Genomic DNA, 54,733 nt, shown 5'->3' with positions numbered 1-54,733 from the left:
GCCGTTGTCGACCACATCTACCGCACCGACCGATTGCCTGCCGAGGGCAGCACGGCGCGTGGGCGTTTCGAGGAGCACTTCGGCGGCAAAGGTCTCAATCGCGCGGTCGCCGCGGCCCGGCTCGGGTTGCGGGTCCGCCTGATCAGTGCGGTCGGCGGTGACGTCGCCGGTCGGCGCATCATCCGGTATCTGAGCCGCCAGGGCGTCGACACCGAACTGGTCAAGGTGGTGTCGGGTGAGTCGACACCGGTGGTCGCCGTCATCATCGCCAGCAGCGGCGCCACCGGCATCATCGGTGACAGTGATGCCGCGGTCCGGTTGAGCCGCGACGACCTGCGCACGCCCGCTGCGCGTTCCGCGCTCACGACCGCCGACGCGGTGCTGCTCACCTTCGAGCCACCGATCGCCGTGGTCGAGCAGGCACTCGCGGTGATCCGCCCTGGGCGCGGACGGCCGCGGCTGCTCGTGCAGGCCACGCCGTCGACGGATGCGCCGCAGTACATCTCCAAGTACTTCGGCAAGATCGACTACCTGATCGGAACCCGCAGGGAGCTCGCCGATTTGGTGGCCGAGCCGGGGCGGTCCGCCGCAACACCGCTGCCCGACTTCGGTTTCGAGATCGCGCCGCAACTGCTCGCCCAGGGCGTCGGAAATGTCTGCGCCGTGGAACGATTCGAATGCAGCGTGCGCTCGACGGCATTGAATCTCGATGTGCCCCGCTCCCTTGCGGCGCTGCTCGAGGATTCGCCGGGATCCTATGCGGCCTTCGGCGCCGCCCTCGCCTACCGGCTGGTCACCAACGAGCGCCCCGCCGACCGAGCCGATTTCGAGTGGGCCACCGCCGCGATGGCCGCGACCCAGTCGTTCGGCGACGTGTCCGACGCCATGCCAGCGGTCGACGAGATCGATCGGATCGCCGGATTACCAACGCTTTCCGACGGCCACGACTGACCGACCGTGCTCAGTGCACATACGGCGGTTCGACGACGTGCTTGCGCAACGGATGCGACCTGGCCCGCCCGCGCGGCACCGGCTCGCCTTCCGCGGACCGGCCCTGGTTCAGCCGGGCCGCAATCCGCTTGGCCAGCAACACAACCGCCTGCTCCCAGCGGATGCCGACCACCTCGGCGCAGGTCTCGATGACCGACTGGGTCCGCAAGTCCTGCGCGGCCGACAGGTCACTCAGCAGTTCGTCGAGCTCCATGCCCGCGCGCGCCTGCGCCTCGGTCAACGTGCGCTCGGGCAGCCAGCTCAACCGCCAGCCCGTCACGCTGCCCGGCTCCCTGAACGCCCACTCCGGGGTCTTGTCACTGGTCATGGTGAATGCGGTGGTGTGCACAGTCATCGCTGCCTCCGGTGTAGCAGTTCGATCATTGCGAATGCCTCCTGTCGTGCATCCGCTGGTGCAGCACAGTGGTGGCCCGCTGCACCGTGATTCCCAGGACCGCGGCCAGTGTCTCGGCCCGCTCCTGCGTCGATGGGTCCCCGGTGGGGTGACCGCCGGTGGGGTCGGTGGCCGCCGAGCCGTTGCGGCTCAGCAGCTCGTCCAATTCCATTCCGGCTCGGGCTTGTTCGTGGCTGAGCCGGTGTGGCAACCAGCTCAGGCGCCATGCCGATGCCTCGTGACCCGCCACCCGCCACGCCCATTCGGGGGTGTCGCTGCTCGTCATCGCCCGGCTGTTCTCGTAGATCGTCACGGTTGCCTCCTCCGCGGAGGAGCCACCGACGCGCCTGCTTGGGGGTGCGAAGCCGGACCGACCCGTGCGTGCGGTCGGTCCGGCAGGCTTCCCGGGGAAGCGGTGCGCGCGACGGCTGGATCTGGATGGGATGCGGGGGCAGGCGAGCGCGCGTGGCCCGCCTAGTCCGTGACCAGGTTCGGCTCGAGGTCGGTGTCGGAGCCGTTGTGTCGGTCTGGCTTTCGCCGCCTGCACTGCCGAATCAGGAGAACGATTTTCATCTCCGGGTCCCCTCCCGAGGTGGCTGGGAGGCGAAGTTTCGCCAAGCCCAGTGTGGCATTTGCCGTATCGGACCGTCAATTGCCGTTGTAGGTTGGTAATTGACAGTTCGTCGGCTGGCTAAACCCGGTTTTCCCGCCTATCGTCAGCGCGACTCCCCAGCAACGACCAGAGAGAGGCTGACCTGCCATGATCCCGCAGGACTCGGGAATCGTTGCCGTCCGCAATATCCTCACGCGGCTGTGCAAACGCTCCGGTCTGAGCTCGGATCGATTACGCACCACCGAAATCGACGTCGCACCCCTGCTCGACTTGCTCGCGGTGCGCCAGCACGCGCGCCGCCACGGGGTCGAGCCGGAGGAGGCGGTGCTGCCGGTGGTCCGGAACCTGGCCGCGCAGCTCGAGCCGACCAACCGGATCATCGCCGACGCCGAACTGTCTCTCGGCCTGCTTCGGGAAACCGCTTCCGACAGTGTCGATCTCGACCGGTTGTACGCCGCGGATCTCGGCGAACGCCGCGAATACCTCGCCGAGGACTGGCAGTTGCTGCACGACACCCTCGACGCCGAACCGACGCCGCGCGCCCTGACCGTCCGATCCTTGCGCGCCACGCCGGAACGCCGCGCGTTCACCGCCCTGGCGAGCCTGCTGGTCAACGAATCGGTCTACGACGCCCGCCCGCAGGCCGAACCCGCGGTCAAGTCCGTACCATCGCCGAAAGCGCCTGCCACACCGGCGGTTCGGGGCGTGGTCACGGTCTTCGGCGATGCGGTGATCGACCACATCTACTTCGTCGATCACATCCCCCAGCCCGGCGCCTCCGTGGTGGGCAACAGCTTCGAAGAACATCCCGGCGGCAAGGGGCTCAACCGGGCCGTCGCCGCCGCACGGCTCGGCCTGCAGGTCCGGCTGATCTCGGCGGTCGGCGACGACGACGCGGGCAAGCGCGTCCTGGACTACTTGCGCTCTCAGAACGTCGACACCGACCTGGTGAAGGTGGTGCCCGACGCACCGACCCCGGTGACCGCGGTGATGATCACCAGCACCGGCGCGGCCGGGCTCATCGGCTGTCGCGACGACCGAATCCGGTTGAGCGCCCACGACTTACGCAGTACCAGGATCCGCTCGGCGGTCGCGGCCTCCGATGCGGTGCTGCTCACCTTCGAGCAGCCGAGCGCCGTGATCGAGCAGGTGATGTCGTTGGTCCAGCGGATGGAGCCACGGCCGCTGCTCGTGGTGCATCCTGGACCGCCGATCGCGCTGCCGCAATACCTGTACCGCTATCTCGGCGCCGTCGACTATCTGGCGGGCACCAGTCACGACCTCGCCGCGCTCGTCCCCGAGGTGGCAGCCGCCTCCACTACCGATACCGCCCAACGACTCCGGGCGCTCGGCGTGCGTTCGGTCTGCGCGACCGAAGACTTCGGCTGCACCGTCTGGTCGGACCGGGTGAACCTGCAGATTCCGGCATTTCCCGCCGCCATGGAAGATTCACCGGGAGCGCAGGCTGCCTTCGCGGCGGCGCTGGTATACCGTCTCGTTTCGACCCGCAGGCCCGCCGACAAGGACGACTACGTCTGGGCGACCGCTGCGATGGTGGCAACGCAGTCGTTCGGGGACGTCCCCGGAGCAATGCCGCCGGTCAGCGAAATCGACCGCATCAACCGACTTGCTTCGGAGGAGCATTGACCACACCCCTGTCCCACCTTGCCGATACCGACCACCGGGTCGTACGCAAGGACAACGGTCTGCGGATCAGGGTGTCGGAACTAGACGACGCGGGCGAACGCGGGCATCTGCTGATCTTCGGTGACCTCACTCCCGAGGACTGCCTCGTCCGGATCCACTCGCGCTGTCTCTACGGCGAGGTGCTCGGCTCCGACGACTGCGATTGCGGGCCGGAACTCGAAGCGGCCCTTGACCTCATGCAACGCGCAGGCTCCGGCGTGCTGGTCTACCTGGAGCAGGAGGGCCGCGGCGCGGGCCTGGTCAACAAGGCGCGCGGCTACCGGCACAGCGAGCGGCACGCGCTCGACAGCTTCACCAGCTATCAGGAACTCGGCTATCCCGTCGATGCCAGGACCTACGACGCCGCGGCGCGCGGCCTGTTCGCTCTCGGGCTGCGCTCGATCCAGCTGCTCACGAACAACCCGGCCAAGGTCGACGCCGTGCGCGCCGCCGGCCTCGACGTGGTGGTGCTGCCGATGATCACGCCGGTCCGCAGTGCGCGGGCACTCGCCTATCTGGAGGCGAAACGGGTGCATCGCGGGCACATGATCCCGATCGCCGACGCATCCTGGCCGACAGCGCCGGTCGCGGCGCCGGTGGCCTGGCGGACGTTCCTCCCGCTGATGAACCGGGAGTTCGCCACGGTCGGCGCGGTCGCGATCATGTCGATCCTGCTGGTGGCGACGGGTCAGGTGGCGGCCGGTGTTTTCGTCGGCTTGCTGCTGACGCTCGGCTACGCGCTCTGGCACCGCGGCCTGCTCGTCGAGTGGCGCGCGCGCCGACCCCGCGCCGCCCAATTGCCGCCCGCACCACTCGGTCTCGACGTCGCGAGCGTGGTTGCCGCACTACCGCCGCGCACGGCCGCGCTGCCGGGTCTATCCTCTGCTGTCGACGATCAGGGCCAAGCGCCCATGAACGTCGGTCCCTATTCGTCACGTGCCCCAAGATCCATTGCGAAGGAAGCAGTTTGACCATTGCCGAGTGGGACCTTGCCGACACCGGCCACCGGATGTTCCGCAAGGGAAACGACCTCCGAGTTCGGGTGCTGGAATTACCCGAAGCACGCGACGGCGGGCATGTGCTGATCTTCGGTGAGCTCACCGACGGCTGCCTGGTCCGGATCCATTCGCGCTGTCTGTACGGCGACGCGCTGCAGGCCGACGACTGCGACTGCGGCCCAGCACTGGACAAGGCCATGGACCTGATCCAAGCCGCAGGCTCCGGCATCCTGATCTACCTGGAACAGGAGGGCCGCGGCGCGGGCCTGGTCAACAAAGCGCGCGGGTTGCGAACCAGCCAGCGTGACGGCGTCGACACGTTCCGCAGCTACCAAAGCCTCGGTTTGGAGCCGGATTCGCGGAACTACGACCACGCGGCCGTGGCGCTGGAGCGTCTCGGCCTGCGCTCGGTGCGGCTGATGACGAACAACCCGGACAAGGTCCGCGCGGTGCGCGCGGCGGGCATCAAGGTCACCGTGCGGTCGCTGCATACGCGCCCGCGCAGCCCGCGCGCGTTGGAGCTTCGCGAGGCCCAGCGACTCAGTGGACACCTGCATCCGACCGCGGACGCGCGCTTCGCCGAATTGTGGCTGTTCCTGCGTAGTGGCTGGTTCGCGCTGCGCAGGCGGGTACACGGCCATTACCTTGCGCGTAAGCCCCGTCATTCCCCGCCGATCTAGTTACCATGAGTGAGCCGCGCCACTCCTGGTGCGCCGACTCGCGAGAAACTGACAGACGCGTCGCCGCATTGTGTCAGGATTCGGGTCTTCGAACCGCCCGCGTGCGGACGCCGCGAGGCGCGGTTCATCGCATGGAAATCGGAACAGGGATATGACGACAACAGACATCGGCTATTCGCACAAATCGGGCAAAACGGTCTACACCGTGACGGAAGCCTTCCAGGAGACCCTGACCTTGCGACCCGAGCAGGTCGCGCTCCGGACGGTCGGCGGCACCCAGGAGATCACCTGGCGTCAGTACGGCGAGCGGGTCCGCGTCATCGCCGCAGGCTTGGCCGCGCTCGGCGTCAGCCGCGGCGACACCGTCGGCATCATGCTCACCAACCGGCCCGAATTCAACCTTGTCGACACCGCCGCGCTGCACCTCGGCGCCGCCCCGTTCTCGATCTACAACACCAGCTCCCCCGAGCAGATCGCGCACCTGTTCACCAACGCCGAAAACAAAGTCGTCGTCACCGAGCAGGTCTTCCTCGGCGCCGTGCAAGGTGCGGGCGTGGCGCTCGAGCACATCATCGTCGTGGACGGCGAGGCCGCCGACACCATCAGCCTGGCCGCCGTCGAGGCAAACCCGTTGGCCGACTTCGACTTCGAGGCCTCCTGGCGGGCCGTGCAGCCGGACGACCTGGCCACCCTGATCTACACCTCGGGCACCACCGGCCCGTCCAAGGGCGTCGAGATCACCCACCGCAACGTCGTCGCGCAGATCGTCGGCCTGGTGACCGGGCCGCTCGTCCTCGGCCTCGACGACCGGTCGGTGTCCTACCTGCCCGCCGCACACGTCGCCGACCGCATCTCCGGACACTGCGCCAACCTGTTCACCGGCGTGCAGATGACCTGTGTGCCCGATCCGCGCGAGATCGCCGCCGCACTGCCCGACGCGCGCCCCACCGCGTTCTTCGGCGTCCCGCGCGTCTGGCAGAAGATCAAGGCAGGCATCGACGCGAAGCTGGCCACCGAGCCGAGCCCGGTCAAGAAGAACCTCGCCAACTGGGCCATCGGCGTCGGCGTCGCCGCCGCGCGCGCCGACCTCGCAGGCTCCGGGCGCGGGCCGCTGCTCAGCGTGCAGCACAAGCTCGCCGACGCCCTGGTGCTCAGCAAGCTGCGCCACGCTCTCGGCCTCGACACCCTCAAGGTCGCGGCCTCCGGCGCCGCGGCGATCCCGCCGGAGACGTTGGAATACATGCTCGGTCTCGGCTTCACCGTCACCGAGGTCTGGGGCATGTCGGAGACCTCCGGCGTCGGCACCTTCACCGAATTGGCCAAGCCGAAGCCGGGTTCGGTGGGCCGCGCCCTCGACGGCGTCGAACTGCGCCTCGACGAGGACGGCGAGCTGCTGGTGCGCGGTGCGATCGTCACCCCCGGCTACCGCAAGATGCCGGACAAGACCGCCGAGGCGATCGACGCCGACGGCTGGCTGCACACCGGCGACGTGGCCACCATCGACGGCGACGGCTATGTCACGATCGTCGACCGCAAGAAGGAACTCATCATCAGCGAGGCGGGCAAGAACATCTCGCCGACCAACATCGAGAACGCGGTCAAGGCGATGTCCTCGCTGGTCGGGCAGGTGGTCGCGATCGGAGACGCGAAGCCGTACATCGCGGCGCTGATCGTGCTCGACCCCGACACCGCCGCCGTGCGCGCCAAGTCGCTCGACACTCCCGACGCGGACCTGACGACGCTGGCGACCCGGCAGGAGATCATCGACGAGGTGCTCGCCGCCGTGCAGGCGGGCAACACCAAGCTGTCCAGGGTGGAGCAGATCAAGCGGTTCGTGATCGTGGACAAGGCATGGGAGCCCGGCGGTGACGAGCTCACCCCGACGCTCAAGCTGCGGCGCAACCCGATCGCGACGAAGTACGCCGCTGCGATCGGCGAGCTCTACGCCGCCGAGGTGCCCGCGAACGTCGTCAACGTCAAGTAGTTCGAAAACGCCGGTGGCCCTGGGCTTTTGCCCAGGGCCACCGGCGTTCGGTCCGAAACTACTTCTGCTCGTAGGTGCCGACGATCGTGGCGCGAGCGATCGCATGAGAGAACAGGTTGAAGCCGAGGTAGGCCGGGCTCGCGTTCTCGTCGAGGCCGAGGCTTTCCACGTCCACCGCGTGCACCGCAATGAAGTAGCGGTGGTAGCCGTGACCGGCCGGCGGTGCGGTGCCGACGAATCCGGTGATACCGGCGTCGTTGCGCAGTGTGAGCGCACCCGTCGGCAGGGCGCCGCCGTCGCTGCCCGCACCGCTGGGCAGCGAGGTGACACCGACCGGGATGTCGGCGACCGCCCAGTGCCAGAACCCGGACGCCGTCGGCGCATCGACGTCGAACACGGTGACCGCGAAACTCTTTGTCTCCGCGGGGAATCCGGACCAGGACAGCTGCGGCGAGATGTCCTTGCCGCCCGCGCCGAACACACCGCTGACCTGATCGTTGCCGAACTGCTGGCCGTCGGTGACATCGTCGGAGGTCAGCGTGAACGACGGCAGCTGCGGCAGCGCGTCATACGGGTTGAAGGAGTAGTCGGGCACGGGTGGTCCTTTCGGGGTTGTCAGCTGTTCAGGAGGAAGTGTTCCAGTACCTTGGTGCCGAATTCCAGCGCCTGCACCGGAACTCGTTCATCGACACCGTGGAACAGTGCGGCGAAGTCCAGTTCCGGCGGCAGTTGCAGCGGCGCGAACCCGAAGCAGCGAATACCCAAGCGGGCGAACGCTTTCGCGTCGGTGCCACCGGAGAGCATGTAGGGCACGGTACGCCCTTGCGGGTCATGAGCGAGGATCGCGGCGTTCATCGCGTCGACCAGGTGGCCGTCGAAAGTCGTTTCGTACGAGTCGAGTTTGGTGATCCACTCGCGTTCGACGTCCGGGCCGATCAGCTCGTCCACCTCCCGTTCGAACGCCGCCTGCCTGCCCGGCACCACCCGGCAGTCCACCACCGCCTCCGCGGTCTGCGGGATCACGTTGGCCTTGTAGCCGGCCTGCAGCATGGTCGGGTTCGCCGTATCCCGCAGTGTCGCACCGATAATGCGGGACAGGGTGCCGATCTTGGCCAGCTGGCCCTCGATGTCGGGGCCGTCCGGATCGAACTCCAGCCCGGTCTCCTCCGACACCGCCGCGAGGAACTGCGACACCGAATCCGACATCACCACGGGGAACGTGTGCTGGCCGAGCCGCGCCACCGCGGCGGCCAGAATGGTGACCGCGTTGTCCTCGTGCAGGAACGAGCCGTGGCCCGCTCGGGCCTTGGCGCGCAACCGCATCCAGCCCAGGCCCTTCTCGGCCGTCTCCACCAGATAGAGCCTGCGTTCGGTGCCGTCGGGACGCGGAACCGTCAGCGAGAAGCCACCGACCTCACCTACCGCTTCGGTGATGCCGTCGAACAGGTCGGGGCGGTTGTCCACCAGCCACTGCGATCCCCACTTGCCGCCGTTCTCCTCGTCGGCCAGGAACGCGAACACGATATCGCGGGGCGGGACCGTGCCCTCCCGCTTGAACTGGCGGGCGATGGCCAGCATCATCCCGACCATGTCCTTCATATCGATGGCGCCGCGCCCCCACACATAGCCGTCGCGGACCGCGCCGGAGAACGGGTGCACGCTCCAGTCGGCGGCCTCGGCGGGCACCACATCCAGATGCCCGTGGATCATCAGTGCCCCGCGGCTGTTGTCGGCGCCCGCCAGCCGGGCGAACACGTTGCCGCGCCCCGGCGCGCCCGACTCCACGTATTCGGTGGTATATCCCGCCTCGTGCAGTTGCTCGGCCACCCACTCGGCGCACTCGCGCTCCCCCTTGGTGGTGGCGAGGTCGCCGGTGTTCGAGGTATCGAACCGGATCAGCGCGCTGACCAGGTCCACCACCTCGTCTACCGCGCGAGAGCTGCTGTTGGGGACCGATCCTTCGACAGTTGTGGACACGTTCCCTTTCCTACCATCCGCCACGGCGGGCGCCACCGGCATCCCTCGTCGACACTCCCGCGGTCGCGCAGCGTACGGCACCGATCACCGCCACCGCGGGGATCAGCATCACGGTGATCGTAATCGGTGTCCGGGTGGCCGAAACCGGTTGGGCGGCAACGCGGTCACGCGCTATCCGACAGGGCCAGCTTCAGTCCGAACGCGACGAGCACCGTGCCGGTGACGGCCTCCATCGCTCGTTTCACCGAGGGACGGCCGAGCCAGGCCCGCAGGAACCGGACGCCGAAAATCACGACGGTCAGCCACAGCATGCCCTCGAGGAAATGGACCATGGTAAGTGCCGCGCCCATCAGCAGGTGCGGCGCCGTCGGCGGGATGAACTGCGGCAGCATCGCGATGTAGAAGACGCCGACCTTCGGATTGAGCAGGTTGGACAGCGCACCGCGCAGCCAGGCGCGCAGCATGCTGCCGCCCGCGGCGTCGTCGGCGGCCATCTCCGCCGAATCGGCCCGATGCCGCAGGGCGAGCAGGCTGGTGACGCCGAGCCAGATCAGATAGACCGCACCGGCGACACGCAACACCGTGTACGCGACCTGAGAGGTGGTCAGCAGCACCGACAACCCGCCCGCCGCGGCCGTTCCCCACACCAGCAGACCGGTGCCGACCCCACACGCGGTGACGAAGGCGTAGCGGGTGCCGCGCGCGATGGCCGAGCGCAGCACCAGCGCGGTGTCGACGCCGGGCACCACGGTCAACAGTCCGGCCACCAGCGCGAAGGAGATCAGGCCGCTCCACACGCTCATGCGCCCAATCTACTCGGCGCGCGAACCGTCAACGGTTGCGGTGTTTCTCGACCGCGTCGCGCATCCGGCCGAGCATGTCCTCGAGAACCGGACGATACGTAGCGAAGTTCAACCGCGCGAACCCGCTGCCCGCCGCACCGAAATCCGGTCCTGGCAGCAGTTTTACCCCGGCTTCTTCCAGAAAGAAGTCCGCCGGGTCCCGGTCGAGTTCGAGCGCGCGGCAATCGAGCCAGGCCAGATACGTCGCCTGGGGTGGGTGGAATCGGATCTCGGGCGGCAGCATCGCCGCGACGAGATCGCGGTTGTCGGTCAATCGCCGTTGGGTGTCGGCCAGCCACGCGTCACCGTCCAGCCAGGCCGCGCGGGTCGCCAGCACACCGAGTGCGCTCGCCTGCCCGTACAGCTGCGGTGGGTGCGCGGCCAGCGCCGCGCGCACCCGGCTGTCACCGATATGGGCGACGCAACAGCGCAATCCGGCCAGGTTGAACGCCTTGCTCGCGGAATTGAGCGTGACTGTGCGCCTGGCGATTTCGGGGCTGAGCGCGGCGAACGGCACATGCCGGTTCCCGTCGTGGGTGAGCTCGGAGTGGATCTCGTCGGAGATCACGATCAGATCGTGACGCCGGGCGATCACCGCGATTTCGGACAGTTCGTCGCGATCGAACATGTGGCCGGTCGGATTCTGCGGGTTCACCAGAATCAAGGCGCGGCAGCCGAAGCTGCTGACATCCGCGGCGAAGCGATCGATGTCGAAGGTCCAGCCGCGTTTGCTTTCGATCATCGGGATCGGCACCACTGGACGGTCCATCACCCGCAACGTCTCCAGGAACGGCGGGTAGGTGGGCGTGTGCACGGCCACCGCGTCACCGGGGCGGGTCATCAGGTGCAACACGAGCTGCACCACCTGCACCAGTTCGGTGAAGACGTACACCTCCGCAGGGTCGAGTGCGAGGTCGTAGCGGTCGCGCACGCGATCGGTGAATACCTGCGCCAACGGGTTTCGATCGAGCCGATCGTCCCAGTCCGGGTAGCCGAGATCGCCGGATATCGCCCGCGACAACGCCTCGCGCACCGGATCGGCGACGGGAAAGTCCATGTCCGCGATCCATGCGGGCAGCACGTCGTGCCCGGCCTGCGACCACTTGATGCCCGAGCGTCGCCGGAGCGCAGCGATATCGACAAGATCGTCCATGGGCTGAACATAGAGTGCTCGGCGCCGGATGCGATTGACAATTTTCCCGCCACCGCGCAAATTCCTTGCGTGACTGCTTTTCCGCTCGATGAGATCGATCTCCGACTACTCACACTGATGCAGGTCGACGCGACCCGACCACTGCACGACCTCGGCGAACAGGTCGGGCTATCGCCGAGCGCGGTGCAGCGCAGGCTCGTCCGGCTGCGCGCGGGCGGGGTGATCATCGCCGAGGTCGCCGTGGTCGACCCCCGTGCAGTGGGGCTGGGCCTGACCGCCGTCGTGCTGGTCCAACTGGCCGAGGACGACGCGGGACGCTACGCCGATTTCTGTGCGCGCATGCTCGCCGAACCGACCGTGCAGCAGTGCTATTCCGTTGTCGGCCAATGGGATTACGTGGTGGTGCTGGTCACCGAGGATCTCGCAAGCTATCGGCGCATCTCGAACCGGCTCTTCGTCGAGGAGACCGCCGTCCTGCGCTACGAGACCCTGCCGACCTACGAACGCATCAAAGCCCAACTCGCGGTTCCGGTCTCGACGCCGAGCTGACCCCGGATGGGCGCGGACACCAAACCGTAACCGGCTTCACAGCACCCGCTCAGCAGACTGGCCGCGCGCACACGGGTTGCGACGGCACACTGGGATGGTGCAGGCAGGCACGCGCACCGGGTACAAGGAGGTCAGGTCATGTGCTCAGCACCTGTCCCCGAAGACCAGGAAGCCGAGCCCATCCGGCTCACCGGCGCGACATGGGAGTCGGTGAGCAGGCGCGGCCTGCGCTCGGTGAACGCCGACGCCGCGGCCGTCGCGACCGATCCGGTCAGCGGCCGCACCGCCTTCGTGGTTGCCGACGGCATCGGCGACCATCTCTCCGCCCTCCGTGCGGCACGCACCGCCGCCACCATCGCCGCGAGGGCAGGCGCCGAGCACGGCGCCAGGGCCGGAATCCTTGCGGCCCAACGCGAATTACACCGGGAGCTCCCGCAGGCCGATGCCGACTGCGTCCTTGTCATCGCAGTGCTCCCGGTCGCCGACGGCCAGTGCGATGTCGCCTGGGTCGGCGACTGTCGCGCCTACCGCTGGAACGGCCGTGTGCTGCACCAGATCACCACCGACCACACCGTCGCCGAATTCTGGCGGGCTCGCGGGCAAACCCCGCCCCCGCGGTTGAACCACCTGGTGACCACTTCAGTGCGCACCGTCCGCCCGGGTGACATCGGCCTCGCCGTGACCGGAGCCAGCACCGGCCGACTACTTTTGAGCACCGACGGCGTGCACAAGAAGCTCGACATCGTTGCCGTCAAAGCGATACTCGCCGAAGCGAACTCGGCCGCCGTTACGGCGGACATTCTGGTGGACAGCGCCCTTCGACTAGGTGGCACCGACAACACCACCGCCCTCGTCGCCGACCGCCCAGCCCGGTAGGCAGCCGCTCTGATCGGCCGCTTCTTCGGCGCTTGCAGCTGGCTCGCCCCTATCTCCTACTCGGCGATAGCAGCCGGAAATGATGCCGACCGGTCTGTATAAGCTGAAGCCTTCAGCTCGGTACGTGATCCACACCGACGAAGGGACTCCTCACCATGACCGTTCCTCTCGCAAAGCTCGGCATCGCGTCGCTGGCCGCACTGCTGACAACCCTGCTCAGCAGCGCGACGGCAGCCGCCGACAACCACATCCTGGTCGGCTACACCGGTGGTTTGGGCCCGGCAGCCGGGTGCAAATATCCGGTTTGGGTCGGGGATCATTTGCCTAGCCCGCAGCCCTCCGTCGACGTCGACGGCGTTCCGATCGGCCCGGTCACCCTCGACGCAGGCAGCTGGTCCGCCCCGTGGCAACCGGCCTGGCTTGGGCGATACACCATCCGATCCGTCCAGCGTTACGACGATGGACGGATCGCCGAGTACACCTCGGTGGTCGAGGTCAGCAGGCTCGGGATACCTGGGGTCGGCAGTTCGTGCGACGGCAACAGCGGCACCGGGCACGACTTCACCTGATCGCCGAGCTCACGGCCTTTCGCGCGGCGCGTCCGCGTTCCACACATACAGTTTGCCCATGCTCGCGCTGGACAGGTTCTGCACGTTGTAGAGCTGGTGGTAGCCGTCGGAGCCCTGTTGCCAGGCGTCGAGGTAGCCGGTCTGCGGGCTGAAGTGGCAGTAGATGTTGCTGCGCCCGTACGGGCTGTTGAACAGCACCGGATGCCAGCTCGTCCACGCGTCCAGCTCGGTCGGTAACCGGAACACGTCGGGGCAGGGGCAGAAGTACTGCCCGCACTGCTCGATCGGTGGATCCGCGGCGGCCGACGGGGCCAACAAGACACCGGCACCCAGGAAAACCGCACTGGCACCGGCAACAACGATCCGCTTCATACTCCTCCTCGACACGAATCAGGAAGAACTCTCGGCCGCCCGAGGCTAACATCCCTCATCCTGACGCGATCGTGGACAGCAATTCCATATCGTCGGCGCTGAGTGAAAGCTGGGCTGCCGCAACGTTCTCCTCGAGATGGGCGCGCGCGGAGGTACCCGGAATCGGCACGATGACAGCGGAGCGATGCAGCAGCCACGACAAGGCCACCTGCGTGCGCGTGCAGCCGTGCCGTGCGGCGACCGTGGCGAGGGGGTCATCGGCCTGCGTTGTCGTGCGCGCGACCGGAAGCCAAGGGATGAACGCGATTCCATGCCGTTCGCAGTAGTCGAGCACGTCTTCGGACGCGCGATCGGCGACGCTGTACCGATTCTGCACACTCGCGATCGGTGCGATCGCCGCGGCCGCGTCCAGCTGACCGACACTCACCTCCGACAACCCGATATGCCGAACCTTGCCCTCCTCCATCAGAATTCGCAGCGCACCGAGCTGGTCGGCGAGCGGCACGGTCGGATCGATTCGATGCAGCTGATACAGATCGATCCACTCCACCCGCAGGCGGCGCAGGCTCAACTCCGCCTGCTGCCGTAGATATTCGGGCCTACCGAGCGGGATCCAGTCGCGGCCCAGATTCACCTGACCGCCCTTGGTGGCGATCACCAGGTCTTCCGGATAGGGGTGCAGCGCTTCGGCGAGCAACGCCTCGTTGTCCCCGAGGTCGTACGAGTCCGCCGTATCGATGAAGGTGACCCCGAGTTCCACTGCCCGCCTGGCGATCTCGATACCCGTCGACCGCTCTGGGCCCCCGGTGAGCCGCATGGCCCCGAAGCCGAGTCGATGCACCGGCATATCGCCGCCGATGGTGAGCGTCATGGCGATGTCGTTGAGATTCAGCACGATCTCATGCTGCGCCGGTTGATCGATAAGAAAAAGTGATTCTTTCTGAAGCTGATTCCGTAGCATCACTACGATGTTGAACCTGGAGCGGCTCCGCGTGCTCCGCGCGGTCGCCACGACCGGCTCGATCGTCGGCGCCGCCGACACGCTGCACGTGACGACCTCCGCCGTGTCTCAGCAAATCGGCAGGCTGGAACGCGAAGTCGGCCAATCACTCGTCGAACGACAAGGCCGTGGCATCCGGTTGACCGAGGCAGGACGGCGGCTCGCAGACCACGCCGATAAACTCCTCACCCACGCCGAACACGTCGAAGCGACCATGGCCGCCCACCGCGGCACCGTCGCGGGCCACCTGACCATCGCCACCTTCGCCACCGCCGCCCGCGGGCTGCTTCCCGTTGTCCTGCACGACCTGCGCGCCCATCCAGATCTCACGGTCTCCCTCAGTGAACAAGAACCGCACGAGGCCATCCCCGCCCTCACTCGCGGCCGCCTCGACATCGCCATCGTTCAGGACTGGCACGACAACCGTCTCCGCCTGCCCGACACCCTCTCTCGGCAGCAGCTGACCCACGACACCTTCGACGTGGCCATGGCCGCCCACCACCCGCTGGCCGCGCGCGACACCGTCACCGTCGACGACCTTCGCGACGAAGCATGGATCACCTGGCCGCCGGATCAGATCTGCCACGACTGGCTCACCGCCACGCTCGGGCCGACCCACCTTCGGATAGCTCACACGGCGTCCGAGCACTCCACCCAACTAGCGCTGGTAGCAACAGATCTCGGCATCGCCCTCATCCCCCGCCTCGGCCGCGACCCCGCCCCGCCGACCGTCCGCTTCGTCCCCCTCACGCCCTCACCCACCCGAGACATCTACGCCCTCTGGCGAACCGCCGCCGCCTCCCACCCCGCCATCACCGCGACCGTGGACGCACTGGTCCGCCACTGCCGGTCCGAGCTGAGCCGACCCACCGGCGATTAGTTTCCGGCTCGTGCCCAGTCTGCCTCTGTGAACCCGACCAACCCAGAGGAGCACACCATGACCGCCACCTACACCTACGACATCTTCTCCAGCCTCGACGGGTTCAGCTCGTACCGCGAGCCCGGCGACTGGGGCGGCTACTGGGGCAAACAAGGCCCCGAACTGCTCGAGCACCGGCTCGGGCTCTACCGCGCAGACCAGCGAATGGTCTTCGGCGCCACCACCTATCGAGCGTTCGCCCAGATGCTGGCCGACAGCACCGAGGATTCCGACGTCCGCGACCCCTGGGTCACCCGCATGCTCAGCCTGCCGGCAACTGTCATCTCGAGCACCCTGCAGGGCCCACTGGAATGGCCGGACGCGACGGTCGTCGGCGGCGATGCCGTCGACATCGTCGCTCGCCTCAAAAAGGAATCCGACGTCCCACTGCGCTCCCACGGCAGCCTGTCCCTGAACCGGGCACTCATGGCCGCAGGGCTCGTCGACCGCATCCAGGTCACCGTCTTTCCCGTCATCACCGGCCAATGCGGCATCGAGCCAATCTTCCACGGCGCGGCCGACTTCGACCTCGAGCTTCTCGAAACCCGCACCCTCGACGGACGTACCCAGGAACTCGTCTACCGTCCCACCCTGCACACCTCGACAGCTCAGTAGGCAGCCTTCGCAGCCATCGTGCCGTCCGGGGAGCGTCCACGGCGTAGCTGAACGAACTCGCGAGTTTCGCTAGCATCGAACCGGTTTGGGCAGTGCGGTCGGACGAGCTGGTCGGCTCGGTGGTTGCTCCAGGGGGGCGGATGAGACAGATCCTTTTCGCGGCGATGATCGCTTTAGCCGTGTCGATCACGGTGACGCCGTTGCTGATCTGGTTCTTCAAGCGGCACAACCTCGGCCAGGAGATCCGCATCGAGGCGCCGCAAAGCCATCAATCCAAGCGCGGCACCCCGACCATGGGCGGCATCGCCATCCTGATCGGCATGTGGGCGGGATATCTCGGATCCCATGTGATGGGCCTGCGGTACGACGCTCCCGGGGTCACCGCGTCTGGACTGTTGGTGCTCGGGCTCGCGACGGCCCTCGGGGTGGTCGGGTTTCTCGACGACTACATCAAACTGCGCAATCGACGAAACCTCGGGCTGACCGCGACCGGAAAATACGTCGGCCAGCTCAGTGCCGCAATCATTTTCGGCGTGCTGGCCCTGCAGTTCCCCGACCGCACCGGCTTGACCCCGGCCAGTCGGCACGTGTCGCTCGTGCGGGATCTGCCCTGGTTGACGCTCGCGCCCGTGCTCTTCGTGGTGCTGGTTGTCTTCCTGGTGGCCGCCTGGTCCAACGCGGTGAACGTCACCGACGGGCTGGACGGCCTCGTCGCCGGATCCATGGGTCTGACGCTGGGCGCCTACGTGCTGATCACGTTCTGGCAGTACACGAATGCGTGCTCGACCACCCCGAGCACGGGCTGCTACACCGTGCGCGATCCGCTCGACCTGGCGCTGGTGTGCGTCTCGGCAGGCGCCGCCTGCATCGGGTTCCTGTGGTGGAATGCCGCACCCGCCAAAATCATCATGGGCGACACCGGATCACTCGCGCTCGGCGGGCTGTTGGCCGGTCTCTCGATCACCACCCGCACCGAACTGCTGATGGCGCTCGTCGGCGGGTTGTTCGTCGCCGAAATCGCCTCAGTGCTCCTGCAAATCATAGTCTTCCGCACCACCCGCAAACGTCTCTTCAAGACCGCACCATTCCACCACCACTTCGAACTCAGCAGCTGGCCCGAAACCACTGTGAGCATTCGCTTCTGGCTTATCGCCGCGATCACCGCCGCCACAGGACTCATGCTCTTCTACAACGAACACCTCGCCGTCGCCAGATAGCCGACGACGCCCGGAGGATCCACGAGTGGCACACCACGGAGAGGTCCACTCGCACTTTGCCGCAGCCATGTGCCACTCGTGGGCGCTCCTGCGAACCGATGGGCGTGGCAGACACCGCATCTGCTCCCAACGGGTTCACGGATCACGATGTCGGTCCATCGCAGCTCGTATCAGGTCGCGAGCGCGGTCACCGACGGCGGCTTGCTCAGCCAGTGCGGTGAAGGCGCGCTCGTACATAGCAACCTCGCGCGGTTGAGTCACCGTCAACTGCGCTGTAATCGTCTCTGCCTGAACCATTTTCCGGTCGAAGATGGTGAAGTTCATCAGCGGAATCCGATAGTGGGCATGGAGGGGGACGACGCCGAGCACAACGCGTGGAAGCGCCATCGCGACCAGTAGCCGATCCATCTGTTCGATCATCACCTCGGGGCCACCGACCGTCGCATAGAGGGCTTGCTCACCGATCAGGAAATGGAATCTATGGCGACCGCGATACAGAACGTTCTGCCGTTCCAGGCGTGCCGTCAGAGACGCCTGGATCACGGTGGGACCGCCGTAAAGAGCTTCGACAGTTTCCAGAACGGCCCGGATATATGTCGGAGTCTGCAGGAGACCGGGGATGACACCTGGTTCGAACCAGCGGACCAACTGTGCCTTGGCTTCCATCTTCGCTATCACCCGCTGCCACTGCGGGATACGCAAGCGACGAACCTCGAGATACGCCGCCTCGAGGTTTCGCAGCGTCGCGATCAGGTCGGGTAGCTGGCCGGTCGCGTCACAGTGTTCACACCACCTCCGCAGGTCGCCCTCGGATGGCGTCTGTCTGCCCCACTCGATCTTCGAGACCTTCGAGCCATCGTGCCACCCTGCCAGCCCGGCGAGCGCTCGGGCAGTGAGTCCCGCGCCCTTGCGGATCTCACGCAGCCGTTGCCCGAGCGCCTCCCTGGCTTCCCGCGGATTGGTCACTGCCGAAGTGCGGACACATACTCGTCGTGTGGAATCGCCAAGGACCAGACGCGGTCGCGGACCGCGCGGAAGTAGTCGGCGATCACGGGATCGGTGGATACCGAAAACCCGGCACCCTCACCATCCGGGGTGAACACGCTGAACGCCGCCAAGTGGTCGTCGAAGAGCCAGTAATCGTCAGCGGTCAGGAGAGACGCATCGATGGTATGCCGGGGCAGCCAACGGATTTCCTCACCTGCCGCAATGTTCCTCGGCGACACCGACAATGCCCACCGCGTGTAGTCGGTGTGCGGTTCGGTCACCACCCGCAGCCGCTGCACGATCTTGCCGGAGCCAGTGATCTCTCGGATCAGATCGAGCCACTGTTGCTGCCACACTGTGTCTTCGGGCTCGTCCGCGAGGAACTGGCGCAATGGTTCGAACTCGTCTGAAGTCGTGTAAGTGTCCTGCAACTCGAGATGAAAAGCGCGCTGCCATGGCGAGCGAAACAACTCGTCCAGCTGTTCACCCGTCAACGCGAGCATCGCGGCGGATCTCCTTCCCGATGGGCACCTCGACGCAGGACTCGTGTGTCGGAATGTCCATCTGCGCCAACGCTTCCGCATCCGTCACCGGTGCACTGGTAAGTGTGAACGTTCCGTGCCCGGTGTCTTCGAGTCGCGCACCCAAACACGTTCCCGGCTCGAGGAAACCGAGTAGCGCGTGGGGGATCTCGATCACCTCCGGCTGGCCCGGTACCCGCCATCCCTGCACGACATACGTCCCGCGGTCGGTAGCGTACAAGGTGGGTGACTGGTGCGAGCCGGTGTTCTTTCCAAGGAAACGCAGATGCATAGTTGATCCCCTGCCACTCGGTGTGCTTCAACGTGCCGAACAAGGCCACTCAATCGTCACCATCCGGCAGCAGCCGGTCAACGATCGCCTGCGTTCCGAGCACACTCTCGCATACTTGTGGACGAGCGAACCGTCCGATTCCTAGCGTTGGCGAGGTCGCTCGGCCCATGACAGTCGGTCCGGTCCCGAGCCCCATATTCGTCGACAACGCGGACGGAGCGAGGGATGGGTACGAAACCACCTGCACTCGGGTACATACGGCGGGAGGTGTCTGGGATCTCGCAACCGTGGGATGAGACTCGAATCCGGAGTCTTGCCAAGCGGTTCGGGTATGAGCTCGCCAAAATCGTGGTGTGTGGGTCGGATACCGGGCAGGTCGTCGATACGTTGATCGGGGCGGTGCGGCGGATCGATGCGGAGGCGGTATTCACCCCTGGGATAGCGCATTTCGATGGTGCGGTGCCCGATGAGTTGGTGCGGATTTGCGATGTGATCACGGTGTCGCCCGAGGAGACGTACTCGAGACCGTTGCCGCCGGCGTTTCTGGACGGGGCGTAGTGAGGCAATCGATAGGTACGAGCGGAGGGGGCGGCACCGATGAGACCCGGGTCGGGCCTCATCGGTGCCGCGGTGCGTCCTTCATCGGAGGCCGAAACTTACAGCTGCGGTTAGGAACCCGCGCTGCCAGTCAGCGGGCCGGGGGCGCCGGTGCCGAGGGCGCCGTTGAGGAGCTGGCCGAGGCGCTCGCTGGCGAGGCGCAGCTGACTTTCCGCGACGGGAAGGAATTGCTGGGTGTATTCGTCGCCGATGGTGTGCGAGGCGGGGTAGACACCAGTGCGTTCGACGATGCGGCAGCTGTCCTGGGCCCAGTGGGCCGGGTCCGTGTCGGACAGGTTGGGCGCGGGCAACGCGAGCAGACGATCGACTTCCCCACTGGCCGGACGGGTTTCGAGCATCCTGCTGTCCCACACCGAGTGCAGGTTGGTGTTGCGGCCGAGGTAGTCGACCTTGAATTCGTTGCCGCCGCGGTCACGGGCATAGCCTGCGTGCATGGGCTGGTGGATGTCACCGACGAAGTGCACCACGAACTTCAGCGCCTGACGGCGTTCGGCATCCGACTTGCTCTTGTCGGCGAGGATCCCGGTCTGCACCCGAATCGCCTCGACGACGTTGTCACCGTTGTTGCCGTTGACGGCGGGGTCGTACACACAGCCGTTCTCCCCGATGTTGACGTAATGCCATGGGGCGGACCGCTTCCCGAGTTCGGGATCGTTCTGGCGGACTTCGTCGGCCCAGGTCGACACGCCGGCGAGGGAAGGGTTGGGTTCACCGGCGAGCAACCGGTTCACCTCGTTGCGTGCACTCGGGCTCAACCGCATCTCGGCGATCGTGCCGGTGGCGTTGTGCCCACGCGCACCCCACGCGTTGGCGGACGGCGGGACAGCCAACAATGTCGCGGCGAGTGCGCAAACACTCGCGACCAAAACTTTGCCTCGCATCGAGAAGATTCCTTTCGAGCAGCGTCGTACACGTTTCTCGCGGACCTGCGCGGTGGGGTGGATGTGCAGCCGCCCCCCTGCGCGACACCAGAAGCTGCCATACCTTTTGGTGGGCTAGGTGAACGACTGCTGAACAGCAGACGAGACCGGCACCGGGTGAAGGCTGGCTCTATGCGTGGGCCTGGCAAGACCAGTCCGCAGGCACGGTGCGGGCCAGAGCCTTTCCGCGCCGCGACGACGGCATCGTCGAGGACGAAGCGACCGGCGCGGCCGCAATCGCGCTCACCGCTGAACTCGGTCGCAGCCTGAACATCTTGCAGGGCAAGGGTTCTCAGCTCATGACCCGTTGCCGACCGGACGGGATTGTCGACGTAGGCGGAGTCGTTGTTCTCAAGGAGGTCAGCACGCTGTAGGTCTGCGACGCGAGGACATCAGCCCGCTGACGTAGCGGGAGAATTCAGGGCATGCGGTCGGCGGCACCAGACCGCTACGGTGATGCTCGCCGCAGGCCAAGGAGCCGACCGGTCGGCAGCATTCATCGGGTGGGCAACGGAAGGTGGCGGGTATGAGGGCAATTCTGCTGGCAGCAGCGGCGGTCCTGGCGGTCGAAGGTCTCGCGGGTTGCGGTAACAGCACACCAGCCACCCCTGGCGCACAGCCGCCGAACGCTCCCGCCACGTCGGCTGCCCCGCAGCAACCTTCCGCACCCAGCCGCAACACCGCACCCGCGAAGCCGACTGCGCCTTCCCGCGACAACGCGAATGTCGATGCGCGCGACTACCAGCAGGGCGACGCCTTCTACTTTCAGTCGCCGAGCGGCAACATCCTGTGCGGCTTCAACGTCGCAGGCGCCGCCACCGTCGGCTGTCAGGTGATGCAAGCGACGGCCGTGCCGGCGGAGCTGCCCGACTGTGGAACTCGGCCCAATCGAACCGTAGGCGCCGAAATCAACGGCACTACAGCGAAATTCCGCTGCTTCAGCCAAGGCGTGTACGTCGGCAGCCCCATCGACGGCGGCAGCAAGGGCGGCGGGCGCGTCCTCCCCTACGACTCTACCCTCGTCGTCCGCGGCGCCGCATGCACCTCGACACAGGCCGGAGTCCGCTGCGACGTCGGCGGCCACGGATTCGTGCTCGCGGCCGAGGCACAGTCACTGTTCTGATCCGTTTTGCCGCGCTGACCTGGCGATCTGCTGACCCCGGCGAATTCTTACACACCTTTGCCGTTCAGCTGGCTCCGCTTTGACGTTGATTGCGCACGATCTCTTTCAACACCCGGCGAGTGCCGGGAGTGTGAGGGAAGAGGGAGTTCGCGAGATGCGTGGTGTGGTGCGGTCATCGATAGGCCTGATGTTGACGGCCTCGATACTCGGCGGGCTGCTGACGGGGTGTGGCAGCGATCAGCCGAGTAGTCCAACGGCACAGCCGGAATGGTGCCCCACGGTGGCGGGGCACGGGGTCGAGTGCGGCACAGTCCAGCGTCCGCTGGTGCAGGACAAGCCCGAATTCGGCACTGTCGACGTGAGTTACGCGCTCGTGCGCCGCACGAACACCGACGCTCCCGCGGCGGGCACAATCACGCCGAATCCGGGCGGACCAGGCGTGCCGCTGATCTCGCACGCCGCAGAGGCGGTCGCCTTGTCCGAAGGCCTGCTCAACGATCACGACCTGCTGCTGATCGACCCACGCGGGACCGGACTTTCGAGCCCGCTGGACTGCGGCGCGGACGAGCAGGAGTACCAGCTCGGCACCCGCGAGCAGAACCTGCAGACGGTCGCCCGCTGCGGCGAGCAGCTCGGCCCGAAGGCGGCGGGCTACACCTCCGCCGCCACCGCAGACGATTTCGACGCGGTGCGCGCACAGCTCGGCATCCCGAAGCTGGTGCTGTACGGCATTTCCTACGGCACCTACCTGATGCCGGTGTACGCCCAGCGCCATCCCGACCGCGTCCAGTCGATGGTGCTGACCGGCGCCTACCCCGCCGACTTCGACCGCACCCAACGCCCGAACGCCGAAGCGGTATCGCTGACACTGCAACGCATTTGCGCACGCAGCCAGGTGTGCGACGGCGACGCGGCAGTCGCGAACCTGCGCACGGTGGCCGAGCGACTCCGCACCACACCGATCACCGTCGACGGACCGCACTCGGTGCTCCTCACCGAAGGCAAACTGGGCAACCTCATCTTCGAGGCCGCCACCAGCAATGTCGGCGCACAGCCCGCGACGCTGACCCCGCTCGGCATGCTGCCCGCCGCTTTGCACGCCGCGGCGCGCGGTGACGACGCCGGTCTGCGCGCGTTCGTCACGGCGACCACCTCAGAGCCCGCCTACGAGAAGATCGACGCCTACATCGCCGTTGCCTGCAACGACTACGCGCAACTGTGGTCGCTGGATGCCGCTGTCCCGCAACGGGAACAGCAGTATCACGAGGCGCTGACCCGACTCGCACCGAACGGCCTCGGCGCCTTCAGCGCGGAGGGCTGGGGCGCCGCCCAGCGCGACGGCGGTGACGCATGCATCCGCTGGCCCGGTGTCCGGCAGCACGAGCGCCCCGATCAGGTGCGCACCCCGATGCCCGACGTGCCGGTCCTGGTGCTCTCCGGTGATCTCGACGCCATCACTCCGGACGCCAACGGCAAGCTGGTCGCCGCGAAGTTCCCCCGCGCGACCTTCATCTCGGTCCCCAACACCGGCCATGTGCCCGACCTGGAACCGAGCGGCTGCGTGGTCGGCATGGTCGGCGAGTTCGTGCGCACCGGCGCCGCGCCCAAGACCGACTGTGTGCCGACGATCCCGCCGATCGCCGTGACGCCCGTCACGAACTGACCGGCCTCCCCGCATGACTACCGCCACGCCTAGCCAGAATGATCCCATGAAATCGGCATTACCCGCGCCGTCGGTGCTCGTCGTCGAGGACGACCCGAATGTCCGCAGCACCCTCGACCAGCTCCTGCGATTCGAGGGATACCAGGTGCGGGTCGCCGAGGACGGACAGCAAGCGCTCGAGCTGCTCGAGCTGGAACGTCCCGATCTAGCGGTGGTGGATGTGGTCATGCCGCGGCTGGACGGCCTGTCGCTGTGCAGGCTGCTGCGCCGCCGCGGCGACCGGTTGCCGATCCTGGTGCTCACCGCGCGGCACCAGGTCGGCGACCGGGTCGCCGGCCTCGACGCGGGCGCCGACGACTATCTGCCCAAGCCGTTCGACACCGAAGAGTTGCTGGCGCGCATCCGCGCTCTGCTGCGGCGCAGCGCACCCGACACTCCGGCCGACAGCGGGATTCTCACGGTCGCCGACCTCACCCTGGATCCGGCGACCAGGGAGGTGCACCGGAGCGGACAGCCGATCGAGCTGACCCGCACCGAGTTCGAGGTGCTGGAGCTGCTGCTCCGCAACGAACGCGTTGTTCTCACCAGGGGCCAGATCTACGAGCACATTTGGGGATACGACTTCGACACCGAATCTCGTTCGCTCGACGTCTATATCGGCTATCTGCGCCGAAAGACCGAGCAGCACGGGCAATCTCGGCTGATTCACACGGTGCGCAACGTCGGCTTCACTGTTCGGGCCAAGTGATGCTGCGCACCAGAATCACGCTCGTCGCCGTGACGGCGATCGTCGCCGCGATCCTCGCCACCATGATCAGCTCGTACCAGTCGGTGGCCCCGTTGGTCGCGGCCCAGGTCGATCGCGGTCTCACCGATCGGGCCGACACGGTGCTCGCGATCCTGACCGCTGCGGCGCCGCTACCGGTCCGGCCGGATATGACCGAACAGCTGGTGCTGCCCGACGGCACCGTGCAGCAGTTGACGCCGGGGCGGCCGCCGATTCCGGTCACCGACGAGGACCGTGCGATCGCCCGCGCCGGTCAGGGCTCGGCCGAGAACAACATCGTCGTCGACGGCGTCACCTACGGGGTCCTCACCAAGGCCCGCCCGAACGGCGGCGCGGTGATGGTCAGCCAGAACTACGCCGAGGTCGAGCGCGTCGACGACGAATTCCTCTGGAGCACAACATGGGTCACCCTCATCGCGGCCTTGTCCGCGGCGCTGTTCAGCTGGCTGATGATCGGCCGGATCCTCCGGCCGATGCGCAGGCTGGCCGCGGCCGCCCGACGGATCAGCGACACCCAGGACCTGACCACTCCCCTGCCCCGGTCCGGCACGGATGAGATCGGCGATCTCACCCACAGCTTCAACACCATGCTTGCGGCACTGCGCTATTCACGCATGCAGCAGCAGCGCCTCGTCCAAGACGCGAGTCATGAACTCCGCACCCCGTTGACCTCGGTGCGCGGCAGTGCCGAATTGCTGCAACGCGCGCGCGGCAAGCTCAGCCCCGAAGACGAGACCAAGGTCTTGGGCACACTGGTCCAGGAAGCCAAGGCGCTGGACGCGCTGGTCGCCGAGCTCGTCGATCTCGCCACCGACCAGCACACCGCCGAACCGACCGCCGAGGTCGATCTGGTCGAACTGGCCGAGGACCGCGCACAACGCTTCCGCAGCCGCACCGGCCGCGCCATCACCCTCACCACCGACCATCCGGCCGCCGTAGTCGCACGGCCCCAAGCACTGTCCCGCTGCGTCGATAACCTGCTCGACAACGCCGTCAAGTACAGCCCGGCCGAAACCCCGATCCACATCCACGTACGCAAGACCCGACTCTCGGTGCGCGACAAGGGACCCGGCATCGATCCCGCCGACCGGAACGCGGTGTTCGACCGGTTCTACCGTGCCGAAACCACCCGTGCCACCCCGGGATCCGGGCTCGGGCTGTCCATCGTCCACGACATCATCACCACGCACCACGGCACCGTCTTCGCCGCCGAAAACCCGGACGGCGGCGCCGAAGTGGGCTTCCAGCTGCCGCCGAAGAGCTGAATCCGCTACGGCCCCACCATCAATCGTCGGTGCCGAGATATTCGAGCTCAGCCTGCAGCCCCGCGACCTCGGCCGCCAGTTCGGCCCGGAGTTGTTCGCGTTCCAGCAGACTCGCGCGCAGGCTGTCGATCGTGTCGTCCATCGCGGCGAGCTTGCGATCGGCGCCGGACAACCGCCACTCGATCACCGCACGTTGATCCACTTCCTCGTTCGCGAGCATCACCCAGCCGACCACGTAGTCGAGCCATTCCGGCGGCTTCGGCATCTCCTGGGTGGTGTCCCAGCCACGCCTGGCCGACGGCTTCGGCGACAACACGTGTTCGGTGGTGGGGCCGATCATCTGAACGAGATCGAGTTTTCCGGCGCTGGTGACGACGACGGTGAGGCGATACCGCCCGGCAAGGTGCATCCGCAACTCCACGGTGCCACGGCCATCGATGCCGATGGCGCCGAGCCAGGTACCGTACGCCGCGTCGATGATCGCCTCGAGCACGCCCGTCTGCCCGACACCGCGGCGAGCCCGCGTCGCGCGCTCACGCAGGTCTTCGGGCGTGGCGGTCATCTGGTCCCAGTGCATCGCGCCCCGCTTTCTGCACGACCGGTGGCAGGAAATACGTGCCATACGAACATATAGGTGCCATCGTCGCACCTGCGGTAGACATGCACGTCGTGCCACGGGTTCGTCCCGAACGGCTCGGATACTGGTACCAGTGCCCCCATTGGCGGGGGCACCCGATGTCGCGTCAACCCGATACTCTTACTCGGCCTTAACCGAGACGAACGACAGCGGGGGCGCATGTCATACCCACCCGGGCAGCCGAACGATCCGCGAGCTCAGCAGGGCTGGCCACCACAAGACGGGCAGAGCCCTGGCCATCAGCGCACGGACCCGACGCAACTGAACCCGGTGAATCAGGCTGACCCGACGCAGCTCAACCCGCTCAGTCAGGCCGATCCGACGCAGCTCAACCCGGTCAATCAGGCTGACCCGACGCAGCTCAACCCGGTCAATCAGGCTGACCCGACACGGCTCAACCCGCTGAGTCAGCCCGATCCGTCGTACGGCCAGCCCTACGACCCGAACGCGCAGCAGTATCCACCCCAATACGCGCAGGGTGACCCGTACCAGCAGCAGCCGTACCCGCAGGGTGGCCAGCCGTACACGCCGAGTTCCGGCCAACCGTATGCGCAGCCGTACACGCCGGTGCAGAACCAGCCCTACCAACCAGGTCAACCGTATGCGCAGGATCCCTACGCACAGCCGTTCCAGGGCGGCCACGGCCAACCGCCCTTTCCGCCGCCGCACGGTCCGAACGGACCCGGCTCCGGCGGCGGTGGCGCAGGCAAGAAGGTGCTCGGCATCATCGGCTCGATCCTGGTCGCGCTGCTCGTCATCGGCGGCATCATCGGCTTGAAAGTGATCAAGTCCAATGCCAAGCACCGGGACCACGAGGCAAGTGTCATCGCTTCCAGCATCCTCAGCCCGCCCTCGGAGCGCAGCACGGCCGCCGCAACCGCGACCAGCAGCGCACCGAGCACCAGGCGAACAACGACGTCCCCGACAACCACCTCCAGCACGCCGGTGAAGCCCGCCAGCGTCTGGATCGCGGCCACCTACAACGAGGCCACCAACCAAGTCCATTGGGCGCGTAGCTCGATCGGCCAGGAAGTCGCCTCGCTCCAGGCGCTGACCGCGTGTGGCGGCGGCTGCCAGGAGCCGGTCTGGTCGAGCGACGGTTGCGTGGCCATGGCCTTCGGCCAGAACAACGGCTGGGGTTCCGCCTGGGGCGCGACGGCCGCCGAGGCGCAGAACAAGGCCCAGGCCACAGCCCAGAACAACTGGAACGTGCGCGGCCCGTTCGAGTTCTGGTCGAAGTGCGCTAAGGAATAATCCGCGACCGGCACGGCGTCACCCGCGGCCATGGCCGCGGGTGACGCCGTGATCTGTGCCGGGACAAGACGTTTCGTGCTGTCCCGGTCAGGCGATGCACACGGCGGTGCCTGCCGCCAGCGGTGCGTTCGCGTCCAGATCGACGTTCAGGTCCATCACCTTCGGCAGATCGACGCCGCCCCTGGCGGCGACCGCGGCCGCGTTCTCGCCGTCGCCCGCGGTGATCTGCGTCTGGCAGTTCGGCTTCGGCGTCGCGTTGGCCGGTGCGCTCACGACGAGCACCGTTGCGCCGGCGAGCACAGCGCCACCCAGGAGGGCGACGATCCGATTGCGGTACATGACAGTTCTCCTTTCCTGGCCATGACCCGGCCGTACGGCCGGTGTCTGCTGCGGGCCGACGCGGGTCCGCTCGGCGAGCGGGCAGCGGACGACCCGGGAAAACGAGCACAATGTGATGCACCTGAAGATCTACCCAAATCCAGCGATCTAATCGCGGTCGGCGAGATCAATCATCGAAGTCCGTCCGCGCCGATCCCGGAAACAGCGTCGTGACCGGGCGGACGACACCTATCGATGTTTCCGTAGGAAGCGATACCACTGCACGACCATATCGATGATCATCGGGATCTCCTTTCGTTGCCGCCTCGACAGCGAGGTACCCCATGGTCTCGCTGCCGAACTAGGTAGCCGGGAAATCGATAGTGCGGACACTCTGGTGCCCCAAGTTTGCCAACTCGACTTCGGGGCATACGACACGGGCCAGCAATTCCGCTCGGCGCGGAATATTTCGCGGCACGTTTTCCACGATGAGGACCAGCGAAATTCCAATCGCCGACGGTTCTCCGGAACTGTCGTTATCGTCAGGTACGCAACGTCCGGCACGTATGAAGGAGGAAGCATGGAGTGGCTCTTGGGTCTGCTCGGCGGTGTGGTCGGCGGCGGCATCGGTGGCGCGAAGAACCCGCTCGGCCCGGTGGTGAACGGTGCGGCCGGTGCGGTCGGCGGCGGCATCACCGGCGCGATCATTCAGGCTGCGACCAGCAGCGGTCTCGACTTCGGCCAGATACTCGCCCAGGTCGCTGGCGGCGGCGTTGTCGGCGCGGTGGTGTCCGCGGTGCTCGGCTTCGTCACGAAGGCCAAAGCCGACCAGGCACACTGACCGACCCGTCGATCAGCCATTCGGCACAGCCGATATCCGGTCGAATCGTCTTTTCGAAGTTGCCCGCAAGCGATAGCCATGTCGACCCTTGTGAGGAGTATTTCGATGACACGTTGGAAGCAATCGGTGTCCGCAGCAACGGCGGTATTCGGCTTCGCCCTCGCACTCTGTGCTGGTGTGTTGCTGAGCCCTTCCGCATCGGCGCAGCCCGCCGACGCGAATGCCGCGATAGATTCGCATTACCGGGACAAGGGTGGCGCGTCGTCGCCGCTCGGCCAAAAGATGGGCGAGCCATACGAACTCGGCCCGAACGGTGCGGCACAGGATTACCAGGGCGGCAAGATCATCTATTCGCCCGAGACCGGCGCGAAGGTGATGTACGGCGCCATCCTCGACAAATACCTCTCGTTGGGCGGGCCGACCATCGACATCGGTTACCCGACCAATGACGAATCGGACGCGCCGGTCGCGGGCACGGCCCGCTTCAGTGAGTTCTCGGCGAAGGACGGCGCCACCATCGAGTGGAGCCCGCAGCACGGCGCCTGGCTGGTCCGCGGTCCGATCCGCACGGCATGGTCGCATCTGCGCGCCACCGACGGCGTGCTCGGCAGCCCGGCCACCGACACCATGGTCGCCGACGGTGTCTACTCCCAGTCCTTCCGCGGCCAGAACGGCACCCCGGTCGAGGTGCGCTGGAGCCAGGACGGCGGCTTCGTCACCAACCCGCCCGACATCGCGAGCCAGCTGAGCGGCCTCGACGTCTCCGTTCCCGGTGCGGCGCCCGGCTCGGTGGTCGCGGGCAACGCAGGCGACCAGCACGCGACCGCGCAGGGCAACGACGCGGACAAGGACTCGAACTCGAAGTGGTGGGCACTCCCGGTCGGCCTCGTGATCGCCTGCGCCGCAGGCGGACTCGCCGGTCTCATCAGCGGCGGTTCCGGCGGCGGACGCAAGACGCCCCGCCAGACCACGCCCGCCGCGGCGGGCAGCGCGAGCACACGCACCGCCGCCAACCACGAGACCCTCGGTGGCGCGCACCGGGCCACCCCAAGCGAACTCGGCGGGCGCTCCAGCGGGGCATGACCGCGCCGATACGCTGAAATGTGTTCAGGCAGTGGCCCCGACTGTGCCGTAACGGTCCGGTCGGGGCTCACCTGCCTTCTGGTCACCGACCGACGCATGATGGACCGATGATCACCTGTGTTGTCGAGTACGTCATCGATCCGGCGAAGATCGACTCCTTCGAACGCTTTGCCCGGCGGTGGATGGAGCTGGTCGACCGGCACGGCGGCACGCACCACGGCTACTTCCTGCCGAGCGAGGGCGCCAGCGATAAAGCCATGGCGCTCTTCAGCTTTCCGAGCCTTGCCGCCTACGAGCAGTACCGCACCCGGTTCGGCGTCGACCCCGACTTCATCGCCGCCGACCGGATCCGCGACGAGAGCGGCTGCGTCCTGCGCTACGACCGCACCTTCATGCGCCCACTGCTACCCGATCGGGCAACCTCGTCCGGGCTACCCCACGGCCAGCGTCTTCAGTAGGGCGACAGCGTCTTCCGACGATCCCATCGAGACGGTCCGCGCGGCCCGTCACCGTGAGCCGGATAGCCTCGGTCCGCGTCTCCAACCAATTCACCGAAATTCGCCTGATCGGCGCTACTTACCAAAAGGTGCGTAGCGCCGATCAGCCCCTCCTCATCGAGATGTGCATGCAGGTCGATAAACCTACTTACCGAAAAGTGCGCACCGCGTTGAACATCCACTTACCAAAAAGTACGCACTCCGATAAACACCTACTTACCGAAAGGTGCGTACCACCGATCGGCGCCTACTTACCCCACAGTGCGTACGGCGGAGTATGCGAGTTGTCGAACACGCACTTCCACTCTCGAATGGCGTGTTCACGCTGGAACTGCTGACCCGCATCGACGCACCTACCGTCGGAGTTGTACCAGCCGATAAACCTCCAACCAGCAAGTTCGCCACTCGGAGCCGGTTGGATGTAGCTGCGGGATTCGACCGCATCGGCCGACGTCGAGATTCCGCCGAGCGCCAGGATCGCGAACCCGACCGCCATGACTGCTGCACATCTGCGCATTGTTCTTCCTATCTCACTGAGGGGTAGTCGAACCCAGATACCGACCGATCAGCGGCTGCTGATGATCGGCCTACCCACACCGGTGGAGAGATCGTACGATTCGACGAACATGCGCATGATCAATAACGCGATTCTTAACGTCCGATTAAGGTGAGCGACACGGCAATTCGTTCACCGAGAGTGAAAGCTATTGCCGTGCGCAATCGCATTGGCAGAGCTGTGCCGACGTCGCCGCTCCCGACACCTATCCGAGACAGGCCACCAACACCGCCGCGCTAGCGGCAGCCCGCGACCCCGAGCAGCGCGGGGACATCGATGGAATCCGCTTCCCGTTGCGAGCCTTGGTCGTTGGGGTGCACGTTGTCGTTGCTCGGCGACAGTCCATGAGCCCAGCGGTCCGGGTGCGCCGGATCCGCGACGGCGGCATCGAAGTCGAGCACCGAGTCGAAAATCCCGCTCTGCCTGATGAACTCGTTGACCTGCCTGCGGTTGGCCAGGGTCGTCGGCAGCCCGTAGGTGGTGGCCGGAATCTGGGCGCCTTCGGACGGCGTGAGCGTGACGCCGATGATTTTCAGCCCGCTGCGGTGCGCTTTGTCCGCGATCTGCCGGTAGGCGGCGGTGAGGTCGGCAGGTGAGACGCCCCAGGCGAGGTCGTTCATCCCGAGCATCAGAACCACGGCGCGCACGCCGGGCACCGCCGCGATATCGGCGTCGAACCGCTCGAGCCCGCTGGGACCGCCGATGCCGATGAAGTCGGGTCCGACCAGGTTCGGATGACCGATGCCGGTGAAGTTGAAGCTCAGCGCGGCGTTGACCACGGAAAGTCGGTCACCGCCCGCAGTGGCCTGCAACCTACGGGTCAGCGCGTCCGGCCACCGGCGGTCGGCGTCGAACGTGGTCGCGGGGCTGTTGGTGAACGAGTCGCCGAGCACGACGACCGCGGACGTGCCCGCGGGCGCGAATACGTCGACACCGTCGACGTAATACACCGAATTGGTGTCGTCGGTGAACGCGCCGCCCGCCTCCTCGGCCGCGTGATCACCGCTCAGCGGCGGCGACAAATAGGAGGTGTGGTTGGTCTGCCAGTGATAGGTCGGCGCGAGGTCGAGCCCGCCCGGCACGTGGAAGCTCACGGCGAGCCGATCGAACGGTTGCACCGGCAACGCCACCGGATCGCTGACGACGTCCTGTCCCGCGGGGACCGTCACGTCGCCCGCACCGGCGAACGTCAGCGGCGTGTTCGACCCCGGCTGCAGGCTCGCACCCGAAAGTTGGTGTCCGACATGGACATCGCGGAAGGTCACCGGTGACCCGCCATACCGGTTGCTCAGATGGATCCGCACCGCGGGTCCGGCCGTCTCCGGCACGACGACCATCCGCAAGGTCTGATCGGCAATGGGCCTCGGCACCGTGAGCGGGTAGCTGTCGGTCACGATCGCTGGGTGCTGCGCGTCGACCTGCAAGAAGTGCTGCGCGCCGCCCGGCGGGGCCGTCCACGCGCCGACCCAGCCGGAGCTGGTGCAGGTAACCGCGTCAGGAGCACCGGGATCGGCGGCAGCTGACGGCAGCGCGAGCGCCGTGCATACGACACCGATCGCCAATGCCTTACCGAGCTGTCTGCCATCGAGTTTCGCGCGCATGAATAGTGACATTGTTTAATTCCTTCATCGGGTTACCACTCGGATCAGGAAAAGACGTCGCACAAAGGCGTTGCAAACGCTATCAGACGCAGCATGATTCGCCGTAGCGTGACGTCGAGCACAGTTTCCGACGGAAACTCGAAAGCCCCGGTCGGACAGGCTATTTCAGTGCAGGATTCACCAACTGCACATTTGACCGATCAATGCGCGACGGTGCAACACCCGCCGAATTGTTCGCTTTCTCCCGTTGCGCGGCAATCACTTTATGCCGTGGCTACTTCTTCTTGCCTGCAACAAGCTTGACCGCGGTGGTCCCATGCGCCACCTCGCGCCCACCCTGCCGGAGCGAGGCACGGACACCGGCGGATTCGGCGTCGAACTCCGCGCCGGGCAGGCCCAGGAACGCGCTGCTCACCTGCAGTTTGCTGGACCACGGATGACTCTTGCCATCACAGGCGACATCCACCGGCGCTTCTGCGGACTGCGCGGACTCCCGCTGATACAGGAAGAGCCACAGCGATCCGGTCGGTTCGTCCTCGACGGCCGCACACGTCGCGGTGCCGGACACCGCGACGCCATAAACATCCTTGCCGGTGACTATCGTCTTCTCATTCGTGATCGTCGCCGTCTTCTGAATGGTCACTGTGCTGGCCGCCGACTCGTCGTCGACCGTGTCCGCCGCTCCGACCGGTGCCGTACCGGCAAGTCCGAGCATTACCGCAGCCACCGCGAAGAGAATTCTGGCGGCACCGAGAGCCAGCCGCATTGTTGTCCAACGCATGGGTTCTCTCCGTTCTGTGATGGAATCCGTCCAACCGGTTGCAGCGCCTTCATCAAGCAATGCATTAACGATATTCGGATATAACCGCTAATTCCGGGATGACCGGCCCCGCGCGTCGAGCAAGCACACCCGCCGGGCCTATGCGCACGACAGCAGTTGCGTGACCCCCATCACTCACGCTAGGTTCAGTGCAATGTCACACCGCACTGAGTGACGGTGGCGGCCGGGCGCTTTCCCGGATTCACGCAGATGGAGGCGCACATGTCCGAAACGACCGCAGCAGCGGCGAACAAGCCATGGCACGGGGTGCTGGTGGCGACGACCTTGCCGTTCACCGAGGACCTCGCGGTCGACTACGACGCCTACGCCGAGCACGTGCGCTGGCTGGCGGCCAACGGCTGCCACGGCGTGAGCCCCAACGGCTCGCTCGGCGAGTACCAGACCCTCGACGACGCGGAACGGGCCAAGGTGGTGACCACCGCCGTCGCGGCCGCACCCGCGGGCTTCACGGTGATGCCCGGCGTCGCGGCGTACGGGGCGTTGCAGGCGCGCAGGTGGGCCGAGCAGGCCGCCGACGCGGGCGCGCACGCGGTAATGCTGTTGCCGCCCAACGCCTATCGAGGCGGACGCGACTCCGTCCTCGATCACTACCGCACCGTTGCGCAGGTGGGCCTGCCGATTGTCGCCTACAACAACCCGATCGACACCCGCATCGATCTGACCCCCGACCTCCTTGCCGAATTGCACGGCGAGGGACTGATTGTCGGCGTCAAGGAGTTCACCGGCGATGTCCGGCGGTTCTACGAGATCAAGGAACTCGCACCCGAACTCGATGTGCTCGTCGGCTCCGACGATGTGGTCCTCGAGCTCGGCATCGCAGGCGCAGTCGGTTGGGTGGCCGGCTACCCGAACGCGATCCCCCAGGCCACGGTGGAGCTCTACACCGCGGCGGTGAATCGCGATCTGGCCAAGGCGTTGCCGCTCTACCGCGACCTGCATCCGCTGCTGCGCTGGGACTCCAAGACCGAATTCGTGCACGCGATCAAGCTGTCGATGGACCTGGCCGGACGGCCCGGCGGACCATGCCGCCCGCCGCGCGTCCCGCTCGCCCCCGAACTGGTCGAGCGCATCACCGTCGCGACGCGCGATGCGCTGGCCAAGGGCTACCGGTAGCCGCCGCGCGCGGACCCGCCCGGTGCGCGACCATGACGACGCACCCAGCACATCGGCACGAACGGGAATTGAGGACTAACGCGATGACCGAAACCATGGTCGACCCCGGCCCCGACACCACAGCGGACGAGGTCGACTCGGCAGTCGCCGCGGCGGCGGCCGCGGCGAAACCCTGGGCGGCGCTGGCGCGGCCGGACCGAGCATGGGTGCTCGACGGCATCGCGGACCGGCTCGACGCGCATGCCGCCGAGCTCATCCCGCTCGCCATGCGCGAAACGCGCCTGCCCGCGCCGCGGCTGGCCGGCGAGCTGAAGCGCACCAGCTTTCAGTTGCGGCTGTTCGCGCAGACCGTCCGCGACGGCGGATTTCTCGACGTGCGCATCGACACCGCGGACGCCGAATGGCCGATGGGCGCGCCGCGGCCCGACCTGCGCCGGATGAATATCCCGCTCGGCCCGGTCGTCAACTTCGCGGCGAGCAACTTCCCGTTCGCGTTCTCGGTCGCGGGTGGCGACACCGCCTCCGCGCTGGCCGCCGGGTGTCCGGTGCTCGTGAAAGCCAATCCCGGACACCAAGCACTGTCGCGTGCGGTCGGCGAACTGATCGCCGAGGCGATCGTGGAATGCGGTGCACCGCAAGGCACTTTCGGCCTGATCTTCGGCAGGGAGGCCGGCGTGCGGGCGCTCACGCACCCCGCGATCACGGCCGCGGCGTTCACCGGCTCCACCGCGGGTGGACGCGCGCTGTACGACCTGGCGTGTGCCCGCCCGGTGCCGATCCCCTTCTACGGCGAGCTCGGCTCGATCAACCCCGTGTTCGTGACCGCAGCGGCGGCCCGAGCGCGCGCCGACGAGATCGCCGAAGGACTGCTGACCGCGGTGAGTGCCAGTGCTGGGCAGCTGTGCACCAAGCCCGGGCTGGTTGCGCTGCCCGAGGAAGCGCCGGTGTTCAGCGCGCTCGTCGAGTTGCTCCGCACTCGGCCGGTGCCCACCGGGGAATTGCTCAACGACGCGATCGCGGCGGGTTTCGTCCAGGCGGTTGATCAGGTGCGTGCGCATCCGGCCGTCGAAGTGCTGGCCGGCGGCGGGACGGGCGAGGCGTTGCTCCTCGCAACGACGGCGCGGACCGTGCTTGCCGATCGGGACGGTCTGTTGCGCGAAATGTTCGGCCCGGCAACTCTTCTGGTGAGTTACCAGAACACCGAGGAGCTGCTGGATTTGGCCCGCTCGATGCCAGGTCAGCTCACCGTGTCGGTGTTCGGCGACAGCGCCGATGACACCACCCGTTCGCTCGTCGCCGCCGCGTCGGACACGGCGGGCCGGGTGCTCTGGAACAGCTGGCCCACCGGTCTTTCCGTCACCTACGCCCAGCAGCACGGCGGCCCCTACCCGGCAACCACCACGCCGACCACGACGTCGGTGGGCACCGCGGCCATCACGCGTTTTCTGCGGCCGGTGGTGTACCAGTCGGTGCCCTACGATCTGTTGCCGCTCGAGTTGCGGTCGGACAACCCGCTTTCCGTACCGCGAGCGGTGAACGGGGCACGGCCGCAATGACGCTCGACGTACTGATCATCGGCGGCGGCATGATCGGCTGCGCGCTCGCCGACCGGCTGACGCTCGCCGGTGCGTCGGTACGGATTTGCGAGGCGGGCGGACTCGCGTCCGGCACCACCGCGCACGGTGAGGGCAACGTGCTCGTCTCCGACAAGGGACCGGGACCGGAGCTGGAACTCGCCACACTCTCTCGCCGACTATGGCCCGGGATCCTCGACCGCGTCGCCGATCGGCTACCCGACGAGGTCGCCGCGGTCGAATGGGAACCCAAGGGCGGCATCGTCGTAGCGACCACCGAGGCAGGAGCAGCGGCGCTGGCCGAGTTCGCCGACGGTCAGCGGGCGGCCGGGGTGCAATGCGAGGACCTCGACGCGGACCGGCTCGCCGCCGCCGAACCGGCGCTGACCCGCGACGTCGTGACGGCCAGGTACTACCCCGACGACGCCCAGGTGCAACCCGCGGGCGCCGCCGCCGCATTGATCGGATCCGCACTGGCTGCCGGCGCGATCGTCGAGACCGGCTGCGCGGTCACCGGACCGATCCTGCACGGCGAACGGCTGATCGGGGTGCATACGACCCGGGGACCGCGGCACGCCGACATCGTGATCAACGCGGCAGGCCCGTGGGCGGGGCCGGTGTCGGTGCTGCTCGGCGCTCCGATCGCGGTCAAACCGCGGCGCGGCGACGTGCTGATCACCGCGCCGATGCCGCCGACCGTCTTCCACAAGGTCTACGACGCGGATTATGTAGGAGCCGTTGGCAGTTCGGACGCGGCACTGCAATCTTCCGCGGTCGTCGAGTCCACCCGCGGCGGCCCGCTGCTGCTCGGCTCCTCGCGGCGCCAATGCGGGTTCGACGACCGCATCCGCCCGGACAGCATGGCCGCCATCGCCCGAAAAGCCTTGCGGCTCTATCCCGTCCTCGCCGATGTCGCGATCATGCGCGCCTACGGCGGTTTCCGCCCCTACGTCGACGATCATCTCCCGGTGATCGGACCCGATCCGCGCCTGCCCGGCCTCTGGCACGCCACCGGCCACGAGGGCGCGGGCATCGGACTCGCGGTCGGCACCGCCCAGCTCGTGGCCTCCGCGCTCGCGGGACAGCCGGACGAGGTCGACATCGCCGCCTTCGCGGTCGACCGGCCCGCCGTCATCGGCGTCACTGAACCAGCCGGAGAAAAGATATCGCGTTGAGCAACAACCACCTTCGCACTCGTGCCAGACGAGCACACAACCCGCCGCATCCCGACACGCCTTGTCTGCATCGGCACCCAGAGAGGACATTCCGTTGAGCCCCGAACTCATCCGCGCGGACACCGACCCCGTCGGGCGTAGCGACCGGCCGCTGACGATCACCGTCGACGGTGTCACGATCGCGGGCGTGCACGGCCAGACGCTGGCGTCGGTGCTGTTGGCCGCTGGTCGCTCGCAGTGGCGAACCGCCACCGCCGGCGGTCCGCGCGGCGTCTTCTGCGGTATCGGTGTGTGTTTCGACTGCGTCGCGAACGTGAACGGCATCCCCGATATTCGGCTGTGTCGGCGTCCGGCCCGTGACGGCGATGCCATCGCCACGCAGTCTCGTGCGGACCGGGGTGCGCAATGAGCCGGCATGTCGTGATCATCGGCGGTGGGCCGGCAGGCGCTGCCGCCGCGGAATCTGCGTTGCGCCACGGCGCAACGGTGACGCTCGTCGACTCGAACGAGGCACTGGGCGGTCAGTACAACCGGCGCATCCCGGATGCTTTCGGGGTCAGGCGCCCGCTCAGCATCGGACACGGGTATACCGAGACGGCGCGACGTGCTCGGCTGTTGATCGAACACCCGCGGTGCGAGTATCTGCCGTTGGCATCGGTCTATCAGATCGAGCGGCACCCCGACGGTGGTTGTCCCACAGTGCGATTGCTGCTCGGCATCGAGGGTGACCAGCGCACGCACCGCGTGATCCGTGGCGACGCGTTGGTCCTCGCGACCGGCGCCTACGACCGGGTGTGCCCGTTCCCCGGCTGGGATCTGCCCGGCGTCTACACCGCCGGTGCCGCACAGACTCTCGCGAAAACGCAGCGCGTACTGATCGGGAAGTCCGTGCTGCTCTCCGGCACCGGTCCGTTCCTGTTGCCGGTCGCGCAGTCGCTCGTCGACGGCGGCGCGCACGTGCATGCTGTGCTCGAGGCCAATCCGGGCCGCCGGATCCTGCGGCACTGGGCAGCCCGGCCCTGGGAACTGCGCCACAGCGCAGGCAAGGCGGCCGAGTTGATCGAGTATGTCGCTTGCGGTGTGCGGCACCGGATTCCGCTGCGCACGGGCCGTGCCGTGGTCGCCGTGGCAGGTGACGGCAAGGCCGAGCAAGCCACCATCGCCCAGCTCGACGAGCACTGGACGCCGATCCCCGGCAGCGAAAGCACCGTCTCCGTCGACGCGGTCGCGGTCTCGCACGGCTTCACGCCGCAGCACGAGCTCGCAGTCGCAGCGGGGGCACGACTCACCGCGCACGGCTTCGTGCACGTCGACAGCGCTCAGCAGACCACCGCCGAGAATGTTTGGGCCGCAGGGGAGATCACCGGAATCGGCGGCGCTCAGGTCGCCGCCGTCGAGGGTGCAGTCGCGGGAGTTGCTGCGGCAGGCGCCGACCCCGCCGCAGACCGGCCGCTCCGGGCGCGCCACCGCACCGCCGAGCAATTCGTGGCCAGACTCGCTGCGGCACACCCGATCCGGCCCGGCGTGCTCGGCTGGTCCCGACCCGAGACGGTGCTGTGCCGATGCGAGGGCACCACCCGGGACGACCTGACCACCGCCTGGGCCCGTGCCGCCGGCGATTCCTACCGACCGGCCAAGCTCGCCACGCGCGCAGGCCTAGGCCCTTGCCAGGGGCGTATGTGCGCGGCGAACATCGAGGCGCTCCGTATCGGCGTGTCCGCACATCCTGCCCGAGACGCACCGCTCGCCTGCCAGGACGGCGCGCGGGGCGACCGAAATCCGCAGTCGCCCACGACAACCGCTCCCCCACGCGCGGCATCCCCCATGCCGCAGGGCCTCGCCGCAGCCACCCCCGCATGGCGCCCGCTCGCCGCCCCCATCCGCCTGCGCGAACTCGCCGATCTCGACCACGAAGGACAGTCCTGATGCACAGCAGCATGATCATCTCCGCGATCGACACGCACACCGAGGGGATGCCGACCCGGGTGATCACCGGCGGCATCGGCACGGTCCCCGGCACCACGATGGCCGAACGCCGGACCCACTTCATCGAGCACCTCGACGGACTGCGCAAGCTCCTCGTCAACGAGCCACGCGGCCACGCGGCGATGAGCGGCGCGATCCTGCAGCCTGCCACCACCGATGACGGGCACTACGGTGTGCTGTTCATCGAAGTCAGTGGGCTGCTTCCGATGTGCGGCCACGGCACCATCGGCGTCGCCACCGCGCTCGTCGAGGCGGGCATGGTCCCGGTCACCGAGCCCGTCACCGAGATCCGGCTGGACACCCCGGCCGGACGCGTCGTCGCCTCGGTCGCCGTCAGCAACGGCCACGCCGACGCGGTGACCCTGCGCAATGTGCCCGCCTACTGCGACAGCCTCGACAACGACATCGAGGTCCCCGGTCTCGGCACCGTGCGCTACGACATGGCCTACGGCGGAAACTTCTATGCCATCGTCGATCTCGCCACCCTCGACCTGCCGTTCGACCGTGCCGAGAAGGATCGGATCCTCGCGTCGGGCTTGCGCATCATGCAGGCGATCAACGAGTTTCGCCGCCCCGTGCACCCCGAGGACAAGCAGATCGCCGGGTGCAAGCACGTGCTGTTCCTGGACCCGGCCTCCGAGCCCGCGTACACGCGCCACGCGATGGCCATCCACCCCGGCTGGTTCGACCGGTCACCCTGCGGCACCGGCACTTCCGCACTGCTGGCGCGCCAGCATGCCCGCGGGCTGCTCTCCGGAGATCAAGTGCTGCGCAATGATTCGTTCATCGGCACCACCTTCCACGCGCGCGCCGTCGACACCACCACGGTGGGCGCTGCTCCCGCGATCGTGCCTGCCATCACCGGTCGCGCGTGGCTGACCGGCACCGCCAACTACCTGCTCGATCCGACGGACCCTTTCCCCGAGGGATTCGTCTTCTAACACACCCGATTTCGCGTCCCCTTGACCACCACCTTTGTTTTCCGCACCACCTGAAAGGCAACGACAATGGCTGTCGTAACCCGCCGCCCCCGTCCCCCCATGACCATAAGTGGGGTCATGCGCCGAATGCCGGTGACCGTCGCCGACACCGGCGACTTCAAGAAGAGCATGGGGCTATGGCAGCTGGTCGCGCTGAGCCTCGGCGGATTGGTCGGTGCGGGAGTGTTCTCGCTGGCCGGCGTGGTGGCGAACGAGATATCCGGCCCCGCCGTCCTCGTCTCGTTCCTGATCGCGATCATCGCCTCCGGCGCCGCAGGCCTCTGCTACGCCGAATTCGCGGGCATGGTCCCGAAAGCCGGTTCGGCCTACACCTATTCGTATGTGGCGCTCGGCGAAATCGTCGGCTTCATGATCGGCTGGGACCTGTTGCTCGAGTACACCGCGATCGTCTCGGTCGTCGCCATCGCCGTCTCCGGATACCTGAACTACATCACCCACTACATCGGCTTCGACTTGCCCACCTGGGCGCTCGGCGCACCAGGCACCGGCTCCGGCCACAAAGTGGATCTGTTCGCGGTCCTGCTCTGCCTGCTGCTCGCGTTCCTGCTCTCCCGCGGCACCCGCGAATCCGCCCGCGTGCAAACCGGACTCGTCGCACTGAAGATGGTGATCGTCGCCGTGGTCGTCATCGCGGGCGCCTTCCACATCAAAGCGGGCAACTACACGCCGTTCTTCCCGTTCGGCGTCGGCAGCGCGGTCTCCGGCGCGGCGCTGGCCTTCTTCGCCGTCTACGGCTACGACGCGATGAGCGCCGCCGCAGAGGAGTCCAAGGACGGAAAACGACTGCTGCCCAAGGCGATCCTGATCAGCCTCGGCATCGCCTCGGTGGTTTACCTGCTGGTCTGCCTCGTCATCGTCGGCATGGTCAACTACACCGACATCACTGTCAGTTCGCCGTTCTCCAGCGCGTTCGATTCCGTCGGGTTGGGCATCCTCGGCCTGGTCATCGCGGTCGGCGCGGTGGTCGGCGTGACCACCTCCGCCTTCGCCAACATGCTCGCCGTCACCCGCGTCGGCTTCGCGATGAGCCGCGACGGGCTGCTGCCGTCCTACTTCGGCAAGAGCAGCCTCACCCGCAAGGTGCCGACCAGGGTGATCTGGCCGGTCGGCATCGTCTCCGCGCTCATCGCCGGGTTCCTGCCGATCCGGGAGGCCGCCGAACTCACCAACGTCGGCATCCTGATGGCGTTCATCGTCGTCGCGGTCGGCGTGCTGCGGCTGCGCCGGACACGCCCGGACGCGGATCGCGCATTCCGCACCCCGTTCGTGCCGCTGGTCCCGCTGGTCGGCATCGGCTTCTCGATCTGGCTGATCAGCCACCTCGACTGGGTCACCTGGCTGCGGTTCCTCGTCTGGCTGGCCCTCGGCTTGGCACTGTACTGGGGCTTCGGCTATCGGAACTCGAAGCTGAACACCTCGGAGAGCTAACTATGCTGGTGGCCCCGGGCCCGCCCACAGGAGAAACGCGGAGCGCATTGATGATTGAGCGGTTGGATACGGTCAAGCGACAGACCTTGCGTGATCACGTCTCCGACGCGTTGCGTGCCGCGATCATCTCCGGTAAGCTCGAGCCCGGGGCGCTCTACTCGGCGCCGTGGTTGTCGGAACGCTTCGGGGTCTCCGCGACCCCGGTGCGCGAGGCGATGCTCGATCTGGTCAAGCAGGGGCTGGTGACCTCGGTGCCGAACAAAGGTTTCCGCGTCACCGAGACCTCCGACGAGGACCTCGATGCGATCGCCAAGATCCGCATGCTGCTCGAGCCGCCGAGCGTCCGCGCGATCGTCGACCTCATCCCGGCCGCCGACGTCCCCGGACTCCGGGCGCAGGCTGACAAGATCGTCGAGGCCGCCAAGCGCGGCGACCTCGTCGAATACGTCGACGCCGACCAGCGCTTCCACCTCATGCTGCTCGAGTACTGCCGCAACCCGCGCCTGTCCCAAATCGTCAGCGACCTGCGCGCCCAAACCCGCCTCTTCGGCCTGGCCGCCCTGGTGGCCCGCGGCGAACTCGAACAGTCCGCCCAAGAACACCACACCATCATCGACCTCATCGAGCGCAACCAAGGCGAAGAACTCGAACTCTTCCTCCGCAAACACATCGGCCACGTCCGCGGCATCTGGGCCGCCGGAAACGCCCCAGACCACCACATCACCTAGCCCCCCATCTCGGTATGTGGGACTGGGTGGGCGGTTTCGTGCTGAGGGGGCACTGGTGGCGGGGCCTTCTCGAGCGATGCCGCCACCAGTGCCTCGTGATCAATTGACCAAATGCTGAAGAGGCTGGCCGGGGGCAGCCTTCTGCTATACGAGGGGCTCCAACTACCGCCGCGCAACCTTGCGACGGGCACGGCTAGGGTTGGGGGTCTATGGCTATCAGCGCGACACTGCACACCTTTGCCGTTCACCTGGCCGATGTTGACCGCGGGGTTTACGAGGAGTTGGAGTTGCGGGTGGCGCGGCATCCTTCCGAGACCGACGAGTTCATGGTGACGCGGCTGCTGGCCTACTGCCTCGAGTACGAGGAGGGGATCACGTTCAGCGAGGGTGGTGTGTCTGCGACCGATGAGCCCGCCGTGCTGGTGCGCGATCTGACCGGACGGATCACCGCGTGGATCGAGGTCGGCGCGCCGGACGCGGAGCGGGTGCATCGCGGGAGCAAGTTGGCGGGGCGAGCCGCCATCTATACCCATCGCGACCCGGTGAAGGTCCTAGCCCAGTTGGCAGGCAAGCGAATTCACCGCGCCGAGGACATCCCGCTCTACAGCTTCGACCGCGACTTCATCGCCGCTGCGGTCGCCGCCCTCGAACGCCGCAATACCGCAACACTTTCCATCACCGAGCGCGCTCTGTACCTCGACCTCAACGGCACCACCCTCAGCACCCCGATCGAAGCACACCGCCTCGTCTGATCAGCCTCAGACGAACTTCCATTCGATATATCGATGGTCGTACCAGCGGGACTGTTCCGCCATCATGAGGAGATGCGGGGCGTCTTGGTCGACGCCGAGACAGAGGATGCGGTGGTCGGACTGCGTTTGGTACCGAACAGTTGACCCTTGGCTCCAGTCCTGCAGCCTCAGGTACCAAGATTGCCTGAAATCAGGATCGCGCACGGGGCCGGTGTTCGTGCACACGGTGCTTTCCGGGAAATGCTCAGCCTCCGTGCCGTGGCGGAGGCAGTTACCGAGGCCGCTGCGGAGCAGTGCCCAATCCCGACCCGAATTGGCAGAAATGCGAGTCCATTGCTGGTTGGGCGGTAGGTTTCCGGCGCCGTCGAACGCGCACTCCTGTGCGTTCGGATAGTTCTCGATGCCGCGGTCGGTCAAGCACATGCCGGTGTACACATTGCGCATGTAACCGCTGACTTGGTCGATCTCGGCGGAGGAAGTGTTGGAAGCGCCGAGCGTCATAGCCGCGGCGGCCGCGACGACGATCAGGTGCGCGATACCCGTTCTCACTGTGCTACTCCTTCGAAAGATGTACTGCTCACTCGCAGTACAGCTTCCAGCTACGGAGTTTCACCAGCGCTTCAGCTGTGCCTCAACGCATTCGGCCCCGCTAGGCCTTCGCGACCGATGAGCCCGCCATGGTGGCGCGCGATCTGACCGGACGGATCACCGCATGGATCGAGGTCGGCGCCCCCATCGAAGCGCAACGCGTCGTCTGAATTCGCCTCAGCCGATGTTCCATTCGATGTATCGATGGTCGTACCATCTGGACTGTTCGGCCATCATGAGGAGATGCGGGGCGTCTTGGTCGACGCCGAGACAGAGGGTGCGCTGGTCGGGCCGAGTTTGGTACCGAATCGTCACCCCTTGCGCCCCTGTGTCAATCTGCCAGACCCAAATTTGCCGGTAATCGGGACTGGGTGCGGGTCCGGTATTCGTGCACACGGTACTTTCCGGGAAATGCTCAGCGCCGGTGCCGTGGCGGAGGCAGTTGCCGAGGCCGCTGCGGAGCAGCACCGCGTTCCATGGACCCGATGTGGCAGCGATTATATTCCACTGCTGGTTGGGCGGTAGATTCCCGGCACCGTCGAACGCACACTCCTGCGCGTTCGGATAGTTCTCGATACCCCGGTCGGTCAAGCACAGGCCGGTATACACATTGCGCATGTACCTGCTTTGGACGACGTCGGCGGAGGAAGTGCTGGAAGCGCTGAGCGTCATGGCCGCGACGGCCGCGACGACGATCAGGTGCGCGATACCTGTCTTCACTGTGCTGCTCCTTCGAAAGATGTACTGCTCGCTCGCAATACAGCTTCCAGCTACGGAGTTTCACCAGTGCTTCAGCTGTGCCTCGACATCGAGGAGAACCGGACGGCGCAGCATCCGGCTTCCCCTAGGTTCAGCAAACCAGCAGACAATGGCGGATATGGGTTGAATTCGGCGTAGCCGAGAAAGTCGAGGAAGTCGATATCGACACTTCGCGAGTTCTCAGCTACCTATCTCCGACCCGGCCGCCACTCGCTACACTGTGACGTGCATTGCAAACTAAATGCACTGTGACCTGCACAGCAACTGTTGCGCTACTCCATTCGGCTCGATTAGCCTCCGCTTTATCCAGTACCGGCGGTTACGTTTAAACGAACGTAGGAGAAGCTCATGGCGCCCCCACCTCGCTCGGCGGTGCGTGACACGCTGCGCAAGCACGGGTGGATCGGCCTCGTGATCGTGGTGGTCCTCGCCGCAGTGACCGTCGTGGTGCTCAAACTGCCCGACACCGCGTTGGTCGACACGGCAGACCGCCGACCACCCCTCCCCGCCAGCGCCGAGCTGCCGCGCAGCGTGATCGAGTACCGGCTCACCAGCGAATCCACTACTGCCACAGCACAAATCAGCTACCTCGGCGGATCGCTCGGCGTGCACGAAGTGCAAGCACCGCTGCCGTGGTCCATCCGCCTGCCCCCGTCGTCGATCGCGCCTGCCGGCATCACCGCCGAGGTCGACGCCGACTCCGTCACCTGCACGATCCTCGTCGACGGGCAGGTACGCGACGCGCAAACCGCGACGGGTGAGCGAGCCGCGGTGAGCTGCAACGTGATCGCGACATGACACCGACGACGCGCGCACCCGGCCGCTTCGCCGAGTTCCTCCGCCGCTACGCCGTCCTGGTCGTGGTCGCCTGGGTCGGCCTCGCCGGACTGCTCAACCTGGTCATTCCGCAGGTGGAGACCGTGGTGGCGCGCCAGGCGCAGCCGTTCCTGCCGACGAACGCCGAGTCCGCGGTCGCACTGTCCACCATGGGCGAGCGGTTCCACGAATCCGATACCAACAACGTCTCTTTCGTGTTCTTGGAGGCCGATCACGTCCTCGGCCAACGGGATCGGGACTACTACAACTCGCTCCTGCGGACCCTCACCGCGGACAAGGACAACGTCCAATCGGCGATGGATCTCTGGTCTGATCCGATGACCGGCGTCGTGAACCAGAGCGCCGACGGCAAGGCCGCGTACGTAATGCTGCGCCTCGCAGGCTATATGGGCACGGTCAAAGCGAACGACGCCATCGGCGCCGTCCGCCACATCGTCGAAACCAGCACCAAGCCACCGGGTTTGACGGTCTACGTCACCGGACCCGGAGCTGCCGTCTCCGATGAGCTCACCGCCGCCGAACGCGGCATGGTCGCGCTGTCGGTCGCCGCAGGCGTCTTGATCGGCCTCGTGCTCCTCGTCGTCTACCGCTCACCGCTGCTTGCCGGCGTCCCGTTGGCGGGCATCGGCATGGCCCTTGCCGTGGCGCGACCGCTCATCGCCCTGGTAGGCGAGCTGAAACTCGCACCGGTGTCGAGCTTTTCGGTGATGCTCGGATCGGCACTCATTCTCGGCGCAGGCGCCGACTATGCGATCTTCTTCATCGGCCGCTACCACGAGGGCCGCCGCAAGGGGATTGCGCCTGCCGCGGCCTACCATGCCGCCTACCGTGGCATCGGCCCGATTGTCACCGCGTCCGCGCTGACCATCGCGGGCGCCTGCGCCTGCATGAGCCTTGCCCAGTTGAGCCTGTTCAAGAGCGCCGGAATCCCCTGTGCCATCGCCATTCTCGTGGCACTCGCCGCAGCAATGACACTCGTGCCCGCACTCATGAGCATCGGCGCGTCGGTCGGCCTGCTCGAACCGAGGGCGGTGACCGAACACAACATCACCCGCACGTGGCGACGCATCGGCACCAGGACCGTGCGCTGGCCGGGTCCCATTCTCGCGGCAGGCCTCGCCACGCTGATCGTCTGCGGGCTACTGCTGCCCGGCATGATCACCGGGTACGACGAACGCGGCGTGCAACCCGCCGACACCCCGAGCAACCTCGGCTACGCCGCAGCCGAACGGCACTTCCCCTCGAACCGTCTCTCCCCCGATTTCGTGCTGATCGAAGCCAACCACGACCTACGCAACCCCGCGGACATGCTCGCGATCGAAAGGGTGGCGAGGAAGCTCGCCGACGAGCCGGGCATCGACCTCGTCCAAGGCATCACCCGCCCGCTCGGCACCCTACTTCCGCAGACCTCCCTCACCTACCAGGCCGGGTACATCGGCGACCGGATCGCGCAGAACAAGTCCATTCTGACCTCGCGGGTCAACGACCTCGATGCGTTGACCACGGGCATCGACACGATGATGGGCGCGGCGAACGCCCTGCGCGGCACCTTGCAGCGCGGCATCGCCAGCCTCGACAGCGCCTCGACCGGCGCCGTCCAGTTACAGACCGGCGTCACCCAGCTCCGAGACAGCGTCGACCAGGTCACCTCGACCGCACAACCGCTGCGGCAGGCGGTCGCCGACAACCCGAACTGCGCCGCCGATCCGCTGTGCACGGCGACCAAGACGGTCCTCGACAAGGTCGACAGCTCGCCGATCGCGACGATGGTCCAGAGCATCGGACCCGTCTCCAACGGATCGGACACCATGGCGAATGCGCTCGGCGGCCTCAGCACCACACTGCCGCAAGCACTGTCGAGCCTCGACCAGCTCACCGGCATGCTGACCCAGCTGCGCGGCATCGCCGCCGCGTTGACCGGCACCGCGGGGGCGCTGGTCCCGCAGATCAGCGATATCACCGACTTCCTGCAGGCGCTCGGGCGCAACTTCAGTGGCAGCGACAGCGGCATCTTCTACATGCCGCCCCAAGCGTTCAGCGACTCCCGATTCACCAGGGCGCTCTCACTGCTCATGTCGGCCGACGGCAAGAGCACGCGGATGCTGGTGTACGGCAGCGGTGAGAGTTTCGGCATACCCGGCATGGAACGTGCTGCCGCGGCAAAGCATTTGGCCGAACAAGCGTTGAAGGGCACCACACTCGACGGCAGTGTCGTCTCGGTCGGTGGCGTCGGCTCTTCGATGAAAGACGTACGCGCCCTTGCCGATCACGACTTCACCCTGGTCGCCGTTGTCGCGCTCGCGTTCGTCTTCCTCATCATTCTCGTTGTGCTGCGCAGTCTCGTCGCCGCGGCGCTGGTGATCGGCACGGTCCTGCTCGCCTACGCCACCGCTCTCGGCCTCGGCGTCCTGGTCTGGCAGCATCTGCTCGGCATCGAATTGCACTGGATGGTCGCGCCGTTGGCGTTCATCACCCTGGTCGCGGTCGGCGCCGACTACAACCTGCTGCTCACCGCGCGCTTCAAAGAGGAAGCCAGGGCCGGGCTCAACACCGGCATCATCCGCTCCCTCGCGGGCACCGGCAGCGTTGTCACCACCGCGGGTGTCGTGTTCGGCCTCACCATGCTGTCCCTGCTGACCAGCAAGCTGACCAACATCGCCCAGGTGGGGTCGGTCGTCGGCATCGGCCTGTTCGTGGACACCTTCCTCGTGCGGTCCTTCATCATTCCCGCGGCCGCGGCCAAGCTCGCCACCCTCATGTGGTGGCCGATCAAGCCCGCCGACCTGATCATGCCGCGCGCCGAACGCCTTCGCCCCCACTCGAATCCGGCGCCGACACCGCCGACGCTGTTCCGCCCGATCTGGGGCCAGCCGCTGCTGGCCGCAGGCGCGTCTCTCCTCTTCCCGCGCCGCCTGTTCCCACGCCGAGCATTGCCCGCGCACTAGCGATCGGCTCGGAAACGCTCGTCGGCGGGCGATGAATTTCCGGGCCGGGAAACGTCTATAGAGACATGACGACACACACGCTCGCGACCGATGCGGTCGATCTTGTCTACGACGTGCACGGTCCGCTGCCCACCGCGGACGGCCGACCACCGCTGTTCATGATCGGACAGCCGATGGACGCCACCGGATTCACCGCCCTGCGCTCGCATTTCACCGATCGGACCGTCATCACCTACGACCCGCGCGGTCTCGGCCGCAGCGTCCGCAAGGACGGCCGCATCGACCATGCACCTACGGTCCAGGCCGGCGATCTGCATACGCTCATCGAGGCGCTCGGCGTCGGTCCAGTGGAGATGTTCGCCAGCAGCGGCGGTGCGATCGTCGCGCTCGCGCTTGTCACCGCGCATCCCGGCGATGTGACCACGGTCGTGGCGCACGAGCCACCACTGCTGCCGGTGGTTCCCGATGCCGAGGCCAGCGAGCGTGCGCGCGCGGCCATCCGAGACACGTACGAGGCCAAGGGATCCCACGCGGGCATGGCGCAATTCATCGCGATGACCTCGTGGGAGGGCGAGTTCACCGACGACTACTTCGCCCAGCCTGCCGCGGATCCCGCGATGTTCGGGATGCCGAGCGACGACGACGGCACCCGCGACGATCCGCTGCTCTCGGACCGCTCCTGGGCGGTCAGCAGCTACCAGCCCGACGTCGCCGCGCTCACCGCGGCACCGACCCGGATCGTGATCGCCGCGGGCATCGAGTCGAAGAGCACCTTCACCTGGCGCGCCTCGGCCGCCATGGCCGAGCTGCTCGGCCAGGAGCTGACCGTGTTCCCGAGCCATCACGGCGGGTTCATGGGCGGCGAGTACGGATACGCCGGCCAGCCGGAGGCCTTCGCCGACAAGCTGCACGAGGTGCTCGACGGCAAGAGCTGACGCCTCGGGCGCGACGTCACCACCATTCTTGGCGTCGCCACGCCCCGCCTCCGCGGGCGTGCCTGGCGTCAGCTATCCGGTGTGCCTCTACCCTGTCGGCATGACTGTTCGCCGCTTCGCTGCCTTGGTTCTGTTCTCCGTGTTCGCTCTGTTCGGGTCGACGGCGTGCACCGTCGAGGGGCAAGGCACCAAGACCGAGTGCGCGGTGAGCGGCTGCACGATCACGTTCGACCGCGGGGTCAACGCGAAGGCCAGCGTTCTCGGGGTGGACGCGGAACTCGTTGCGGTCGACGGCAATACGGTCACGCTGAAGGTGGGCGGCCAGCAGGTCTCGGTGCCGGTCGGCGAGACCAAGCCCGCCGACGGACTCAGCGTCAACGTGCAATCGGTGACCGCCGACAAGGTGATCGTCAAGGTGACCACCGGCATCACCACCGGCTGACCCGCCGGAGCTCAGCGGGCGTGATCGTTTCGATAGTGCTCGACGAACCGGCGCAGAATCCGGCTCGGGGCGGTCACCGATTCCCGGTGGCCGAGCTCGGTCAGGTAGTCCGCCTCGGCCGGGTCGAAATAGCCTGCATGCCGGTACACCTCGATGCGCAGCGCCAGCCCGTCGCCGTCCAACTCCGGATGGAACTGCGTCGCATACACATTCCGCCCGGTGCGGATCATCTGCACCGGGCAGTCGGCCGAGCCCGCGAGCAGCACCGCGCCGGGCGGCACCTCCTGACAGGCCTCCTTGTGCCCGACAAAGGCACGGAAGGTGTCCGGAATGCCGCGCAACAGCGGATCATCGCGCCCCTCCGCGGTCAACTCGATGGTCTGCGCGCCCGCGGTCTCGCCGTACTGCTCCCCGTTGACGGTCCCGCCGAGCACATCCGCGAGGATGCTCAACCCGTAGCAGGCGCCGAGGTAGGGCACGTCGCGCTCGACGATCTCGGCCAGTAGCTTCTTCAGCCCAGGCTCGAAACGCCGCTGATATTCGTACTTTTCGGCCTCCGGGGCGGCGACATTGCTCGGACCGCCGCCGACAATGACCGCTCGGTGCTCATCGAGGGCGATGGTTGGCAACCCCTGGTCCATCTGAACCCGCGTCACCTCATCGGCGTCGAGGTCCCCGGCTCGCAGGATGGCTTGGTACTCGTCGTCCGCGGCGGGGCGCTCCGGCCGTAGCTGGAGCAGCAACAACCAAGGTGTGCGCATGCACCGATTGTGCAAGATCCGTCAGCGATCGACACGCGTCATCGCGATCGACACGGCATCCGGGGTGAGGATCGCGCCGTCGGCGGACCGGACCTCGACCGGCGCGACCGGTCGGCCGTGCGCACTGTCGACCAGCCTGGGGCGCACTTCGTCGTCCTCGAAGAAGTACGCGTCGCCCCACTGACGCAGCGCGGTGATCACCGGGAACAGGGCGCGGCCCTTCTCGGTCAGGATGTACTCCTGATACGGACTGCCGTCGGTGGCCGGCATCGTTTCGAGCAGGCCGTTGGCCAGCAGGCTTTGCAGCCGCGACGACAGGATGTTCTTCGCCAGTCCGAGGCTCTTCTGGAACTGGCCGAATCGGGTCGCACCTTCCAGCGCGTCGCGAATGATCAGCAGCGTCCATTGATCGCCGATCACGTCGAGCGGCCTGGCGACGGCACAGCTCGCCGCTTCATGCGTGGTCCGCTTCGGCACCGCCCATCCTTCCGCCCGTCCAATGGGTTGCACAATGCTACCACCCGTGGCATGGTTCCAGTGGTAGCACTATGCAACCGTCGGAAGGTCGGGGATGCACGACAGCGCAACGAACGCCAAAACCACACGGGCAGTGCCGTTTACCGCGATACCGGACATGAGTTCACAACTGTCCCGTGGTCGCACCCTGCTCTTCGCGATCGCCTGCGGGCTGGCCGTGGCCAACGTCTACTACGCGCAGCCCCTGCTCGATCTGATCGCCGCGGACTTCGGCATCGACCACGGTGCGGTCGGCGCAATCGTGACGGTTACCCAGATCGGCTACGGCGCGGGCTTGCTGCTGATAGTTCCACTCGGCGACCGCCTCGACCGGCGGCGCCTGATCGTCGGGCAGTTGAGCCTGTCGTTCCTCGCCCTCGGCGCGGTCACTTTCGCGCCGTCGCCGTGGATCATGCTGGGCGCCATGGGTGTTGTCGGCGTCCTGGCCGTCGTCGCCCAGGTCATCGTCGCCTATTCCGCGATCTTGGCGAACCCGAGCGAACGTGGACGCGTGGTCGGCACCGTCACCAGCGGCATCGTCCTCGGCATCCTGCTGGCGCGCGTCATCGCGGGCAGCATCGCCGACATCGGCGGCTGGCGTGCGGTATTCGCCGTCTCGGCGGTCGCGACGCTGACCATGGCGTTAGTGCTGCTTCGGGCGACACCGAAGGAGATCGCTCGTCGAGAACACCTCAGCTACCGCCGACTGGTCAGTTCCGTCCCGACTTTGCTCGTGCGCGAACCCGTTCTGCGCATCCGCGCGATCCTGGCGTTCCTCATCTTCACCGCAATCACGACACTCCTGACACCGATGGTGCTTCCGCTGTCCGCTCCGCCGATATCGCTGTCGCACACCAGCATCGGACTGTTCGGCCTCGCAGGCGCGGCAGGTGCGCTCGGCGCGGCGTTCGCGGGCAACCAGGCCGATCGAGGCCACGGTCAACGCACCACCGCCATCGGCCTCACGATCATGCTCGCCTCCTGGATCCCGATAGCCCTACTCCCCCACTCGCTCTGGTGGCTCGTGCTCGGTGTCGTCACCATCGACTACGGCCTGCAATCCGTGCACGTCACCAACCAGGGCTTGATCTACCGCGTCCGCCCGGAAGCGCAAAGCCGCCTCACTGCCGCCTACATGCTCTTCTACTCCCTCGGCTCCGCGACCGGCGCCCTCCTGTCCACCCTCACCTACGCCGCATGGGGCTGGCACGGCGTCTGCCTGCTCGGCGCCACGGTCAGCCTGACCGCCCTGATCTTCTGGGCGGCCACCAAACCCGCTGCACCAGAACCCTTCTCCACCGAAAACACCAACCAGAAAGTCGAGATCCCATGACCACGCACTACCGCGACATCACCATCGACGGCACCCGAATCTCCTATCGAGAGGCCGGAAGTAGAGACAACCCAACCCTTTTGCTCCTGCACGGCTTCCCCGCGTCGTCGTTCATGTTCCGCGACTTGATCGATCGGCTCGCCGACCGCTTCCATCTCCTCGCCCCCGACTATCCCGGCTTCGGCCACAGCGACGCCCCCGACCCCAAAGAATTCACCTACACCTTCGACAACTTGACCGACGTCGTCGAACGTTTCACCAAAGAACTAGCCCTCGACCGCTACGCCCTCTACCTCCAAGACTTCGGCGGCCCCATCGGATTCCGCCTCGCCACCCGCCACCCCGACCGCGTCACGTTCTTCGTCATCCAGAACGCCAACGCCTACGAGGAAGGCCTACCCGACAGCTTCTGGACCCCGCTCCGCGCCTTCTGGAACGATCCGTCCCCCGCCAACCGCGCAGCCATCCGCGAAGCAGGCATGTCCGACGCCGCCCTCCAATGGAACTACACCCACGGCGTCCAAGACCCGACCCGAATCGACCCCGACAGCTGGCTTCTCCAATCCGCCCTGCTCAACCGCCCCGGCAACAAGGAAGCCATGCTCGACCTCCTCTACGACTACCGCACCAACCCATCCCTTTACCCCGAATGGCACGCCTACTTCCGCACCCACCAACCCCCCACCCTGATCACCTGGGGCGCCAACGACGAAATCTTCCCCGAATCAGGCGCCCACCCCTACCTCCGCGACCTCCCCAACGCCGACCTGAACATCCTGCCGACCGGCCACTTCGCCCTCGAAGACCACGCCGACGAAATCGCAGCCCACATAACCCGATTCGTTCACCGCAGCGAAACCTGAGGAAACGTGGTGTTCGGGTTGGGCACGTAGGTTGACCAGTCATGACTGGGGCGGCTTCGACTAAATTCGCGCACACTTTCGCCGCGCTCGCTGCGGCATTCGCGCTGATTCTCGGATTCTCGACCGGGGCGCAGGGGCAGCAGGATCGGGCGGCATCAGACGCGTCGATCATGCTGGTGTCGACGTCGGTGCCGCAGCGGGCGTGGGACACGCTCGCTCGGATCGATGCGGGGACGTGGCCGCCGAACGACGGCTCCGGCACCAAAGGCGGTGGCACCTGGTCGAATCGGGAGGGGCGGTTGCCGCGCACCGATTCGACGGGCCGCCCGATGGCCTACCGCGAGTGGGACGTCAACATCAAGAAACCGGGCCAGAGCCGTGACGCGGAGCGGATCATCACCGGCAACGAACGCACCGCGTGGTACACCGGCGATCACTACGGGACGTTCACACAGATGCGCTGATCCGAACAGCGCTCACCCGCACACAATCAGCACACCCGGCGCACCGGACCTCCACCTGACCCATACCTAGGTCTGCTAGGGTTCATCCCTAGAAGATCTACGCATGGGAGTCCGGTGCATATCGACAAAGATTTGGTAGCCGCTTCGGCGACGCCGCTGGTCCTAGGCATCCTCGCCGACGGCGAGTCCTATGGCTATGCGATCGTCAAGCGCGTCAACGAGCTGTCCCGCGGCCAGATGCAGTGGACCGACGGCATGCTCTATCCCCTGCTGCACCGCCTGGAACGCCTGGGCTACGTGTCGGCACACTGGGGAACCTCCGAAGGCGGTCGCCGCCGCAAGCATTACGCGATCACCGATGCGGGCCGGGAGGTGCTCGCTGAGCGACGCCTGCAATGGACCGTCGTCGCGGACGCATTGAACCAGGTCTGGCAGGACATCCAGCTGCCGCCGCACCTCGCGAAGGGATGGGCCTGATGAACGACGACGCCGAGTTGGAATCGCAGATCGGCCAGTGGCGCGGCTACATCCAACGCCACAAGGCGATCTCCGCCGCCGATGTCGAGGAACTCGAAGACCATCTGCGCGGTCAGGTCTCGGACCTGTCCACCGCCGGGCTCAGCTCCGACGAGGCCTTCCTCGTCTCGATCAAGCGCATGGGCGCACTCGATGCCCTCTCGCGCGAGTTCGCCAGGGAACATTCCGACCGGTTGTGGAAGCAGCTGGTGCTGGTGCCCGCAGCACCGGACGGCAACGGTGCGCGACCGAGGCGTGAGCTGATCATTGTGCTCGTCCTCGCCGTCGCGGCGGCACTCTCGCTCAAGACCGGCTTGGCGCTGTTGTCGGACGACGCGCTCGGCCGCAATGTGAGCCTCTTCGTAATCCCCTTCCTCACCGCCTATTTCGCGTGGAAGCGGCAACTGACGGTGCGCACCGCCGCACCGCTGATCGTTCCGTTCGTGCTGGCCGCGGTGGTGCTGAACGTCTTCCCGTTCACCCACGCGGGCGCCACCGAGGTCGTCGCCGCGATCCACGCACCACTCGCGTTGTGGTTCGTAGTCGGCCTCGCCTACGTCGGCGGCGACTGGCGATCCGACCGGCGCCGAATGGATTTCATCCGATTCACCGGCGAATGGTTCGTCTATCTGACGCTGCTCGCCCTCGGCGGCGGCGTGCTGATGGGACTGACGGTCGGCGCCTTCGAAACCCTCGACATCGATGTCGAGTGGGTCATCTCGGATTGGGTCGCGCCGTTCGGCATGGCAGGCGCCGTCATCGTCGCGGCCTGGCTGGTC

Annotated in this window: 58 protein-coding genes and 2 pseudogenes (2 of these 60 only partly in view); 40 read left to right on the top strand and 20 right to left on the bottom strand. The window is 66.8% G+C overall.

What is annotated here, in order from left to right; all coding sequences use genetic code 11:
- A protein-coding gene (locus ACGFNJ_RS18290; RefSeq protein WP_393448927.1) for a PfkB family carbohydrate kinase crosses the window boundary here: on the top strand, positions 1 to 951 show its 3' portion. It extends 42 nt beyond the left edge of the window; 951 of the gene's 993 nt are visible here — the last part of the coding sequence; its start codon lies off the left edge, out of view; it ends in the stop codon at positions 949 to 951.
- A gap of 10 nt (positions 952 to 961) precedes the next feature.
- On the opposite strand, the gene ACGFNJ_RS18285 is transcribed toward ACGFNJ_RS18290, so the two are convergent.
- Together ACGFNJ_RS18285 and ACGFNJ_RS18280 are read right to left on the bottom strand one after the other, a co-directional pair.
- Positions 962 to 1,345, bottom strand: a complete 384-nt coding sequence (locus tag ACGFNJ_RS18285) for a hypothetical protein (RefSeq protein WP_393448924.1) — start codon at positions 1,343 to 1,345, stop codon at positions 962 to 964.
- A gap of 25 nt (positions 1,346 to 1,370) precedes the next feature.
- Entirely contained in the window at positions 1,371 to 1,697 is a 327-nt protein-coding gene (locus ACGFNJ_RS18280; protein WP_393448921.1) for a hypothetical protein, read from the bottom strand.
- A 447-nt stretch (positions 1,698 to 2,144) separates the two neighbouring features.
- On the opposite strand from ACGFNJ_RS18280, the gene ACGFNJ_RS18275 reads away from it, so the two are divergent.
- The 4 genes from ACGFNJ_RS18275 (at position 2,145) to ACGFNJ_RS18260 (ending at position 7,345) form a co-directional block, all read left to right on the top strand.
- Positions 2,145 to 3,644 (top strand): PfkB family carbohydrate kinase, encoded by a 1,500-nt coding sequence (locus tag ACGFNJ_RS18275; protein WP_393448918.1) that lies wholly within the window; start codon positions 2,145 to 2,147, stop codon positions 3,642 to 3,644.
- Positions 3,641 to 4,654: a GTP cyclohydrolase II gene (locus ACGFNJ_RS18270; protein WP_393448915.1), complete on the top strand. Its 1,014-nt coding sequence runs from the start codon at positions 3,641 to 3,643 to the stop codon at positions 4,652 to 4,654. Before ACGFNJ_RS18275 ends, ACGFNJ_RS18270 begins: the two co-directional genes overlap by 4 nt.
- Entirely contained in the window at positions 4,651 to 5,361 is a 711-nt protein-coding gene (locus ACGFNJ_RS18265) for a GTP cyclohydrolase (protein WP_393448912.1), read from the top strand. Before ACGFNJ_RS18270 ends, ACGFNJ_RS18265 begins: the two co-directional genes overlap by 4 nt.
- A 151-nt stretch (positions 5,362 to 5,512) precedes the next feature.
- Positions 5,513 to 7,345: an AMP-dependent synthetase/ligase gene (locus ACGFNJ_RS18260; RefSeq protein ID WP_393448909.1), complete on the top strand. Its 1,833-nt coding sequence runs from the start codon at positions 5,513 to 5,515 to the stop codon at positions 7,343 to 7,345.
- Between the two features lie 58 nt (positions 7,346 to 7,403).
- Here the strand turns inward: ACGFNJ_RS18260 and ACGFNJ_RS18255 are convergent, their stop codons facing one another.
- From ACGFNJ_RS18255 to ACGFNJ_RS18240, 4 genes are all read right to left on the bottom strand, one after another.
- Entirely contained in the window at positions 7,404 to 7,940 is a 537-nt protein-coding gene (locus ACGFNJ_RS18255) for a YbhB/YbcL family Raf kinase inhibitor-like protein (RefSeq protein ID WP_393448906.1), read from the bottom strand.
- A gap of 20 nt (positions 7,941 to 7,960) precedes the next feature.
- Complete coding sequence (locus ACGFNJ_RS18250; protein WP_393448903.1) at positions 7,961 to 9,322, bottom strand: M20/M25/M40 family metallo-hydrolase; 1,362 nt, start codon at positions 9,320 to 9,322, stop codon at positions 7,961 to 7,963.
- 164 nt (positions 9,323 to 9,486) lie between these two features.
- On the bottom strand, positions 9,487 to 10,125 hold the full coding sequence (locus tag ACGFNJ_RS18245; RefSeq protein WP_393448900.1) for a LysE family translocator: 639 nt from the start codon (positions 10,123 to 10,125) through the stop codon (positions 9,487 to 9,489).
- Positions 10,126 to 10,153: 28 nt separating this feature from the next.
- Positions 10,154 to 11,317 carry a MalY/PatB family protein gene (locus tag ACGFNJ_RS18240; RefSeq protein ID WP_393448897.1) on the bottom strand — a complete coding sequence of 388 codons (1,164 nt, stop codon included), beginning with the start codon at positions 11,315 to 11,317 and terminating at the stop codon, positions 10,154 to 10,156.
- A gap of 69 nt (positions 11,318 to 11,386) precedes the next feature.
- On the opposite strand from ACGFNJ_RS18240, the gene ACGFNJ_RS18235 reads away from it, so the two are divergent.
- The 3 genes from ACGFNJ_RS18235 (at position 11,387) to ACGFNJ_RS18225 (ending at position 13,311) form a co-directional block, all read left to right on the top strand.
- Positions 11,387 to 11,866 carry an Lrp/AsnC family transcriptional regulator gene (locus ACGFNJ_RS18235; RefSeq protein ID WP_393448894.1) on the top strand — a complete coding sequence of 160 codons (480 nt, stop codon included), beginning with the start codon at positions 11,387 to 11,389 and terminating at the stop codon, positions 11,864 to 11,866.
- A 138-nt stretch (positions 11,867 to 12,004) separates the two neighbouring features.
- Entirely contained in the window at positions 12,005 to 12,742 is a 738-nt protein-coding gene (locus ACGFNJ_RS18230) for a PP2C family protein-serine/threonine phosphatase (protein WP_393448891.1), read from the top strand.
- 155 nt (positions 12,743 to 12,897) lie between these two features.
- Positions 12,898 to 13,311 (top strand): hypothetical protein, encoded by a 414-nt coding sequence (locus ACGFNJ_RS18225; protein ID WP_393448888.1) that lies wholly within the window; start codon positions 12,898 to 12,900, stop codon positions 13,309 to 13,311.
- Between the two features lie 9 nt (positions 13,312 to 13,320).
- Here the strand turns inward: ACGFNJ_RS18225 and ACGFNJ_RS18220 are convergent, their stop codons facing one another.
- Together ACGFNJ_RS18220 and ACGFNJ_RS18215 are read right to left on the bottom strand one after the other, a co-directional pair.
- The gene (locus tag ACGFNJ_RS18220; protein WP_393448885.1) at positions 13,321 to 13,683 is read right to left on the bottom strand and encodes a hypothetical protein; all 363 of its coding nucleotides are present in this window, start codon (positions 13,681 to 13,683) and stop codon (positions 13,321 to 13,323) included.
- Between the two features lie 55 nt (positions 13,684 to 13,738).
- Entirely contained in the window at positions 13,739 to 14,554 is an 816-nt protein-coding gene (locus ACGFNJ_RS18215) for an aldo/keto reductase (protein WP_393450030.1), read from the bottom strand.
- Positions 14,555 to 14,651: 97 nt separating this feature from the next.
- On the opposite strand from ACGFNJ_RS18215, the gene ACGFNJ_RS18210 reads away from it, so the two are divergent.
- The 3 genes from ACGFNJ_RS18210 (at position 14,652) to mraY (ending at position 17,434) form a co-directional block, all read left to right on the top strand.
- On the top strand, positions 14,652 to 15,563 hold the full coding sequence (locus tag ACGFNJ_RS18210; protein ID WP_393448882.1) for a LysR family transcriptional regulator: 912 nt from the start codon (positions 14,652 to 14,654) through the stop codon (positions 15,561 to 15,563).
- Between the two features lie 57 nt (positions 15,564 to 15,620).
- On the top strand, positions 15,621 to 16,217 hold the full coding sequence (locus tag ACGFNJ_RS18205; protein ID WP_393448879.1) for a dihydrofolate reductase family protein: 597 nt from the start codon (positions 15,621 to 15,623) through the stop codon (positions 16,215 to 16,217).
- 140 nt (positions 16,218 to 16,357) lie between these two features.
- On the top strand, positions 16,358 to 17,434 hold the full coding sequence (gene mraY / locus ACGFNJ_RS18200) for a phospho-N-acetylmuramoyl-pentapeptide-transferase (protein WP_393448876.1): 1,077 nt from the start codon (positions 16,358 to 16,360) through the stop codon (positions 17,432 to 17,434).
- Positions 17,435 to 17,569: 135 nt separating this feature from the next.
- Here the strand turns inward: mraY and ACGFNJ_RS18195 are convergent, their stop codons facing one another.
- The 3 genes and pseudogenes from ACGFNJ_RS18195 to ACGFNJ_RS18185 form a co-directional block, all read right to left on the bottom strand.
- Positions 17,570 to 18,136, bottom strand: coding sequence for a DUF5753 domain-containing protein (locus ACGFNJ_RS18195; RefSeq protein ID WP_393450027.1), 567 nt, complete (start codon positions 18,134 to 18,136; stop codon positions 17,570 to 17,572).
- Between the two features lie 69 nt (positions 18,137 to 18,205).
- Positions 18,206 to 18,400, bottom strand: a pseudogene (locus tag ACGFNJ_RS18190) (helix-turn-helix domain-containing protein); the annotation flags it as partial.
- Positions 18,397 to 18,924, bottom strand: a complete 528-nt coding sequence (locus ACGFNJ_RS18185; protein ID WP_393448873.1) for a DUF6879 family protein — start codon at positions 18,922 to 18,924, stop codon at positions 18,397 to 18,399. The pseudogene ACGFNJ_RS18190 and the gene ACGFNJ_RS18185, both read right to left, overlap by 4 nt.
- Before the next feature lie 577 nt (positions 18,925 to 19,501).
- Here ACGFNJ_RS18185 and ACGFNJ_RS18180 point away from each other — a divergent pair.
- The gene (locus ACGFNJ_RS18180) at positions 19,502 to 19,792 is read left to right on the top strand and encodes a hypothetical protein (protein ID WP_393448871.1); all 291 of its coding nucleotides are present in this window, start codon (positions 19,502 to 19,504) and stop codon (positions 19,790 to 19,792) included.
- A gap of 110 nt (positions 19,793 to 19,902) precedes the next feature.
- Here the strand turns inward: ACGFNJ_RS18180 and ACGFNJ_RS18175 are convergent, their stop codons facing one another.
- Positions 19,903 to 20,733, bottom strand: a complete 831-nt coding sequence (locus ACGFNJ_RS18175) for a S1/P1 nuclease (RefSeq protein ID WP_393448868.1) — start codon at positions 20,731 to 20,733, stop codon at positions 19,903 to 19,905.
- A 206-nt stretch (positions 20,734 to 20,939) separates the two neighbouring features.
- On the opposite strand from ACGFNJ_RS18175, the gene ACGFNJ_RS18170 reads away from it, so the two are divergent.
- The 5 genes from ACGFNJ_RS18170 (at position 20,940) to ACGFNJ_RS18150 (ending at position 25,610) form a co-directional block, all read left to right on the top strand.
- Complete coding sequence (locus tag ACGFNJ_RS18170; protein ID WP_393448865.1) at positions 20,940 to 21,146, top strand: hypothetical protein; 207 nt, start codon at positions 20,940 to 20,942, stop codon at positions 21,144 to 21,146.
- Between the two features lie 152 nt (positions 21,147 to 21,298).
- Positions 21,299 to 21,895: a hypothetical protein gene (locus ACGFNJ_RS18165; RefSeq protein ID WP_393448862.1), complete on the top strand. Its 597-nt coding sequence runs from the start codon at positions 21,299 to 21,301 to the stop codon at positions 21,893 to 21,895.
- A 154-nt stretch (positions 21,896 to 22,049) separates the two neighbouring features.
- The gene (locus ACGFNJ_RS18160) at positions 22,050 to 23,558 is read left to right on the top strand and encodes an alpha/beta fold hydrolase (protein WP_393448859.1); all 1,509 of its coding nucleotides are present in this window, start codon (positions 22,050 to 22,052) and stop codon (positions 23,556 to 23,558) included.
- Positions 23,559 to 23,604: 46 nt separating this feature from the next.
- Positions 23,605 to 24,306, top strand: a complete 702-nt coding sequence (locus tag ACGFNJ_RS18155) for a response regulator transcription factor (protein ID WP_393448856.1) — start codon at positions 23,605 to 23,607, stop codon at positions 24,304 to 24,306.
- A gap of 29 nt (positions 24,307 to 24,335) precedes the next feature.
- Positions 24,336 to 25,610 (top strand): ATP-binding protein, encoded by a 1,275-nt coding sequence (locus ACGFNJ_RS18150; protein ID WP_393448853.1) that lies wholly within the window; start codon positions 24,336 to 24,338, stop codon positions 25,608 to 25,610.
- A gap of 19 nt (positions 25,611 to 25,629) precedes the next feature.
- Here ACGFNJ_RS18150 and ACGFNJ_RS18145 read toward each other — a convergent pair whose 3' ends face one another.
- The gene (locus ACGFNJ_RS18145) at positions 25,630 to 26,172 is read right to left on the bottom strand and encodes a hypothetical protein (RefSeq protein ID WP_393448850.1); all 543 of its coding nucleotides are present in this window, start codon (positions 26,170 to 26,172) and stop codon (positions 25,630 to 25,632) included.
- Between the two features lie 345 nt (positions 26,173 to 26,517).
- Here ACGFNJ_RS18145 and ACGFNJ_RS18140 point away from each other — a divergent pair, with 345 nt between their 5' ends.
- A complete protein-coding gene (locus tag ACGFNJ_RS18140) occupies positions 26,518 to 27,501 on the top strand; it encodes a DUF4189 domain-containing protein (protein ID WP_393448847.1) in 984 nt (327 codons plus the stop codon).
- Between the two features lie 87 nt (positions 27,502 to 27,588).
- Here ACGFNJ_RS18140 and ACGFNJ_RS18135 read toward each other — a convergent pair whose 3' ends face one another.
- Complete coding sequence (locus tag ACGFNJ_RS18135) at positions 27,589 to 27,840, bottom strand: hypothetical protein (protein ID WP_393448844.1); 252 nt, start codon at positions 27,838 to 27,840, stop codon at positions 27,589 to 27,591.
- Between the two features lie 559 nt (positions 27,841 to 28,399).
- On the opposite strand from ACGFNJ_RS18135, the gene ACGFNJ_RS18130 reads away from it, so the two are divergent.
- The 3 genes from ACGFNJ_RS18130 (at position 28,400) to ACGFNJ_RS18120 (ending at position 30,201) form a co-directional block, all read left to right on the top strand.
- On the top strand, positions 28,400 to 28,660 hold the full coding sequence (locus tag ACGFNJ_RS18130; RefSeq protein ID WP_393448841.1) for a hypothetical protein: 261 nt from the start codon (positions 28,400 to 28,402) through the stop codon (positions 28,658 to 28,660).
- A 105-nt stretch (positions 28,661 to 28,765) separates the two neighbouring features.
- Positions 28,766 to 29,743 (top strand): LGFP repeat-containing protein, encoded by a 978-nt coding sequence (locus tag ACGFNJ_RS18125; RefSeq protein WP_393448838.1) that lies wholly within the window; start codon positions 28,766 to 28,768, stop codon positions 29,741 to 29,743.
- A 107-nt stretch (positions 29,744 to 29,850) separates the two neighbouring features.
- The gene (locus ACGFNJ_RS18120) at positions 29,851 to 30,201 is read left to right on the top strand and encodes an NIPSNAP family protein (protein ID WP_393448835.1); all 351 of its coding nucleotides are present in this window, start codon (positions 29,851 to 29,853) and stop codon (positions 30,199 to 30,201) included.
- Positions 30,202 to 31,032: 831 nt separating this feature from the next.
- On the opposite strand, the gene ACGFNJ_RS18115 is transcribed toward ACGFNJ_RS18120, so the two are convergent.
- Positions 31,033 to 32,409, bottom strand: a complete 1,377-nt coding sequence (locus ACGFNJ_RS18115) for a GDSL-type esterase/lipase family protein (RefSeq protein WP_393448832.1) — start codon at positions 32,407 to 32,409, stop codon at positions 31,033 to 31,035.
- Positions 32,410 to 32,671: 262 nt separating this feature from the next.
- Positions 32,672 to 33,178, bottom strand: coding sequence for a hypothetical protein (locus ACGFNJ_RS18110; RefSeq protein ID WP_393448829.1), 507 nt, complete (start codon positions 33,176 to 33,178; stop codon positions 32,672 to 32,674).
- 261 nt (positions 33,179 to 33,439) lie between these two features.
- On the opposite strand from ACGFNJ_RS18110, the gene ACGFNJ_RS18105 reads away from it, so the two are divergent.
- The 9 genes from ACGFNJ_RS18105 to ACGFNJ_RS18065 all read left to right on the top strand — a co-directional run bounded on the left by ACGFNJ_RS18105 (position 33,440) and on the right by ACGFNJ_RS18065 (position 42,995).
- Positions 33,440 to 34,351: a dihydrodipicolinate synthase family protein gene (locus ACGFNJ_RS18105; protein WP_393448827.1), complete on the top strand. Its 912-nt coding sequence runs from the start codon at positions 33,440 to 33,442 to the stop codon at positions 34,349 to 34,351.
- An 83-nt stretch (positions 34,352 to 34,434) separates the two neighbouring features.
- Positions 34,435 to 35,907, top strand: coding sequence for an aldehyde dehydrogenase (NADP(+)) (locus ACGFNJ_RS18100; RefSeq protein WP_393448824.1), 1,473 nt, complete (start codon positions 34,435 to 34,437; stop codon positions 35,905 to 35,907).
- On the top strand, positions 35,904 to 37,100 hold the full coding sequence (locus ACGFNJ_RS18095; protein WP_393448821.1) for an NAD(P)/FAD-dependent oxidoreductase: 1,197 nt from the start codon (positions 35,904 to 35,906) through the stop codon (positions 37,098 to 37,100). The genes ACGFNJ_RS18100 and ACGFNJ_RS18095 overlap by 4 nt, the downstream gene beginning before the upstream one ends.
- Positions 37,101 to 37,194: 94 nt before the next feature.
- Positions 37,195 to 37,509, top strand: a complete 315-nt coding sequence (locus tag ACGFNJ_RS18090; protein WP_393448818.1) for a (2Fe-2S)-binding protein — start codon at positions 37,195 to 37,197, stop codon at positions 37,507 to 37,509.
- On the top strand, positions 37,506 to 39,026 hold the full coding sequence (locus ACGFNJ_RS18085) for an FAD-dependent oxidoreductase (protein ID WP_393448815.1): 1,521 nt from the start codon (positions 37,506 to 37,508) through the stop codon (positions 39,024 to 39,026). Before ACGFNJ_RS18090 ends, ACGFNJ_RS18085 begins: the two co-directional genes overlap by 4 nt.
- Positions 39,026 to 40,027 (top strand): proline racemase family protein, encoded by a 1,002-nt coding sequence (locus ACGFNJ_RS18080; protein WP_393448812.1) that lies wholly within the window; start codon positions 39,026 to 39,028, stop codon positions 40,025 to 40,027. Before ACGFNJ_RS18085 ends, ACGFNJ_RS18080 begins: the two co-directional genes overlap by 1 nt.
- Before the next feature lie 99 nt (positions 40,028 to 40,126).
- A complete protein-coding gene (locus ACGFNJ_RS18075; RefSeq protein ID WP_393448809.1) occupies positions 40,127 to 41,515 on the top strand; it encodes an amino acid permease in 1,389 nt (462 codons plus the stop codon).
- A 50-nt stretch (positions 41,516 to 41,565) separates the two neighbouring features.
- Positions 41,566 to 42,243, top strand: a complete 678-nt coding sequence (locus ACGFNJ_RS18070) for a GntR family transcriptional regulator (RefSeq protein WP_393448806.1) — start codon at positions 41,566 to 41,568, stop codon at positions 42,241 to 42,243.
- A 209-nt stretch (positions 42,244 to 42,452) separates the two neighbouring features.
- Positions 42,453 to 42,995 carry a YaeQ family protein gene (locus ACGFNJ_RS18065; protein ID WP_393448803.1) on the top strand — a complete coding sequence of 181 codons (543 nt, stop codon included), beginning with the start codon at positions 42,453 to 42,455 and terminating at the stop codon, positions 42,993 to 42,995.
- 6 nt (positions 42,996 to 43,001) lie between these two features.
- Here ACGFNJ_RS18065 and ACGFNJ_RS18060 read toward each other — a convergent pair whose 3' ends face one another.
- Positions 43,002 to 43,496 carry a hypothetical protein gene (locus tag ACGFNJ_RS18060; RefSeq protein ID WP_393448800.1) on the bottom strand — a complete coding sequence of 165 codons (495 nt, stop codon included), beginning with the start codon at positions 43,494 to 43,496 and terminating at the stop codon, positions 43,002 to 43,004.
- Positions 43,497 to 43,666: 170 nt separating this feature from the next.
- Here ACGFNJ_RS18060 and ACGFNJ_RS18055 point away from each other — a divergent pair.
- A pseudogene (locus ACGFNJ_RS18055) lies at positions 43,667 to 43,753 on the top strand (hypothetical protein); the annotation flags it as partial.
- A gap of 7 nt (positions 43,754 to 43,760) precedes the next feature.
- Here ACGFNJ_RS18055 and ACGFNJ_RS18050 read toward each other — a convergent pair.
- The gene (locus tag ACGFNJ_RS18050) at positions 43,761 to 44,303 is read right to left on the bottom strand and encodes a hypothetical protein (protein ID WP_393448797.1); all 543 of its coding nucleotides are present in this window, start codon (positions 44,301 to 44,303) and stop codon (positions 43,761 to 43,763) included.
- A gap of 387 nt (positions 44,304 to 44,690) precedes the next feature.
- On the opposite strand from ACGFNJ_RS18050, the gene ACGFNJ_RS18045 reads away from it, so the two are divergent.
- The 4 genes from ACGFNJ_RS18045 to ACGFNJ_RS18030 all read left to right on the top strand — a co-directional run bounded on the left by ACGFNJ_RS18045 (position 44,691) and on the right by ACGFNJ_RS18030 (position 49,501).
- Complete coding sequence (locus ACGFNJ_RS18045) at positions 44,691 to 45,140, top strand: MmpS family transport accessory protein (RefSeq protein ID WP_393448794.1); 450 nt, start codon at positions 44,691 to 44,693, stop codon at positions 45,138 to 45,140.
- The gene (locus ACGFNJ_RS18040) at positions 45,137 to 48,124 is read left to right on the top strand and encodes an RND family transporter (RefSeq protein ID WP_393448791.1); all 2,988 of its coding nucleotides are present in this window, start codon (positions 45,137 to 45,139) and stop codon (positions 48,122 to 48,124) included. The genes ACGFNJ_RS18045 and ACGFNJ_RS18040 overlap by 4 nt, the downstream gene beginning before the upstream one ends.
- 65 nt (positions 48,125 to 48,189) lie before the next feature.
- Positions 48,190 to 49,059 (top strand): alpha/beta fold hydrolase, encoded by an 870-nt coding sequence (locus ACGFNJ_RS18035; protein WP_393448788.1) that lies wholly within the window; start codon positions 48,190 to 48,192, stop codon positions 49,057 to 49,059.
- A 100-nt stretch (positions 49,060 to 49,159) separates the two neighbouring features.
- Entirely contained in the window at positions 49,160 to 49,501 is a 342-nt protein-coding gene (locus ACGFNJ_RS18030) for a hypothetical protein (RefSeq protein ID WP_393448785.1), read from the top strand.
- Positions 49,502 to 49,512: 11 nt separating this feature from the next.
- On the opposite strand, the gene ACGFNJ_RS18025 is transcribed toward ACGFNJ_RS18030, so the two are convergent.
- Together ACGFNJ_RS18025 and ACGFNJ_RS18020 are read right to left on the bottom strand one after the other, a co-directional pair.
- Positions 49,513 to 50,262 (bottom strand): glutamine amidotransferase, encoded by a 750-nt coding sequence (locus ACGFNJ_RS18025; RefSeq protein WP_393448782.1) that lies wholly within the window; start codon positions 50,260 to 50,262, stop codon positions 49,513 to 49,515.
- 21 nt (positions 50,263 to 50,283) lie between these two features.
- The gene (locus tag ACGFNJ_RS18020) at positions 50,284 to 50,739 is read right to left on the bottom strand and encodes a winged helix-turn-helix transcriptional regulator (protein ID WP_393448779.1); all 456 of its coding nucleotides are present in this window, start codon (positions 50,737 to 50,739) and stop codon (positions 50,284 to 50,286) included.
- 157 nt (positions 50,740 to 50,896) lie between these two features.
- Between ACGFNJ_RS18020 and ACGFNJ_RS18015 the strand changes: the two genes are divergently transcribed.
- From ACGFNJ_RS18015 to ACGFNJ_RS17995, 5 genes are all read left to right on the top strand, one after another.
- Entirely contained in the window at positions 50,897 to 52,111 is a 1,215-nt protein-coding gene (locus ACGFNJ_RS18015; RefSeq protein WP_393448776.1) for an MFS transporter, read from the top strand.
- The gene (locus tag ACGFNJ_RS18010; protein ID WP_393448773.1) at positions 52,108 to 52,974 is read left to right on the top strand and encodes an alpha/beta fold hydrolase; all 867 of its coding nucleotides are present in this window, start codon (positions 52,108 to 52,110) and stop codon (positions 52,972 to 52,974) included. Before ACGFNJ_RS18015 ends, ACGFNJ_RS18010 begins: the two co-directional genes overlap by 4 nt.
- 41 nt (positions 52,975 to 53,015) lie before the next feature.
- Positions 53,016 to 53,438, top strand: coding sequence for a ribonuclease domain-containing protein (locus ACGFNJ_RS18005; RefSeq protein ID WP_393448770.1), 423 nt, complete (start codon positions 53,016 to 53,018; stop codon positions 53,436 to 53,438).
- A 114-nt stretch (positions 53,439 to 53,552) separates the two neighbouring features.
- Complete coding sequence (locus ACGFNJ_RS18000) at positions 53,553 to 53,915, top strand: PadR family transcriptional regulator (protein WP_393448767.1); 363 nt, start codon at positions 53,553 to 53,555, stop codon at positions 53,913 to 53,915.
- Positions 53,915 to 54,733 carry the 5' portion of a permease prefix domain 1-containing protein gene (locus ACGFNJ_RS17995; RefSeq protein WP_393448764.1) on the top strand. Its footprint extends 528 nt past the window's final position, so only the first 819 of its 1,347 coding nucleotides appear in the window; the start codon lies at positions 53,915 to 53,917; its stop codon lies beyond the right edge, outside the window. The genes ACGFNJ_RS18000 and ACGFNJ_RS17995 overlap by 1 nt, the downstream gene beginning before the upstream one ends.

Source organism: Nocardia sp. NPDC049149 (assembly GCF_043197455.1).
Classification (GTDB): Bacteria; Actinomycetota; Actinomycetes; order Mycobacteriales; family Mycobacteriaceae; genus Nocardia.
The sequence above is the reverse complement of the archived record's forward strand: the minus strand, read 5'-3'. Positions and strand labels throughout refer to the sequence as shown.

What these genes read in the sequence shown, in the direction of transcription:
- ACGFNJ_RS18155 (WP_393448856.1), top strand. Translation starts at nt 23,605, where the DNA reads ATGAAATCGGCATTACCCGCGCCGTCGGTGCTCGTCGTCGAGGACGAC.
- ACGFNJ_RS18085 (WP_393448815.1), top strand. Translation starts at nt 37,506, where the DNA reads ATGAGCCGGCATGTCGTGATCATCGGCGGTGGGCCGGCAGGCGCTGCC.
- ACGFNJ_RS18065 (WP_393448803.1), top strand. Translation starts at nt 42,453, where the DNA reads ATGGCTATCAGCGCGACACTGCACACCTTTGCCGTTCACCTGGCCGAT.
- ACGFNJ_RS18185 (WP_393448873.1), bottom strand. Translation starts at nt 18,924, where the DNA reads ATGCTCGCGTTGACGGGTGAACAGCTGGACGAGTTGTTTCGCTCGCCA.
- ACGFNJ_RS18165 (WP_393448862.1), top strand. Translation starts at nt 21,299, where the DNA reads ATGAGGGCAATTCTGCTGGCAGCAGCGGCGGTCCTGGCGGTCGAAGGT.
- ACGFNJ_RS18220 (WP_393448885.1), bottom strand. Translation starts at nt 13,683, where the DNA reads ATGAAGCGGATCGTTGTTGCCGGTGCCAGTGCGGTTTTCCTGGGTGCC.
- ACGFNJ_RS18025 (WP_393448782.1), bottom strand. Translation starts at nt 50,262, where the DNA reads ATGCGCACACCTTGGTTGTTGCTGCTCCAGCTACGGCCGGAGCGCCCC.
- ACGFNJ_RS18210 (WP_393448882.1), top strand. Translation starts at nt 14,652, where the DNA reads ATGTTGAACCTGGAGCGGCTCCGCGTGCTCCGCGCGGTCGCCACGACC.
- ACGFNJ_RS18040 (WP_393448791.1), top strand. Translation starts at nt 45,137, where the DNA reads ATGACACCGACGACGCGCGCACCCGGCCGCTTCGCCGAGTTCCTCCGC.
- ACGFNJ_RS18105 (WP_393448827.1), top strand. Translation starts at nt 33,440, where the DNA reads ATGTCCGAAACGACCGCAGCAGCGGCGAACAAGCCATGGCACGGGGTG.
- ACGFNJ_RS18240 (WP_393448897.1), bottom strand. Translation starts at nt 11,317, where the DNA reads ATGGACGATCTTGTCGATATCGCTGCGCTCCGGCGACGCTCGGGCATC.
- ACGFNJ_RS18230 (WP_393448891.1), top strand. Translation starts at nt 12,005, where the DNA reads ATGTGCTCAGCACCTGTCCCCGAAGACCAGGAAGCCGAGCCCATCCGG.
- ACGFNJ_RS18260 (WP_393448909.1), top strand. Translation starts at nt 5,513, where the DNA reads ATGACGACAACAGACATCGGCTATTCGCACAAATCGGGCAAAACGGTC.
- ACGFNJ_RS18035 (WP_393448788.1), top strand. Translation starts at nt 48,190, where the DNA reads ATGACGACACACACGCTCGCGACCGATGCGGTCGATCTTGTCTACGAC.
- ACGFNJ_RS18010 (WP_393448773.1), top strand. Translation starts at nt 52,108, where the DNA reads ATGACCACGCACTACCGCGACATCACCATCGACGGCACCCGAATCTCC.
- ACGFNJ_RS18060 (WP_393448800.1), bottom strand. Translation starts at nt 43,496, where the DNA reads ATGACGCTCGGCGCTTCCAACACTTCCTCCGCCGAGATCGACCAAGTC.
- ACGFNJ_RS18070 (WP_393448806.1), top strand. Translation starts at nt 41,566, where the DNA reads ATGATTGAGCGGTTGGATACGGTCAAGCGACAGACCTTGCGTGATCAC.
- ACGFNJ_RS18175 (WP_393448868.1), bottom strand. Translation starts at nt 20,733, where the DNA reads ATGCGAGGCAAAGTTTTGGTCGCGAGTGTTTGCGCACTCGCCGCGACA.
- ACGFNJ_RS18045 (WP_393448794.1), top strand. Translation starts at nt 44,691, where the DNA reads ATGGCGCCCCCACCTCGCTCGGCGGTGCGTGACACGCTGCGCAAGCAC.
- ACGFNJ_RS18275 (WP_393448918.1), top strand. Translation starts at nt 2,145, where the DNA reads ATGATCCCGCAGGACTCGGGAATCGTTGCCGTCCGCAATATCCTCACG.
- ACGFNJ_RS18015 (WP_393448776.1), top strand. Translation starts at nt 50,897, where the DNA reads ATGAGTTCACAACTGTCCCGTGGTCGCACCCTGCTCTTCGCGATCGCC.
- ACGFNJ_RS18115 (WP_393448832.1), bottom strand. Translation starts at nt 32,409, where the DNA reads ATGTCACTATTCATGCGCGCGAAACTCGATGGCAGACAGCTCGGTAAG.
- ACGFNJ_RS18030 (WP_393448785.1), top strand. Translation starts at nt 49,160, where the DNA reads ATGACTGTTCGCCGCTTCGCTGCCTTGGTTCTGTTCTCCGTGTTCGCT.
- ACGFNJ_RS18080 (WP_393448812.1), top strand. Translation starts at nt 39,026, where the DNA reads ATGCACAGCAGCATGATCATCTCCGCGATCGACACGCACACCGAGGGG.
- ACGFNJ_RS18205 (WP_393448879.1), top strand. Translation starts at nt 15,621, where the DNA reads ATGACCGCCACCTACACCTACGACATCTTCTCCAGCCTCGACGGGTTC.
- ACGFNJ_RS18120 (WP_393448835.1), top strand. Translation starts at nt 29,851, where the DNA reads ATGATCACCTGTGTTGTCGAGTACGTCATCGATCCGGCGAAGATCGAC.
- ACGFNJ_RS18110 (WP_393448829.1), bottom strand. Translation starts at nt 33,178, where the DNA reads ATGCGTTGGACAACAATGCGGCTGGCTCTCGGTGCCGCCAGAATTCTC.
- ACGFNJ_RS18145 (WP_393448850.1), bottom strand. Translation starts at nt 26,172, where the DNA reads ATGACCGCCACGCCCGAAGACCTGCGTGAGCGCGCGACGCGGGCTCGC.
- ACGFNJ_RS18130 (WP_393448841.1), top strand. Translation starts at nt 28,400, where the DNA reads ATGGAGTGGCTCTTGGGTCTGCTCGGCGGTGTGGTCGGCGGCGGCATC.
- ACGFNJ_RS18095 (WP_393448821.1), top strand. Translation starts at nt 35,904, where the DNA reads ATGACGCTCGACGTACTGATCATCGGCGGCGGCATGATCGGCTGCGCG.
- mraY (WP_393448876.1), top strand. Translation starts at nt 16,358, where the DNA reads ATGAGACAGATCCTTTTCGCGGCGATGATCGCTTTAGCCGTGTCGATC.
- ACGFNJ_RS18245 (WP_393448900.1), bottom strand. Translation starts at nt 10,125, where the DNA reads ATGAGCGTGTGGAGCGGCCTGATCTCCTTCGCGCTGGTGGCCGGACTG.
- ACGFNJ_RS18215 (WP_393450030.1), bottom strand. Translation starts at nt 14,554, where the DNA reads ATGACGCTCACCATCGGCGGCGATATGCCGGTGCATCGACTCGGCTTC.
- ACGFNJ_RS18160 (WP_393448859.1), top strand. Translation starts at nt 22,050, where the DNA reads ATGCGTGGTGTGGTGCGGTCATCGATAGGCCTGATGTTGACGGCCTCG.
- ACGFNJ_RS18075 (WP_393448809.1), top strand. Translation starts at nt 40,127, where the DNA reads ATGACCATAAGTGGGGTCATGCGCCGAATGCCGGTGACCGTCGCCGAC.
- ACGFNJ_RS18125 (WP_393448838.1), top strand. Translation starts at nt 28,766, where the DNA reads ATGACACGTTGGAAGCAATCGGTGTCCGCAGCAACGGCGGTATTCGGC.
- ACGFNJ_RS18005 (WP_393448770.1), top strand. Translation starts at nt 53,016, where the DNA reads ATGACTGGGGCGGCTTCGACTAAATTCGCGCACACTTTCGCCGCGCTC.
- ACGFNJ_RS18100 (WP_393448824.1), top strand. Translation starts at nt 34,435, where the DNA reads ATGACCGAAACCATGGTCGACCCCGGCCCCGACACCACAGCGGACGAG.
- ACGFNJ_RS18285 (WP_393448924.1), bottom strand. Translation starts at nt 1,345, where the DNA reads ATGACTGTGCACACCACCGCATTCACCATGACCAGTGACAAGACCCCG.
- ACGFNJ_RS18135 (WP_393448844.1), bottom strand. Translation starts at nt 27,840, where the DNA reads ATGTACCGCAATCGGATCGTCGCCCTCCTGGGTGGCGCTGTGCTCGCC.
- ACGFNJ_RS18225 (WP_393448888.1), top strand. Translation starts at nt 12,898, where the DNA reads ATGACCGTTCCTCTCGCAAAGCTCGGCATCGCGTCGCTGGCCGCACTG.